55 protein-coding genes and 1 rRNA gene are annotated in these 55,319 nt (G+C 69.5%); 34 read left to right on the top strand and 22 right to left on the bottom strand.

Annotation, left to right across the window (positions count from 1 at the left end):
* Positions 1-296 precede the first annotated feature (296 nt).
* A complete protein-coding gene (locus ACIQF0_RS00280; RefSeq protein WP_360046704.1) occupies positions 297-680 on the top strand; it encodes an SsgA family sporulation/cell division regulator in 384 nt (127 codons plus the stop codon).
* On the opposite strand, the gene ACIQF0_RS00275 is transcribed toward ACIQF0_RS00280, so the two are convergent.
* From ACIQF0_RS00275 to ACIQF0_RS00265, 3 genes are read right to left on the bottom strand one after another with little or no spacing between them, the layout of a single operon-like run.
* On the bottom strand, positions 633-2,978 hold the full coding sequence (locus ACIQF0_RS00275) for an ATP-binding protein (RefSeq protein ID WP_401023142.1): 2,346 nt from the start codon (positions 2,976-2,978) through the stop codon (positions 633-635). The genes ACIQF0_RS00280 and ACIQF0_RS00275 overlap by 48 nt on opposite strands.
* Positions 2,979-2,982: 4 nt before the next feature.
* Positions 2,983-5,238 (bottom strand): helix-turn-helix domain-containing protein, encoded by a 2,256-nt coding sequence (locus tag ACIQF0_RS00270; protein WP_401023141.1) that lies wholly within the window; start codon positions 5,236-5,238, stop codon positions 2,983-2,985.
* 10 nt (positions 5,239-5,248) lie between these two features.
* Positions 5,249-5,902, bottom strand: a complete 654-nt coding sequence (locus tag ACIQF0_RS00265; protein WP_401023140.1) for a GntR family transcriptional regulator — start codon at positions 5,900-5,902, stop codon at positions 5,249-5,251.
* Between the two features lie 108 nt (positions 5,903-6,010).
* Here ACIQF0_RS00265 and ACIQF0_RS00260 point away from each other — a divergent pair, with 108 nt between their 5' ends.
* The 10 genes from ACIQF0_RS00260 (at position 6,011) to ACIQF0_RS00215 (ending at position 15,875) form a co-directional block, all read left to right on the top strand.
* Positions 6,011-6,964 (top strand): asparaginase, encoded by a 954-nt coding sequence (locus ACIQF0_RS00260; RefSeq protein ID WP_401023139.1) that lies wholly within the window; start codon positions 6,011-6,013, stop codon positions 6,962-6,964.
* A 66-nt stretch (positions 6,965-7,030) separates the two neighbouring features.
* Positions 7,031-7,321 (top strand): hypothetical protein, encoded by a 291-nt coding sequence (locus ACIQF0_RS00255; protein WP_401023138.1) that lies wholly within the window; start codon positions 7,031-7,033, stop codon positions 7,319-7,321.
* A 96-nt stretch (positions 7,322-7,417) separates the two neighbouring features.
* Entirely contained in the window at positions 7,418-7,840 is a 423-nt protein-coding gene (gene msrB / locus ACIQF0_RS00250; protein WP_360046698.1) for a peptide-methionine (R)-S-oxide reductase MsrB, read from the top strand.
* A gap of 244 nt (positions 7,841-8,084) precedes the next feature.
* Entirely contained in the window at positions 8,085-8,972 is an 888-nt protein-coding gene (locus ACIQF0_RS00245) for a TIGR04222 domain-containing membrane protein (RefSeq protein ID WP_401023137.1), read from the top strand.
* 89 nt (positions 8,973-9,061) lie between these two features.
* Positions 9,062-9,877 carry a TIGR04222 domain-containing membrane protein gene (locus tag ACIQF0_RS00240; RefSeq protein ID WP_401023136.1) on the top strand — a complete coding sequence of 272 codons (816 nt, stop codon included), beginning with the start codon at positions 9,062-9,064 and terminating at the stop codon, positions 9,875-9,877.
* A 10-nt stretch (positions 9,878-9,887) separates the two neighbouring features.
* Positions 9,888-10,634 (top strand): TIGR04222 domain-containing membrane protein, encoded by a 747-nt coding sequence (locus ACIQF0_RS00235; RefSeq protein ID WP_401023135.1) that lies wholly within the window; start codon positions 9,888-9,890, stop codon positions 10,632-10,634.
* A complete protein-coding gene (locus tag ACIQF0_RS00230; RefSeq protein WP_401023134.1) occupies positions 10,634-11,431 on the top strand; it encodes a TIGR04222 domain-containing membrane protein in 798 nt (265 codons plus the stop codon). Before ACIQF0_RS00235 ends, ACIQF0_RS00230 begins: the two co-directional genes overlap by 1 nt.
* The gene (locus tag ACIQF0_RS00225; protein ID WP_401023133.1) at positions 11,431-12,249 is read left to right on the top strand and encodes a DUF692 domain-containing protein; all 819 of its coding nucleotides are present in this window, start codon (positions 11,431-11,433) and stop codon (positions 12,247-12,249) included. The genes ACIQF0_RS00230 and ACIQF0_RS00225 overlap by 1 nt, the downstream gene beginning before the upstream one ends.
* Entirely contained in the window at positions 12,242-12,613 is a 372-nt protein-coding gene (locus ACIQF0_RS00220; RefSeq protein WP_360046692.1) for a hypothetical protein, read from the top strand. Before ACIQF0_RS00225 ends, ACIQF0_RS00220 begins: the two co-directional genes overlap by 8 nt.
* A 172-nt stretch (positions 12,614-12,785) precedes the next feature.
* Positions 12,786-15,875, top strand: coding sequence for a S8 family peptidase (locus tag ACIQF0_RS00215; protein WP_401023132.1), 3,090 nt, complete (start codon positions 12,786-12,788; stop codon positions 15,873-15,875).
* Here ACIQF0_RS00215 and hemQ read toward each other — a convergent pair.
* From hemQ to hemE, 3 genes are read right to left on the bottom strand one after another with little or no spacing between them, the layout of a single operon-like run.
* Positions 15,862-16,554, bottom strand: coding sequence for a hydrogen peroxide-dependent heme synthase (gene hemQ / locus ACIQF0_RS00210; RefSeq protein WP_189160416.1), 693 nt, complete (start codon positions 16,552-16,554; stop codon positions 15,862-15,864). The two genes, ACIQF0_RS00215 and hemQ, sit on opposite strands and share 14 nt — an antisense overlap.
* Positions 16,555-16,577: 23 nt before the next feature.
* Positions 16,578-18,005 carry a protoporphyrinogen oxidase gene (gene hemG / locus ACIQF0_RS00205; RefSeq protein WP_401023131.1) on the bottom strand — a complete coding sequence of 476 codons (1,428 nt, stop codon included), beginning with the start codon at positions 18,003-18,005 and terminating at the stop codon, positions 16,578-16,580.
* Positions 18,005-19,039: a uroporphyrinogen decarboxylase gene (gene hemE / locus ACIQF0_RS00200; protein WP_401023130.1), complete on the bottom strand. Its 1,035-nt coding sequence runs from the start codon at positions 19,037-19,039 to the stop codon at positions 18,005-18,007. Before hemE ends, hemG begins: the two co-directional genes overlap by 1 nt.
* 72 nt (positions 19,040-19,111) lie before the next feature.
* Here hemE and ACIQF0_RS00195 point away from each other — a divergent pair, with 72 nt between their 5' ends.
* Positions 19,112-19,660: a DUF3000 domain-containing protein gene (locus ACIQF0_RS00195; protein WP_229905701.1), complete on the top strand. Its 549-nt coding sequence runs from the start codon at positions 19,112-19,114 to the stop codon at positions 19,658-19,660.
* Here the strand turns inward: ACIQF0_RS00195 and ACIQF0_RS00190 are convergent.
* Positions 19,657-20,802, bottom strand: a complete 1,146-nt coding sequence (locus ACIQF0_RS00190; RefSeq protein ID WP_401023129.1) for a dipeptidase — start codon at positions 20,800-20,802, stop codon at positions 19,657-19,659. The genes ACIQF0_RS00195 and ACIQF0_RS00190 overlap by 4 nt on opposite strands.
* Positions 20,803-21,120: 318 nt before the next feature.
* Between ACIQF0_RS00190 and ACIQF0_RS00185 the strand changes: the two genes are divergently transcribed.
* Both ACIQF0_RS00185 and ACIQF0_RS00180 read left to right on the top strand, forming a co-directional pair.
* Entirely contained in the window at positions 21,121-21,774 is a 654-nt protein-coding gene (locus ACIQF0_RS00185; protein WP_181320591.1) for a response regulator transcription factor, read from the top strand.
* A 70-nt stretch (positions 21,775-21,844) separates the two neighbouring features.
* Positions 21,845-23,128, top strand: a complete 1,284-nt coding sequence (locus ACIQF0_RS00180; protein WP_401023128.1) for an HRDC domain-containing protein — start codon at positions 21,845-21,847, stop codon at positions 23,126-23,128.
* Positions 23,129-23,161: 33 nt separating this feature from the next.
* Here the strand turns inward: ACIQF0_RS00180 and ACIQF0_RS00175 are convergent, their stop codons facing one another.
* Positions 23,162-23,806 carry a class I SAM-dependent methyltransferase gene (locus tag ACIQF0_RS00175; protein ID WP_360046685.1) on the bottom strand — a complete coding sequence of 215 codons (645 nt, stop codon included), beginning with the start codon at positions 23,804-23,806 and terminating at the stop codon, positions 23,162-23,164.
* A 70-nt stretch (positions 23,807-23,876) separates the two neighbouring features.
* Between ACIQF0_RS00175 and ACIQF0_RS00170 the strand changes: the two genes are divergently transcribed.
* Positions 23,877-24,476, top strand: coding sequence for a TetR/AcrR family transcriptional regulator (locus ACIQF0_RS00170; protein ID WP_401023127.1), 600 nt, complete (start codon positions 23,877-23,879; stop codon positions 24,474-24,476).
* Between the two features lie 93 nt (positions 24,477-24,569).
* Positions 24,570-25,064 carry a GNAT family N-acetyltransferase gene (locus ACIQF0_RS00165; RefSeq protein ID WP_401023126.1) on the top strand — a complete coding sequence of 165 codons (495 nt, stop codon included), beginning with the start codon at positions 24,570-24,572 and terminating at the stop codon, positions 25,062-25,064.
* An 81-nt stretch (positions 25,065-25,145) separates the two neighbouring features.
* On the opposite strand, the gene ACIQF0_RS00160 is transcribed toward ACIQF0_RS00165, so the two are convergent.
* Positions 25,146-25,634: an HIT family protein gene (locus ACIQF0_RS00160; protein WP_401023125.1), complete on the bottom strand. Its 489-nt coding sequence runs from the start codon at positions 25,632-25,634 to the stop codon at positions 25,146-25,148.
* Positions 25,635-25,738: 104 nt separating this feature from the next.
* On the opposite strand from ACIQF0_RS00160, the gene ACIQF0_RS00155 reads away from it, so the two are divergent.
* Complete coding sequence (locus tag ACIQF0_RS00155; RefSeq protein WP_401023124.1) at positions 25,739-28,915, top strand: S8 family serine peptidase; 3,177 nt, start codon at positions 25,739-25,741, stop codon at positions 28,913-28,915.
* Positions 28,916-28,958: 43 nt separating this feature from the next.
* Here the strand turns inward: ACIQF0_RS00155 and ACIQF0_RS00150 are convergent, their stop codons facing one another.
* From ACIQF0_RS00150 to ACIQF0_RS00140, 3 genes are all read right to left on the bottom strand, one after another.
* The gene (locus tag ACIQF0_RS00150; RefSeq protein ID WP_401023123.1) at positions 28,959-29,702 is read right to left on the bottom strand and encodes a hypothetical protein; all 744 of its coding nucleotides are present in this window, start codon (positions 29,700-29,702) and stop codon (positions 28,959-28,961) included.
* Entirely contained in the window at positions 29,699-30,205 is a 507-nt protein-coding gene (locus tag ACIQF0_RS00145) for an RNA polymerase sigma factor (protein WP_401023122.1), read from the bottom strand. Before ACIQF0_RS00145 ends, ACIQF0_RS00150 begins: the two co-directional genes overlap by 4 nt.
* Positions 30,206-30,370: 165 nt before the next feature.
* Positions 30,371-31,018, bottom strand: coding sequence for a MerR family transcriptional regulator (locus ACIQF0_RS00140; protein ID WP_401023121.1), 648 nt, complete (start codon positions 31,016-31,018; stop codon positions 30,371-30,373).
* A gap of 59 nt (positions 31,019-31,077) precedes the next feature.
* On the opposite strand from ACIQF0_RS00140, the gene ACIQF0_RS00135 reads away from it, so the two are divergent.
* From ACIQF0_RS00135 to ACIQF0_RS00120, 4 genes are all read left to right on the top strand, one after another.
* The gene (locus tag ACIQF0_RS00135) at positions 31,078-31,959 is read left to right on the top strand and encodes a hypothetical protein (protein WP_401023120.1); all 882 of its coding nucleotides are present in this window, start codon (positions 31,078-31,080) and stop codon (positions 31,957-31,959) included.
* A complete protein-coding gene (locus ACIQF0_RS00130; RefSeq protein ID WP_401023119.1) occupies positions 31,956-32,405 on the top strand; it encodes an ABA4-like family protein in 450 nt (149 codons plus the stop codon). The genes ACIQF0_RS00135 and ACIQF0_RS00130 overlap by 4 nt, the downstream gene beginning before the upstream one ends.
* Before the next feature lie 92 nt (positions 32,406-32,497).
* A complete protein-coding gene (locus ACIQF0_RS00125; protein ID WP_360046675.1) occupies positions 32,498-33,712 on the top strand; it encodes a thiolase family protein in 1,215 nt (404 codons plus the stop codon).
* Positions 33,709-35,817: a 3-hydroxyacyl-CoA dehydrogenase NAD-binding domain-containing protein gene (locus ACIQF0_RS00120; protein WP_401023118.1), complete on the top strand. Its 2,109-nt coding sequence runs from the start codon at positions 33,709-33,711 to the stop codon at positions 35,815-35,817. The genes ACIQF0_RS00125 and ACIQF0_RS00120 overlap by 4 nt, the downstream gene beginning before the upstream one ends.
* Before the next feature lie 46 nt (positions 35,818-35,863).
* Here the strand turns inward: ACIQF0_RS00120 and ACIQF0_RS00115 are convergent, their stop codons facing one another.
* On the bottom strand, positions 35,864-36,181 hold the full coding sequence (locus ACIQF0_RS00115) for a hypothetical protein (RefSeq protein ID WP_360046673.1): 318 nt from the start codon (positions 36,179-36,181) through the stop codon (positions 35,864-35,866).
* A gap of 59 nt (positions 36,182-36,240) precedes the next feature.
* On the opposite strand from ACIQF0_RS00115, the gene ACIQF0_RS00110 reads away from it, so the two are divergent.
* A complete protein-coding gene (locus ACIQF0_RS00110) occupies positions 36,241-36,744 on the top strand; it encodes an HAD domain-containing protein (protein WP_360046672.1) in 504 nt (167 codons plus the stop codon).
* Positions 36,745-36,765: 21 nt separating this feature from the next.
* Here ACIQF0_RS00110 and ACIQF0_RS00105 read toward each other — a convergent pair whose 3' ends face one another.
* Genes ACIQF0_RS00105 through ACIQF0_RS00090 form a run of 4 tightly spaced genes read right to left on the bottom strand, consistent with a single transcriptional unit; the run spans position 36,766 to position 39,362 of the window.
* A complete protein-coding gene (locus tag ACIQF0_RS00105; protein WP_245822608.1) occupies positions 36,766-37,173 on the bottom strand; it encodes a type II toxin-antitoxin system VapC family toxin in 408 nt (135 codons plus the stop codon).
* Positions 37,161-37,448, bottom strand: a complete 288-nt coding sequence (locus tag ACIQF0_RS00100) for a type II toxin-antitoxin system Phd/YefM family antitoxin (RefSeq protein ID WP_401023117.1) — start codon at positions 37,446-37,448, stop codon at positions 37,161-37,163. Before ACIQF0_RS00100 ends, ACIQF0_RS00105 begins: the two co-directional genes overlap by 13 nt.
* 52 nt (positions 37,449-37,500) lie before the next feature.
* Positions 37,501-38,805 (bottom strand): FAD-dependent monooxygenase, encoded by a 1,305-nt coding sequence (locus ACIQF0_RS00095; RefSeq protein WP_401023116.1) that lies wholly within the window; start codon positions 38,803-38,805, stop codon positions 37,501-37,503.
* Complete coding sequence (locus ACIQF0_RS00090) at positions 38,802-39,362, bottom strand: helix-turn-helix transcriptional regulator (RefSeq protein ID WP_401023115.1); 561 nt, start codon at positions 39,360-39,362, stop codon at positions 38,802-38,804. Before ACIQF0_RS00090 ends, ACIQF0_RS00095 begins: the two co-directional genes overlap by 4 nt.
* Before the next feature lie 88 nt (positions 39,363-39,450).
* Between ACIQF0_RS00090 and ACIQF0_RS00085 the strand changes: the two genes are divergently transcribed.
* Positions 39,451-41,151, top strand: coding sequence for a glycoside hydrolase family 5 protein (locus ACIQF0_RS00085; protein ID WP_401023114.1), 1,701 nt, complete (start codon positions 39,451-39,453; stop codon positions 41,149-41,151).
* Here ACIQF0_RS00085 and ACIQF0_RS00080 read toward each other — a convergent pair.
* Positions 41,106-41,840 carry an arylamine N-acetyltransferase gene (locus ACIQF0_RS00080; protein WP_401023113.1) on the bottom strand — a complete coding sequence of 245 codons (735 nt, stop codon included), beginning with the start codon at positions 41,838-41,840 and terminating at the stop codon, positions 41,106-41,108. The two genes, ACIQF0_RS00085 and ACIQF0_RS00080, sit on opposite strands and share 46 nt — an antisense overlap.
* Positions 41,841-41,857: 17 nt before the next feature.
* On the opposite strand from ACIQF0_RS00080, the gene ACIQF0_RS00075 reads away from it, so the two are divergent.
* From ACIQF0_RS00075 to ACIQF0_RS00050, 6 genes are all read left to right on the top strand, one after another.
* Entirely contained in the window at positions 41,858-42,667 is an 810-nt protein-coding gene (locus ACIQF0_RS00075; protein WP_401023112.1) for a DUF72 domain-containing protein, read from the top strand.
* A gap of 39 nt (positions 42,668-42,706) precedes the next feature.
* Entirely contained in the window at positions 42,707-43,063 is a 357-nt protein-coding gene (locus tag ACIQF0_RS00070) for a peptidase inhibitor family I36 protein (protein ID WP_401023111.1), read from the top strand.
* 119 nt (positions 43,064-43,182) lie between these two features.
* Entirely contained in the window at positions 43,183-45,585 is a 2,403-nt protein-coding gene (locus ACIQF0_RS00065; RefSeq protein ID WP_401023110.1) for an AAA family ATPase, read from the top strand.
* Positions 45,582-45,968 carry a hypothetical protein gene (locus ACIQF0_RS00060; protein ID WP_360046663.1) on the top strand — a complete coding sequence of 129 codons (387 nt, stop codon included), beginning with the start codon at positions 45,582-45,584 and terminating at the stop codon, positions 45,966-45,968. The genes ACIQF0_RS00065 and ACIQF0_RS00060 overlap by 4 nt, the downstream gene beginning before the upstream one ends.
* 8 nt (positions 45,969-45,976) lie before the next feature.
* Positions 45,977-46,813 (top strand): exonuclease SbcCD subunit D, encoded by an 837-nt coding sequence (locus ACIQF0_RS00055; protein WP_401023109.1) that lies wholly within the window; start codon positions 45,977-45,979, stop codon positions 46,811-46,813.
* Positions 46,810-49,440, top strand: coding sequence for an AAA family ATPase (locus tag ACIQF0_RS00050; protein ID WP_401023108.1), 2,631 nt, complete (start codon positions 46,810-46,812; stop codon positions 49,438-49,440). The genes ACIQF0_RS00055 and ACIQF0_RS00050 overlap by 4 nt, the downstream gene beginning before the upstream one ends.
* A gap of 58 nt (positions 49,441-49,498) precedes the next feature.
* On the opposite strand, the gene ACIQF0_RS00045 is transcribed toward ACIQF0_RS00050, so the two are convergent.
* Positions 49,499-49,948, bottom strand: a complete 450-nt coding sequence (locus ACIQF0_RS00045; RefSeq protein WP_401023107.1) for a very short patch repair endonuclease — start codon at positions 49,946-49,948, stop codon at positions 49,499-49,501.
* 48 nt (positions 49,949-49,996) lie between these two features.
* On the opposite strand from ACIQF0_RS00045, the gene ACIQF0_RS00040 reads away from it, so the two are divergent.
* From ACIQF0_RS00040 to ACIQF0_RS00030, 3 genes are all read left to right on the top strand, one after another.
* The gene (locus tag ACIQF0_RS00040; protein ID WP_401023106.1) at positions 49,997-50,629 is read left to right on the top strand and encodes a hypothetical protein; all 633 of its coding nucleotides are present in this window, start codon (positions 49,997-49,999) and stop codon (positions 50,627-50,629) included.
* A 306-nt stretch (positions 50,630-50,935) separates the two neighbouring features.
* Positions 50,936-51,835, top strand: coding sequence for a helix-turn-helix domain-containing protein (locus tag ACIQF0_RS00035; RefSeq protein WP_401023105.1), 900 nt, complete (start codon positions 50,936-50,938; stop codon positions 51,833-51,835).
* 125 nt (positions 51,836-51,960) lie between these two features.
* Entirely contained in the window at positions 51,961-52,878 is a 918-nt protein-coding gene (locus tag ACIQF0_RS00030; protein ID WP_401023104.1) for a hypothetical protein, read from the top strand.
* Here the strand turns inward: ACIQF0_RS00030 and ACIQF0_RS00025 are convergent.
* Positions 52,851-53,666 carry an NAD(P)H-binding protein gene (locus tag ACIQF0_RS00025; RefSeq protein ID WP_401023103.1) on the bottom strand — a complete coding sequence of 272 codons (816 nt, stop codon included), beginning with the start codon at positions 53,664-53,666 and terminating at the stop codon, positions 52,851-52,853. The genes ACIQF0_RS00030 and ACIQF0_RS00025 overlap by 28 nt on opposite strands.
* A gap of 88 nt (positions 53,667-53,754) precedes the next feature.
* On the opposite strand from ACIQF0_RS00025, the gene ACIQF0_RS00020 reads away from it, so the two are divergent.
* The gene (locus ACIQF0_RS00020; protein ID WP_360046652.1) at positions 53,755-54,114 is read left to right on the top strand and encodes a nucleotide pyrophosphohydrolase; all 360 of its coding nucleotides are present in this window, start codon (positions 53,755-53,757) and stop codon (positions 54,112-54,114) included.
* Positions 54,111-54,701, top strand: a complete 591-nt coding sequence (locus tag ACIQF0_RS00015) for a hypothetical protein (protein ID WP_401023102.1) — start codon at positions 54,111-54,113, stop codon at positions 54,699-54,701. The genes ACIQF0_RS00020 and ACIQF0_RS00015 overlap by 4 nt, the downstream gene beginning before the upstream one ends.
* Here the strand turns inward: ACIQF0_RS00015 and ACIQF0_RS00010 are convergent.
* Together ACIQF0_RS00010 and rrf are read right to left on the bottom strand one after the other, a co-directional pair.
* Positions 54,698-54,862, bottom strand: a complete 165-nt coding sequence (locus tag ACIQF0_RS00010) for a hypothetical protein (RefSeq protein WP_360046650.1) — start codon at positions 54,860-54,862, stop codon at positions 54,698-54,700. The genes ACIQF0_RS00015 and ACIQF0_RS00010 overlap by 4 nt on opposite strands.
* Positions 54,863-55,038: 176 nt before the next feature.
* Positions 55,039-55,155, bottom strand: a 5S ribosomal RNA gene (gene rrf / locus ACIQF0_RS00005).
* Positions 55,156-55,319: the final 164 nt, after the last annotated feature.

Raw genomic sequence — 55,319 nt, 5'->3', positions numbered from 1 at the left:
GAGCAGGCCACCGGCCCTGCGCACGGCGGTACCGACGAGACCGTCGAGGCCGGGGCGAAGTGGGGCAACCATGTCAGCCAGCAAATCGCGAGCGACCCCGGCAGGACCATGCAGAAGGACCGGCAGAAGTTCCGCAGGTCTGCCCCTTCGCACAGCATCGCGCCCGACGCGCCGGCAGGAGAACGCGAAAACCATTCGACCAATCAATTGGTAATGGCAACAGGACACGATGAACCAATTCGGTGCCCATTACGTGATGTCTTAAGTACCCATGGCGAACACTTCAGGGAGTCCCGATGCGGGTCGCGTCACGCACCGTCTTCGACTTCGTCCGGCCGAACGGTTCCACCGCGCCGGTCGAGACCGAGCTGCTCTACCGGTCGGAAGACCCCTTCGCGGTCACGATGAAGTTCCGCTCCGGCGGCTCCGTCGCCACCTGGGTCATGGGCAGGGACCTGCTCGCCGAGGGCATGAGCATGAGAGCGGGCGACGGCGACGTGCGGTTGCGGCCGCACTCGAGCCGCGTGCTGGTGCTGGAGCTGGTCTCGGACCGGCACATGACGGTGTTCCGGGTGCCCGCGAGCACGCTGCGGAAGTTCCTCGACGCCACCTGGCGGCTCGTTCCGGCCGGCTCAGAGCGGTTCGACGCCGACGCGTTCCTGAGCACCGTCCTGCGCTGACCGGATTCCGAGCGCGTCCGCCACGTCGTGCTGCAGCCTGGTCATGCCGGGCGACTCGTAGCCCTCGCACTCGGCCAGCGCGCGCACCCGGTGCCCGATCGCCGCGTCGCGGTCGTCCATGCGGTCGCAGAGCCCGGCGAGTTCCATCAGCACCGACACCCTGACCTCCGGGTCGGACAGCGACTCCACCGCCCCGGACAGTTGGTCCCGCGCCTCGGCGAGCCGTCCGGACGCGGCGAACGCGTGACTGCGGGTGTGCCGGGCCATCGACAGCAGGTTCGCCGCTCCCCGCCCGGTCAGTTCCTCGGCCAGCGCCACCACCTCGAGCGCCTCCGCGTGATCGCCCGCCGCGACCAGCGCGTCCGCCAGCCGCAGGAGCAGCTGGGCGGCGTTCTCCAGGGCCACGCCGCTCTGATCACCTCGCAGCGCGCGTTCCTCCTCGACGCACGCACGGTGCGTTTCGACGGCCTCGGCGAAGCGACCCAGCCGTTGCAGCAGAACACCGGAGTACGACAGCGCGAGCACCACGTTCATCGGCTGGCCGGTCTGCCGGAACAACTCCGCGGCACGCCGGGCGTGCGTCACGCCGGCCTCGTGGTCGCCGAGCCGGGTCTCGACGGCCGACCGGTAGTAGTGCGCCCAGGCCGTCTCCTGCACCGAGCCGCACTCCCGCGCGACCCGCAACGCCTCCTCGTGCCACCGCAGGGCGAGCGGGATGTGCGTGTGGCGGGCGACGTAGACCCAGCAGACGAAGTTGAGCTGCTGGGCCTGCCGCTCCCGCTCACCCAGTTCACCCGCCGCGGCGACGCCCGCCGTGTAGATCTCCAGCCACAGCTCGCCCGTGCCGCGGTGGTCGGAGTACCAGTGCATCGACCTCGCCAGCGCCAGCACCTGCTCGTGGGCGCCGTCGGCCACGGCCTCCCGGAACGCGCCCCGCCAGTTCGCCAGTTCGTCGGACAACCAGCGGCCCGCGCTGACCAGGTCCGGCGCGCCCTGGTCGGGCAGGAACGCCGACGCGGAGCGGGTCGCGGTGGCCAGCAGCCAGTCGCGCGTGCGCAGGCGGTGCGTCTCCACGTCGGTTTCGTCGCTGTGCAGGCGTTCGCGCGCGTAGTCGCGGATCAGGTCGTGGAACGAGTACCGGCCGGGAACGTCCGGCCGGAGCAGGCTCGCGTCGACCAGTTCCTCCAGCACCGTCTCGGCGTCGTCGATCCCGGCTGCCACCGCGGCGAGCGCGACGGACGTGTCCGGCCCGGGGATCAGCGCGAGCCTGCGGAACAGCGTCGCGGTCTCGGGCGCGAGCAGGCGGTAGGACAGCTCGAACGCCGTGCGGACCTGGACGTCACCGGTCGCGAGCACGTCCAGGCGTGCGCGTTCATCGGAGAGCTGCTCGGCGAGGTGCCGCAACGACGACGTGGTGCGGCCCGCGATGGCGAGCGCCAGCGGAACGCCGCCGCACAGCGTCGCGACCCGGTCCGCCGACTCGGGATCGGCGGCGATCCGCTCGGCACCGGCGGTCGCGGCGAGCAACGCGACGGCACCGTCGTGCCGCAACGGACCGAGATCCACGCGCGAGCGGGTGTTCAGGCCCGCCAGGACGTTGCGGCTGGTCACGACCACGAGCGAGCCGGGGCTGGCGGCGAGCAACGGCCGGACCTGGGCCTCGTTCGCGGCGTTGTCGAGCACGAGCAGCACGGTCCGTTCGCGCAGCATCGACCGGTAGAGGCGGAGACCGTCGCCGGGATCGGACGGCATCTTGGCGTCCGGCACGCCGAACGCCCGCAGCAGCCGCGCGATCGCCCGTTCCGCCGACAACGGGGACGTGTCCATGCCGCGCAGGTCGAGGTGCAGGCAGCCGTCGGTGAACCGGCCGGCGAACCGGTGCGCCGCGTCGACCGCGAGAGAGGTCTTCCCCACGCCCGGAGGTCCGTGCACGACAACGACGTCCAGCACGGACGACGCGGCTGCACGGCAGATGCACTCCGCCAGCAGCTGCTGCTCTGCTTCACGGCCGATGAGTGGTTCCGCTTGAGGTGGCGCGCAGTCCGTGCGTTCGGGACGTGGTCGCGCGGCTTCCGACGACCGTGCGAGCGCCACGAACTCCTGAGCCTCGGCGCCGTCCAGGCCGAGCCCGGCCACCAGCAGGTCGACGGTCTGGGCCTGCGGGGTGTGCACGCGGCCGCGTTCGAGATCGCTCAGCGTGCGGACGCCCAGGCCGGCGCGCGCGGCGAGGTTCTCCTGGGTGAGGCCCGCCCTGCGCCGGTAGAACCGCAGGAACTCGCTGAAGGTGGTCGCCCGCATGCCCTCACCCCCTGGCCAAGCACTCCCGCACCTCGGCGGCGATCTCGCGCGTCGCGTCGGTGTCCCACCGTTCGCACGCCGTGAGCGAGTCTCGCAGATGATGTTCGTACGCGCTGTGGTCGCCTCGTGACTCGGCGTTGCCGGCGAGTTCTCGCAGGATCTCGATCTCCCCGAGTCCGTCGCCGATCGCGCGGAACCCGGCGAGCGCCTGGCCGAGGTCCTCGTCGGACTCGGTGAGCCGACCGGCCGCGCGGTGGGCAAGGGCGCGGTGCCACAACGTCGTTGCGAGCCAGGACGCCATCTGTGCGCGCCGGTAGACGTCCTCGGCCTCGGTCAACGCCGCAACGGCGTCATCGGGCCTGTCGACGTCAATCAGGGCGAGGCCGAGCCATCCGAGCGTGCGGCCCAGTGCGGAGAGTTCGTAGATGGTGCTGGCGTAGGCGCGTTGTTCCTTCGCCACTTCTTCGTGCGCGGTCACGGCGGCGATGGGCCGGTTCATCAACCGCCACAGCACGCCTAGAACGGACCGTGCGTAGTGCTCGTCCATGGGCTCGTGCATCGAGTCGATCGCTTGGAGGCACACGCGTTCGGCCTCGTCGAAGTGGCCGAGCCCGCTGTGCGCGGCCGACGCGATCAGCCACACCCAGCCGAGGTGCCCGGTCTCCCCCGACTCCTCGGCGACGCGGGCCGCGCGGGTCAGCACCTCCAGCGCCGGACCCGACCGGCCGGCGACGTCGAACAGCGCCCAGCCGAGCTGGCCGCGCACGACGATCTCCTGCCACGGCTCGCGGGCGGAGGCGAGGGCGAGGCGGTAGACACGTTCCCAGACCAGCCCCGGTTCGATGGCCGCGTAGTGCGAGAGTGCGATCACCGCACGAGCCACGTCGTCGTGCAGATCCCTGGCCTGCGCCCGTTCGACGATCTCGGGCAGCAGGTCGCGGTGTTCGTCCAGCCAGCGCCTTCCCGTTGCCACGTCGGGGAAAGCCCTGCCTTGCGGACTCACCCGCCGCGCGTCGCCCGTCTGTCCGAAGAGGACTCCGGCGGCCACCGTGGTCTCCAGCAACGACGCGAGCATCCTGCGGTCGGCGTCGGCGTCGGTGGCGTCGATCAGGCCGTGGGCGAACGTCCGGACGAGGCCGTGGATCGCGTAGCCGTGGTCGTCGGGGTCGAGCAGGCTGACGTCGGTCAGCTCCTCCAGCGCCTGTTCGGCCTCCGCGACGGGGAGACCGGCCAGTTCGGCCGCGAGGGCCGGGGTCACGTGGGTGCCGACGAGCAGTCCGAGCCGCCGGAACACCAGCCGCGCGGTCTCGGGCAGGTGCGCCAGCGACACCTCGAACGCGCCGCGCACGTCGAGGTCGCCCGCGGTGAGCGCGGCCAGGCGGCGTTCCTCGATCTGCTCCACGAGATGGCCGAGGGGCCAGCGCGGGCGGCTGGCGAGCCGGTTGCCGGCGATCCTGAGTGCGAGCGGCGACATCCCGCACAGCCGGACGAGTGCCCGTGCGCTCTCGCGGTCGGCCTCGACGCGGTGCGCCCCGATGATCGACGCGAGCAACTCGACGGCGCACGGTTCGGTGAGCCCGCCGAGCCGGATCCAGGTGGCACCGGCCAGCCCGGCGAGCCTGCGCCGGGACGTGACGATCGTGAGGCAGCCCGGATCGGCTTGGAGCGTGCGGATCTCCTCCTCCGTGCGCGCACCGTCGAGCACGAGCAGAAGGCGCTTGCCCGCGAGCAACGACCGGTAGAGCCGCATCTGGCCGTTCACGTCCTCAGGAACGTGTTCGGCGGGTACGCCCAGGTCTTTGAGCAACCGTTGGAGTGGCTGTGCGGAGCTCTCCAGGTCGATGAGCAGCTGACCGTCCGGAAAGCGGCCCTCCAGCAGATGGGCGGCCCTCACCGCGAGGCTGGTCTTACCGGTTCCCGCGGCGCCGTGGACGACCACGAGCCCGTTGGGCTTCTCAGCGATGGCGTCGAGTTCGGCGTCCCTGCCGACGAGGTCCGCGACGTACATCGGCAGCGACCACACCGGGCCGGTCAGCGCGACCCGTCCGGTCCTGGCGAGGCGGCGCAGTTCGGCGCGGTCGGCTTCGTCGAGGTCCAGCCCGTCGAGCAGGGCCTCGGTCGTGCGGCGCTGCGGGGAACGGGCGCGGCCGCGTTCCATGTCGCTGATGGCGCGGACGCTGACACCGGACCGTTCGCTGAGCTCTTCCTGACTGAGCCCGGCGTTCTTGCGGTGCTGCACGAGCCGGGCGCCGAACGTCATACAACTGAAGTTAGTGGGTCAAACTCGTGAGCATCTGCGCACACACCCGAGAGAGGTGCCTGCGCATCACCGTCCCCGCCTTGGCCGCGTCACCGTCCGCGATCGCTCGCACGAGTTCGTCGTGGTCGTCCATCGACGCGTGCTGGTGCGGCGGGTCGTCCGCCAGCGCACTGCGGAGCAGCACCACGCGCTGTTGCACGAGCCGGACCTGTTCGGAGATGTACGGACTGCGAGCCGCGTCGAGCAACGTCTGGTGGAACGCGAGGTCCAGCCGGTACGGGAACGGCTGCCCGGCCTTGTAGTTGCGCCGGCTCTCCGCGCAGACCTCCTGCAGCCGCACAAGATCCACATCGGTCCGCCGCGACGCCGCCAGTTCCGCCGCCGCGCACTCCAGCGCGGTCCGCAGCTCGAACAACGCCCTGACGTCGTCGGGACTCGCGTCGGGCACGAACGCGCCCCGGTGCGGGACCAGCGTCAGCAACCCTTCGGAGGCCAGGTGCCGGATCGCCTCGCGCAACGGGCCGCGGCTGATGCCGAGCTTGTGCGCCACCTCGACCTCGTTGACCCGCGAGCCTGGAGGGATCTCCCCGGTGAGCACCTGCTCTCGCAGCACGTCCACGGCCTGCCCGGCCAGACTGAGGTGCAAGGGCGTCGGGGGTGTCACCTTCGTCTCCTGATCTGGACGGCACCGGCCGTCCTCCCGCTAAACTAGCGAACATGTCAACTGTCGACAGTTGGCAGTTTCTCGGAACCTGAGTGCGGGAGGGGCGACATGGGACACGAAGTGGTGGCTGAGGTCTGGCGGGGCGACTTCCTGGAGTCCGTGCACCACGGCACCGTCGTCGCGACCGATCCGTCCGGTTCCCCGGTGCTGTCGGTCGGCCGCCCCGGCGACGTCGCGTTCCCGCGCTCGTCGAACAAGCCGCTGCAGGCCCTCGCGATGCTCCGCGCCGGCCTCGACCTCGACGGCGAACTGCTCGCCCTGGCCTGCGCCTCCCACTCGGGCGAGGACTTCCACGTCGACGGCGCCCTGCGGATCCTGGCCTCGGCCGGCCTGACCGAGGACGCGCTGCAGTGCACCCCGGACCTGCCGCTCGGTGAGCAGGCCCGCGCCCAGCACCTCGCGCAGGGCCTCGCCGCCGCCCCGAAGTACATGAACTGCTCCGGCAAGCACGCCGCCATGCTCGCCACGTGCGTCGCCAACGGCTGGCCGACGGACAACTACCTGGACCCGACGCACCCGCTGCAGGTCGCGACCCGCCGGACCATCGAGGACGTGGCCGGCGAGCCCGTCGCCCAGGTCGGCGTGGACGGCTGCGGCGCCCCGATCTTCGCCATCAGCCTCACCGGCCTCGCCCGCGCGTTCGGCCGCCTCGCCGCCGCTGCCCCCGGCACCCTCGAACACCGCGTCGCCACCGCCATGAACACCTACCCCCAGTGGGTCGGCGGCACCGGTCGCGACGTCACCGTGCTCATGGGCGCCCTGCCCGGCGTCATCGCCAAGGACGGCGCCGAGGGCGTCTACGCGGTCGGCCTGCCCACCGGCGAGGGCGTGGCGCTGAAGATCGCCGACGGGTCGTCGCGCGCCCGTGCGGTCGTCATCGTCGCGGTGCTCAAGCGGCTCGGCGTGGACGTGAGCGAGGTCGAGGACCTCGCCACCGTGCCGGTTCTCGGACACGGCCGCGCGGTCGGCGCCGTCAAGCCGTCGCTCGCGCTCGCGAGTTGACCGTCACTTCGGCGGTGAACGCCCGGCACACCGGAATCCCCTCCCCCAGCCACTAAGCTGGGAGTTATGGGCGATTCGAAGGACGAGAACGAGAAGTTCCAGGAGGAACTGATCGGCCTCGACCCACACGATCCCGAGACGAAGGCGTTCGCCGACCATCTCGACAAGATGAAGCGGCAACGCCCCGGCTTCACCGTCGAGGGCTACCTGGACGGCGTGCAGGACTTCGCCGACTCGGCGAACCGCACGACCGGGCACCAGCGGCTCGTCGCCGTCACCGTGGTGGGACTCATCCTGCTGGGCGTGCTGCTCACGATCTGGTTCGCGCTGGGCGACATCCTCGCCATCATCTTCTGATTCCAAACGAGAACAAGTCCTTAACGGGGCCTTACGGCGCCGCGGGCCACACCCCCGCCGGGAAGCCCTGAGGGCGCTCCGGAGTTATAAAGAGTCATGGAACCTGTTGTCGGCACCACCCCCAAGGTCGTGCGTTCCGAAGAGGAATGGCGCGCCCAGCTCAACCCCGCCGAGTTCGCGGTGCTGCGCCAGGCCGGCACCGAGCGTCCCTGGACCGGCGAGTACACCGAGACCAAGACCGAGGGCCTCTACGAGTGCCGTGCGTGCGGGGCCGAACTGTTCCGCAGCGACACCAAGTTCGACTCGCACTGCGGCTGGCCGTCGTTCTTCTCGCCGCTGGCCGGAGACGCGGTCATCCTGCGGGAGGACCGCGCGCTCGGCATGAAGCGCGTCGAGGTGCTCTGCGCCACGTGCCACAGCCACCTCGGGCATGTTTTCGAGGGTGAGGGGTATCCCACCCCCACGGACCAGCGCTACTGCATCAACTCCGTCTCCTTGAAACTCGTTCCGTCCGAATAGGAGACTGAGCCTCAGTCCGGTCACCAAGGATCCGGACAGACCTGGGAGGCACCATGATCTTCCGCATCGTCCTGCGTGGCACCGACGGCGAAGGCTCCAGTGGAGTCGATGGCGGCTCGTCGAGCTAGTCACACCGCAAGAACCGGCAACCCTAAGGCTTCGTCAACAAGCCTTGTGAGGCTGTGGCGCGGACCACACCATTGACGCACCGAAGCACTTTCGGGGCAGTCAGGGGGTGGGTCGCATGCAGAGGCCTTGGGGATTGTCCGGACCGGAGTTCCTTCAGCTGTACTGGATCGGGCTGGCACTGGCTGTGCTGGTCGCGATCGTCGTTCGGGTACGCGTGCGGGCGGGTCACAGCACCCAGCCCGTGCGCTCCCTGGACATGGACGAGCTCGCCTATCTTGCGGGCGGTCCAAGGCGTGTGGTCGAGACGGCCATCGCGCGACTGCTCACCGCGGGTGAGCTCAGGACTTCACGGCGTGGCACCGTTCAGGTCACGACCACCACCAAGTCGCTCAACCAGGTGGACCGCGCCGTCATCACCGACAGCCAGCGCTACACCAACCGCACCGTCAACCTGATGATCCCGGCCGTCGCCAAGGACGGCGTGGTCACGGCGATCGGGCAGCGCCTGCAGGACATGGGCCTGGTCGTCGACCCTGCCGTCGCGAAAAGCGCTCTGCGCAAGGGATCCATCGCGTTGTGGGTGCTGCTCGCGATCGGGATCGCCCGCTGGGTCAACGGCCTCGCGATCGGCGCGAACATCGGCTGGCTCACGCTGCAGCTCGTCATCACGGGCCTGCTGATCCTGCTCCTCACGCGGCGCGGTAAGCACGTCCGCACCAGCAAGGGCAACCGCGTGCTCGACGGCGCTCGCACCACGAGCACCAGGGCGGCGGGAAGCGTGGACGAGGTGATGTACGCGGGCGCGGCCGGCGCGGTTCTCTTCGGCGGCCTCGTCGTCTACCCGGATCTGGCGGTGCGCACCTCGTTGCTCGCCTCCTCCGGCTCCGGCAGCTACAGCAGTGGCAGCTACAGCTCGTGTTCATCCAGTTCTTCTTCGTGTTCAAGCGGAAGCAGCTGTGGTGGAGGCGGCGGCTGTGGCGGCGGGTGCGGTGGCGGCAGCTGATCCGATGTTCGGTTCTTTTCAGGTAACACCAGGAACCCAGGGGTAGATCTCACGTCGAAGATGCACTGACACCAGTGAGGGGAGTGCTGATGTCCAAATCTTCGACACCGCACCAGACCACGTGGTCCGCGGAGGAGATCGGGTTCCTGTCAGGGGGACCGGGCAGAGCGGCCGAGGCCGTTCTCGCCCGGCTGCTGGACGGCGGTCTCGTGCGAATCTCCCGCGAGGGGCTCGTGACCGCCGTCCACCAGAACGGGTACGGGGCCCAAACCGCTCTCGAGGCGTACGTCCTCGCCGGGCTCCGGGGCACCGCCCGCCCGATCAACCAGGTCGTGCAGGTCACGAGAGCCAGCCACGAGATGGGCGCGCTGCACGAGAGCCTCGTCGCCCGCGGGGTGGTGCACCGCCAGTTCGGCAAACCCCGCGGCGGCAAGATCGCGTTGCGGGTGATCCTCTTCATGCTGGCGTTCGTCTCGGTGTTCGTCGCCTTCGCGATCGACACGAGACTGTTCCTGCTGACGGCGCTGCTGGTGTTCCTCGCGATCCTGCTGCGCAACCCGGGCAGGCTCACGAGGAACGGCAAGACCGTGTGGATGTACGCGCTGAGGAACCCGCGCAGCAGTGCGGACTCGGTGGCGTTGTTCGGTCTGCGCCGCGGCAAGCAGCGTTCGGCGACGTCCACTTCGTACATCGCCGCGAGCAGTTGCAGCTCGTACGACTGGGATCACCACAACTGCGGCGGCACGTCGAGCTGCGGTGGCAGCACTTGTTCGACCGGCGGCTGCAACAGTTCCAGCGGCTGCGGCAGTTCTAGTAGCAGCTGCTCGAGCAGTAGCAGCAGTTGTAGCAGCAGCAGCTCGAGTTGCAGCAGCAGTAGCAGTAGTTGCAGCAGCTCCAGCAGTTGAGGGGGAACCAATGACGAAATCGGCAGACACGCAGGGGGCGTTGCTGTCCGCGGAGGAGGCCGGTTTTCTGACGGCCGGTCCCGGACGGGCCGCGGAGACCGTGCTGGCCGGGCTGCTCGACCGAGGCCTGCTGCGGGTGTCCCGCGACGGAATGGTCTCCGTCGTGCATCAGGACGACCAGGGCACCACCACGCCGGTCGAAGCGCGGATGCTGAGCTTCGCACGCACGCCCATCCAGTTCGACGCGATCGTCCTCGCGACCAGGAACTGCACGGAGGTGGCGCAGCTGTACCGGCAGCTGCTCAGCCGCCAGCTCATGCAGGTGCCTCACCGCCGGTACGACGGCAGGTGGTTCTCCCTCGCCGTCGCGGGTGTGTCGGTGGTGCTGGCGTTCGTCTCACCGGTGTTCCTCGTCGCCACCGCGATCGCACTGGGCTTCTTCGTCTGGCAGTACGGCGGCGGCCCGATCACCCAGGCGGGCAGGGAAGCCCTGAGCCGGGTGAAGGCGAGCGACCGGGTGCACGTGGTGGCGCTGCACGGGTTCGACGGCAAGGTCGGCGGAAAGGACGTCGGGGCGCTGTTCGACTTCCCGCGTCGTGTCGTGGGGATCGTCCCGCGCAGGCCCGCCAAGGCGCGGCGGAGGTCCATCTGGAACGGTGGCGGGTGCGGCTCGTCGTCGAGCTGCGGCAGTTCCGGTTGCGGCAGTTCCAGTTGTGGCGGCGGTAGCAGCTGCGGCGGTGGCGGAGGAGGAGACTGATGGCGGCGACAACGGCGGCCACGGGCACGCGAGTGCCCCCGGAGCAGATCGGCTACCTGACGGAGGGCCCCGGCAGGGCCGCGGAGACAGCGCTGGCCAGGCTGCTCGACGCCGGCCTGGTGCGGGTGTCGCGCGACGGGATCGTGTCCGCCGTGCACCAGACCGATCTGGGCGCCACGACCGCGGTCGAGACGCTCATCCTCATCGGCCTGCGCAAGCCGGTCCGGTTCGACGCGGTCGTGCGGAACGCCGCGAAAAGCGCGGAAATGCGGTCGTTGCACCAGCAGTTGCGTACGCGGAGGCTGACCCGCGATCCCCGTCCGCGGCTCGCGGCGTGGTGGGTCTTCCTCGCGTTCGGCGTCGTCCTGAGCCTGGCCGCCCTCCTCGAGCCGTGGACGCTCCTCGGCGCGGTGATGTTCCTGGGGGCCGCATGGTGGACATATGGCGCGAAACCGCTCACCAGGTCGGGCCGGGCTGCGTTGAAGGACGTGACCGCGAGCGACCGGGTTCTCGCTGTGGCGTTGGAAGGCTTCCGCGGCAGGATCGAGAACCGAAGCGTCGGCGAACTCTTCGGGCTGCCGCAGAGCGTCGTCAAGATGCTGCCGCGCAAGAGGAAGAAGAAGGCCGGCCGGCGTGGCGGTGGAGCTGCCTCGAGCGCGGCGGGATGCGGCAGCAGCGGCTGCGGCGCCAGCAGTTGCGGCTCCAGCAGTTGTGGTAGCAGTAGCAGTTGTTCGTCGGGCAGCAGCAGCTGCGGTGGCGGTAGCAGCTGCGGTGGTGGCGGCGGAGGAGGCGACTGATGGCGGGGATCAAGGACCTGGGTGTCGGCATCGGCTGGCGCTCGGAGATCGACCTGACGGTGGAACGGTTGCCCGGCGTGGACTTCGTCGAGGTCGTCGCCGAGAACCTCCACATCGGACACCTGCCGGAGTCGGTGACGCTGCTGCTGGAACGCGGCGTCCCGGTGCTCCCCCACGCCGTGTCGCTGTCGCTGGGCGGCGCGGACCCGGTCGACCTGCACCGGGTCGAGCACCTGGGCGCGGTCGCCGAGGCGGTCGGCGCGCCGATGGTGAGCGATCACGTGTGCTTCGTGCGGGCGGGCGGGCTCGACTCCGGGCACCTGATGCCGGTGCCACGCACCAAGGACGCGCTCGACGTGCTCGTCGCGAACGTCAAGCTGGCGCAGCGGAACCTGCCGGTGCCGCTCGCGCTGGAGAACGTCGCCGCGTTGCTGGAGTGGCCGGACGGCGAGCTGTCCGAGGGCCAGTTCCTCGCCGAACTCGTCGAGCGCACGGACTGCTGGCTGCTCGTGGACGTCGCGAACCTCTACGCGAACGCCCGCAACATCGGCACGGACCCGGAGCGGTTCCTGGACGAGATCCCGCTGGAGCGGCTGGCCTACGTGCACGTGGCCGGCGGCGAGCAGCACGGCGACATCTACCACGACACGCACGCGCACGCGGTTCTGCCGGAAGTCCTGGAAGTGCTGGACGAACTGTGCTCGCGCGTCGCCCCTCCCGGCGTTCTGCTGGAACGCGACGACAACTATCCGTCCGACACCGAAATCGCGAGCGAACTGGCCGCGATCCGCGCCGTCGTGGACAAACATCGTGGCTGAAATCGTGAACGAGAATGAAGTTTCGGCGGCACGCGAAAGGCTTGCCAGCCGGCAGGCGGAGCTGCTAAACGCATTGCTCGGGAACGGACCCGCACCGGCGGGATTCGACGAACAACGACTGGCTGTCGAACGCCGCGCGTTGTTGTCGAAACGGCGCGGCATCGTGCGGATGCTGGGGCCCGCCGTCGCCGACGAGCTCGGCGACCGGTTCCGGCCGCTCTTCGACGCCTACGCCGTCGAACACCCACGTCGTGCGGGGTCACGCGCGCGCGAGGATGCCGCATCGTTCGCGGAATGGTGCCGTGCTTCCGGAGAACTGTCAGCAAAACGCAAGGCTCGCTGGAAGTTCTGGCAGTCGAACTGACGGGCGAACGATTCGACGGCCAGAATCCCCCGTTCGGCCCTGTGTTACCGGGTTGTGACCTCGATACGTTCGAAAGGTCGGGGGACCTTTTACGCATTTCGCTTTACCGCGGAAGGCCTTCCGGCCTGCGCGGACCACAGCGCGCAGAAATTCGAACCACGAGGGGATTCGAATGCGCGGAAAATCCAAAGTGCTGGGCGCCGTCACGGCGCTCGCCCTGACCGTGGCACCGGCCGCCACAGCCGCGGCCGCTCCACCAGCGGGCAACGCCCCGCAGAAGACCGGTGACGAGGTCACCCTCGTCACCGGTGACAAGGTCCTGCTGGGACACGACAGGCAGGTCGTCGCGATCCAGCCCGGCGAGGGCCGCAAGAACATGATCTTCAAGACCCTTCGCACCGCGAACGGTCACACCCTGGTGGTCCCGAAGGACGCCTTCGAGCCCCTGGCGGCGGGCCGGCTCGACCGGAGACTCTTCGACGTCACCACGTTGCTGGAGTTCGGCTACCGCGACCGCATGCCGTTGATCGTGGACGGCCGCGCCAGGGCCGGCGCGAGATCCTCGAACGACTGGGCGGCGCTCAAGTCGGAGACCGCGACCGGCGACAAGGTCTGGCTCGACGGCATCCGCAAGCCGAGCCTCGACCGCAGCGTCGCCCAGATCGGCGCGCCGGCCGCCCACCAGAAGGGCATCACCGGCAAGGGGATCAAGGTCGCGATCGTCGACACGGGCGTCGACGAGAAGCACCCCGACCTCGCGGGTCAGCAGATCGCGGAGAAGAACTTCACGACCGACCCGGACAACACCGACAACGTCGGCCACGGCACGCACGTCGGCTCGACCGTGGCGAGCCACGACTCGAAGTACGGCGGCGTCGCACCGGGTGCGCAGCTGATCGACGCGAAGGTCTGCGTCGAGTTCGGCTGCCAGGAGTCCTGGATCCTCGACGGCATGCGCTGGGCGGCGGAGCAGGGCGCCCAGGTCGTCAACATGAGCCTCGGCGGCGGTGACACCCCCGAGGTCGACCCGCTGGAGCAGGCCGTCAACGACCTGACGGCCCAGTACGGCACGTTGTTCGTCATCGCGGCGGGCAACTCGGGTTCGCCGGGTTCGGTGAGCTCGCCCAGCACGGCGGAGGCCGCGCTGTCGGTCGGTGCCGTCGACCGCGAGGACAAGCTCGCCCCGTTCTCCAGCAAAGGCCCTCGCGTGGGAGACAGCGGGCTCAAGCCCGAGGTGACCGCACCGGGCGTCGACATCGTCGCCGCCAAGGCCGGCACCAGTGACCACGTCGCGTTCAGCGGCACGTCGATGGCGACTCCGCACGTCGCGGGTGCCGCGGCTCTGCTGCGCCAGCAACACCCGGAGTGGACGCCCGCGCAGCTCAAGTCGGTGCTCGCGACCACGGCCAAGCCCACCGCGGGCCTCAGCGCGTTCGACCAGGGCGCCGGGCGCATCGACGTGGCCAAGGCGATCGGCCAGGTGCTGACCGGTGACGTGTCGGTCAACCTCGGCCTGCACGAGTGGCCGCACGGCGACGACAAGCCGGTGACCAAGCCGATCACCTACGCCAACCCGACGGACGCGGCGATCACGCTCGACCTCACGTTCAAGGGCAGCGCCCCGGCGGGCATGTTCACGCTGAGCGCCTCGAAGGTGACCGTGCCGGCCAAGGGCACCGCATCGGTCAACCTCACCGGTGACACCCGCGTCGGCACCAAGGACGCCACGTACTCGGGCGAGGTCGTGGCCACGTCCGGCACGCACACGGTCCGCACGCTCGTCGGCGTCGACCGCGAGGTGGAGAGCTACACCCTCACGATCGACATGATCGGCCGGGACGGACAGGACCCGGCGGACTCGTTCACGTTCCTCGTCGGCCTGGACAACGACACGTTCAAGCCGCTCTTCGGCGCGGGAGACCAGAAGGTCCGCCTGCCCAAGGGCACCTACTACCTCGACACGACGCTGGGGAACGGCCCTCGGGGCATGGACATCGTCTTCCAGCCCAACGTGCAGCTGACCGGCGACCTGACGATCAAGCAGGACGCCCGCCTGGCCCAGCCGGTGTCGGTGACGGCGCCGGAACCGGTCGGCGACTTCACGCTCGGGGTGATCGCCGTGAAACGCTCGGTGGGCGGCGAACCGCGCATGCAGTCCACGTTGGTCATGTTCGGCGGCTTCGAGGGCGTCGCGGTTGGCCAGGCCGGCGACCCGCTCCCGCCGGCGGACCTGTCATCGCTCGCGATGCTGCAGGCGAACTCCGCGGCCGATCCGCACGCGTTCTACCGGCTCGCCTACCCGGTCGCCGGCGGCCTTCCCGTCGGTCTGACCAAGGCGCCCGCCAAGAAGGACCTGGCCAGGGTCGAGTCCACGATCGGTGGCCAGAAGCCGGACAGCACGGCGTCGAAGGGCGAGCTTCCGTTGTCGGCGCAGGGTTTGAGCGGCGGCACCGCGCTCTACCCGGTGGCCGTCGGCGCGACGGCGGTCGACTACGTGACGACCGAGGGCCTGCGCTGGCAGTCCGCGATCATGACGCAGCACGCCAACGGCGCGCAGGAACGCGTCACGTCCGGGCTCCGCAAGTACCAGGCGGGCAAGACCTACCGGGAACGTGAGATCCGGCCGGTGTTCTCACCGGGCCTGCCCGAGTCGGAGTACGGGTTCGTCGAGCGGTACGGCTCGCAGTTCTACGTCAGCGTCCCGCTCGTCAGCGACGCCAGTCACGGCGACGGAAGGTCCACTGTGGACAGCGCAAGGACCGCGTTGTACCGCAACGGTGTGCTGATCGGCGAGACGACCACGCCTGGTGGCTCGTTCCAGAACGTGCCGCTGGCACAGGGCGACTTCCGCGCCGAGATGAGCCTCGACCGGAGCTCGCAGTTCGAGTTCAGCACCAGGGTGTCCGCCGCGTGGACCTTCAAGTCCAAGGGCACCGAGGGCAAGATCGACGCGCCGCCGTTGTCGGTGGTGCGCTTCGAACCGAAGCTCGACGACAACGGTGCGGTGCCCGCGGGCACGTTGCAGCGCATCGGTTTGCTCACGCAGACGCAGGGTGACGCGGGCAAGGTGCGCATCACCGGGGTCGAGTACTCGCACGACGACGGCAAGTCCTGGCGCCGTGCGGGCGTGGTCGGCAACAGCGCGTTGGTCTACAACCCGACGAACGCGCAGTGGACTTCGTTGAAGGCCACTGCGACGGACGCCAGGGGTGGAACCGTTGAGCTGACGGTGATCCGGGCTTATCGGGTCACGGCAGGTTAAGGACGAGTTCGGCCGCCGGGACGCGGGTGCCCGTGTAGAAGGGGATTTCCTCTCGCACGTGCAGCCGCGCCTCGGTGCCGCGCAGGTGCCGCATGAGGTCGACGATGCGGTGCAGCTCGTCGGCCTCGAACGCGAGCAGCCACTCGTAGTCGCCGAGAGCGAACGACGCGACGGTGTTCGCGCGCACGTCCGGGTAGTCGCGGGCTTCCTTGCCGTGGTCCGCCAGCATCTTGCGGCGGTCGCCCTCGTCCAGCAGGTACCACTCGTAGGACCGCACGAACGGGTAGACGCAGATGTACTTGCGCGCCTCTTCACCCGCGAGGAACGCGGGGATGTGGCTGCGGTTGAACTCCGCCGGGCGGTGCAGGGCGACCTGCGACCAGACCGGCGTGGAGACCTTGCCGAGCGGGGTGCGGCGGAAGCCGGTGTAGGCGGCCTGCACCTGCTCGATCTCTTCGGCGTGCCACCAGATCATGAAGTCCGCGTCGGCGCGCAGACCGGCCACGTCGTAGACGCCGCGCACGACGACGCCCTTGCCCTCCAACGCGTCCAGGTAGTTCTGGGTCTCGCTGGCAGCAGCCGAACGGTCGTCCGGAAGCTTGCCGGGTTCGACCCGGAACACCGACCACATCGTGTAGCGGATGGTGTCGTTGAGCTCGTTGTAGTTCAGGCGCGCCATAGGTCCATCTTGGCACGGGCCTCTCAACGCCGGACGCGGCCCAGCAGGTGTGCTGCGACACGGGCGGCGGCCGAGTCGGCGGTCGCGATGCAGGCCGGCACGCCCACGCCGTGCAGGGTCGCGCCCGCGACGGAGAGGCCCGGCACGTCGGCGATGCCGCGTTCGATCGTGTCCACCAGGTCGACGTGACCGACGCCGTACTGCGGCAGGCCGCCGCCCCAGCGCTGGACCACGTAGTCGATCGGCGCGGCCTTGATGCCCGTCAGTTCGTGCAGGTCGTTGCGCACGGCCTTGACCAGGTCGGCGTCGCTGCGCTGCAGGAGCGCCGTCTCGCCGTGCCGCCCGACCGAGCCGCGCAGGATGACCGGTTCGCCGTAGTGCGCCCACTTGCGGCTGGAGAACGTGAACGCCTTGGCGGTGAACGGGGTGATGCGGTCGGAGTACCGCTCCCCCTCCGCGATCAGGACGCCGGAGCGCTGCGGCAGTTCGGTGCCCGGCGGCAGCGCGAGTGCGACCACGGCCATCGAGGCGACCTCGACCTTGCCGTACGCGGCGGACACCTGCGGCGCGATCTCGTGCAGCAGCTTGCGCGCGGACGGGGCCGGGACCGCGAGCACGACGCCGTCGCACTCCAGGTACTCCGGGGTCGCGGCCGAGCCGATCTCCAGTCGCCAGCCGGCGCCGAGCCACGACAGCACCCGGACCGGCAGACCGAGCCTGATCTCGGGCTTCGCGACCTCGGCGAGCCGGTCGACGAGCGACGAGACGCCGTTGCTCAGCGACGCGAACACCGGCGGCCGTGCGGAGCGGGCCTGCGGCGGGGCGGGCATCATCGTCGCGGCGGCCGCGAGCAGCGAGCCGACGCCCTTGTCCAGCAGCGTCGCGATCTGCGGCATCGTGGCGCGCAGGCCCAGCTCGTCCGCGCGGCCCGCGTAGACGCCGCCCAGCAACGGGCTGACGAGGCGGTCGCCGACCTCGGGGCCGAACCGCTCCTTCATCAGCGTGCCGACGGCGACGTCGCCGCCCCTGAGCTCGATCGGCGGCAGCGTCGGTTCCATCTCGACGCGCAGCGCGCCCTCGGACGACAGCATGTGCCGGACGGTCTCGACGCTGGCCGGAACGCCCATGAACGTGTGCGCCGGCAGCTGGTGCGTGCGCCCGGCCGCGTGCACGCTCGCCTTCGCGGCCGTCGGGTGCACGACGTGGTCGGCGAGCCCGACCTCGTTGATCAGCTCCTGCGCCTCGGGCTTGCGGTGCAGGAACGCCTCCGCGCCCACGTCGAACCGCACACCCGCGAGCTCGGTCGTGCGCAGCTTGCCGCCGAGCCGGTCGGACTGCTCGATCACCGTGATCCTGGCCTGCGGGCCGAGCAGCATCCGCAACCGGTGCGCGGCGGCCAGGCCGGAGATGCCTCCCCCGACGACTGCGACGTGCGGCGCTCTGGCGTGCATTACAAGCTGTGGATCAGTTCGACGGTCCGGGTGATGATCTCCGGATCGGTGTCGGGCAGCACGCCGTGGCCGAGGTTGAAGATGTGGCCCGCCGCGGCCTTGCCCTCGGCGTGGATGCGGCGCACCTCGCGTTCGACGGCCTCGAAGCCCGCGAAGAACAGCGCCGGGTCGAGGTTGCCCTGCACCACCGGCTTCGGCAGTGCGGGAGCGGCCTTCAGCAGACGCTCGACCGCCACGTCCAGAGGGATGCGCCAGTCGACGCCGACGACGTCCGCGCCGGCCTCGCGCATCGCGGGCAGCAGCTCGCCGGTGCCGACGCCGAAGTGGATGCGCGGCACCGTCGTGATCGTCTCCAGGACGCGCTTCGAGTGCGGCAGAACGAACTCGCGGTAGTCGCGCTCGGACAGCGCGCCCGCCCACGAGTCGAACAGCTGGACCGCCTGGACGCCCGCGTCGAGCTGGGCGTGCAGGAACGCCGTCGTGACGTCGGCGATCTTGGCCAGCAGCGCGTGCCACAGTTCGGGGTTGCCGTGCATCAGCGCCTTGGTGCGCTCGTGGTTCTTGCTCGGCCCGCCCTCCACGAGATAGGAGGCCAGCGTGAACGGCGCTCCCGCGAAGCCGATCAGCGCCACGTCCTGCGGGAGTTCCTTGAGCAGCAACCCGATCGCGTCCGCGACCGGCTGGACCTGCTCGGCGTGCAGCTCGGGCAGGGCCTTGACGTCGTCGAGCGTCCTGACCGGGTGCGCGACGACGGGACCGGTGCCCGCGACGATGTCGAGGTCGACACCGGCGGCCTTGAGCGGCACCACGATGTCGGAGAAGAGGATCGCGCCGTCGACACCGTGCCGCCGGACGGGCTGCATGGTGATCTCGCAGACCATCTCGGGGTCCATGCACGCGTCGAGCATGACGGTGCCCTGGCGGAGTGCCCGGTACTCGGGCAGCGACCGTCCCGCCTGCCTCATGAACCAGACAGGGGTGTGCGACGGGGTGCCGCCATGAGCGGCCACGAGGAGGGGTGCCGTGGAAGTCATATCTCTTTCATGGTCCCACGTCCCGGCGTGCCGCCGTCACTCGGCCGGATTGCGAGGCATACAGTCAGTTGTGTGACCGAGCCGGAAATCTTCCGCCGGGCGGTGGGGACGCTCAAGTCGGTTCGCCACAGGCCCGAGATCGAACTCACCGAAGTTCGCCCACCGCAGCGGCTCGCTCCGTGGGCGTACGCGCTGACGGCTGAGGTCACCGGCCCGTCGGACGAACTGTCGACCGGAAGGCTCGTGCTGCTGCACGATCCGGACGGCGACGAGGCGTGGGGCGGTGTCCTGCGCGTCGTGGCGTACGTGCGCGTCGAGCTTGATCACGAGCTCGCGTCCGATCCCCTGCTGCCCGAGGTCGGGTGGTCGTGGCTGACCGAGGCGCTGGAGCAGTCCGGAGCCGGGTTCACCGCGCTGGGCGGAACCGTGACGCAGACGTCGTCGGCCCGGTTCGGCGACATCGCCGGCCCCGCGCGCACCGATGATCTGGAGCTGCGCGCGTCGTGGACCGCGCTCGACGGAGAACTCGCCGAGCACGGCACCGCGTTCTACGAGCTGATGGCGACGGCCGTCGGGCTGCCGCCGGTCGGCGTCACTCTCTTCGGTCAGCGCCAGCCCTAGGCGTCGGCGTCCCGCAGCACTCGCAGGACGTTCGCGCCCGCGAGCTTGGCGCAGTCGTCCTCGGACCAGCCCTTGTCGAGCAGCGCGCCGAAGAGGTGCGGATAGGTGGAGACGTCTTCCAGGCCCTGCGGCAGCGCCTGGACTCCGTCGTAGTCGCCACCGACACCGAGGTGGTCGACGCCGACGACCTCACGGGCGTGGTCGAGGTGCAGCACGACGTCGTCGAGCGTGGCGACCGGCTTCGGGTGCTCGACGACCCACTTCTCGCCGAACGCCTTGCGCTCCCCCATGTCGGCGTGGTTCGCGCCGGCGGCCGTCATGGCCGCTCGAAGGGCTGCATCCCATTCAGCGACACGGGGTGAGACGAAGTCCGGCACGAATGTGATCATGGCCACACCGCCATTTGCCTTCAACTTGACCAGCACGTCGTCCGGAATGTTGCGCGGGTGGTCCGCAACATGGCGGCACGACGAGTGGCTGAAGATGACGGGCTTGACGCTCGTCTCCAGCGCGGCGTGCATCGTGCTGGGCGCGACGTGACTCAGGTCGACGAGCATGCCGATCCGGTTCATCTCGCGCACGACGTCGCGGCCGAACTCCGTCAGTCCGCCGTGTTCGGGCTGGTCAGTGGCGCTGTCGGCCCACGGGGTGTTGTCGTTGTGGGTCAGTGTCATGTATCGGACGCCCAGGCGGCGCAACGCGCGCAGAACCCCGAGTGAAGAGTTGATGGAATGTCCGCCCTCGGCCCCGAGGAGGGAGGCGACACGCCCGGAGGCGAAAACTTTTTCAGCTTCGGCGGCGGTCGTCGCAAGGCCCAGGTGATCGGAGTACCGCTCCGCCAGCGCGTAGACCAGTTCGACCTGCTCCAGCACGGCGGTGACCGCTCCGTCACCCGCCAGCCTGCCCGGAATCCAGACGGACCAGAACTGCATCCCCAGGCCGCCCTCGCGCATTTTCACGAGGTCCGTGTGCAGGCTGGGATGACGTTCCGTGAGATCGATCTTCGCGGCGGTCGTGTAGACGTCCTCGCCCGTTCCGTCGCCGAACTCGCGCAGAGCCCACGGGAGGTCGTTGTGGCCGTCGACGAGGGGCTCACGCTGCAGCAGGGCCCGCGCTCGCTCGACACCAGAACTACTAGACACAACCAACTCCAAGATGTCGTTCTGAGAGGGGCTCGCGTTACACCCCCTATCTAGTTGTCATCCAATCGTGTGACACATGGGGCCATCTGTCACAACTCAATAGGGATAGATACCCGATTGATCGTCCCGTAGACCCGCATGGGCGGCTACGCTGCCCCAGACGACACCACTTTCGGTCGATCAGTGGCGCGGCTGATTGGACGAAAGTCTCCGGTGCCGGTCGGGGGGCACGACCGACTCCAGGGAGGTAGTGACGTGGCTGCCGTCGGCTTAGGTCAGGCCGTTCGTACCACGCCAGCCGGCTCGTTGCCGGCGAACATGGTCCCGCACCCGCGGGAAGAGCTTTTTTCAGTGCTGGTGGTCGACGACCACCCACTGCTGAGGGAGGCGATATCAGCTCGGCTCACCCAAATGGGAGCCGGGACAGTGCATGAGGCCGCATCGGTGGCAGAGGCTCGGGCGCGGGCACTTGCAACCGGTCCTTGCGACCTCGCGATCCTCGATCTGGGCCTGCCGGATGGCACCGGCATCGACCTGGTCACGGAACTCCGTGCTCAGGGCTGGCCCCGCATCGTGGTCCTCGCATCCTCCGACGACCCCTACGCGGTCAGGTCGGCCTTCCAGGCGGGCGCCCAGGCGTACCTCCTGAAGTCCGCCTCTCCGATGGTGGTCACCGACGGGGTGCGCAGGGTTCTCGATGGTGGCGTTTACGCAGATCCGAGCGTGGCACCAGTACTCGCAGCGGGTACTCGGGTGCCGGGCACGGACAACACGCCGCGGGAACTCTCCGCGCGTGAGGTCGAGGTGCTCCAGCTGGTCGCCGATGGCCAGAGCAACAAGGAAATCGGCGAGGCTCTGAGCTTGTCCGCGTTGACGGTGAAGTCTCACCTGTCGCGGATCGGCCGGAAGCTGGGCACCGGTGATCGCGCTCAGATGGTCGCGCTGGCCATGCGTGCCGGCGTGATCCGTTAGATACCGGTTTGAAGCACTGAACCGGCCGAGAACACCTGTGAGTGGTGCGATCGTCGTAGGGTCATCCGCTGTGGATGTACCCGCCGACGAGCCAACCGCACCAACCGGACCAGATCCGGTACCGCTGACGGAACCTGCTGATGGGGTCCCGCCCGTGGTCGCCGATCAAGCTGCGCTCCGGCGAGCCGCTGACGCGCTCGCCGGGGCGAAGGGCCCGGTCGCGGTGGACACCGAGCGAGCCTCGGGCTACCGCTACTCACAGCGTGCCTATCTGGTGCAACTGCGCCGGGAAGGCGCCGGCACATGGTTGGTCGATCCGATCGCCCTAGGCGGACGGCTCGATCCACTGGTGCAGGCGTTGGATGGCACTGAGTGGGTGTTGCACGCGGCGTCTCAGGACCTGCCGTGCCTCGCCGAACTCGGGCTGCGACCCGGCGTGCTGTTCGACACCGAGCTGGCGGGCAGGCTGGCTGGGTTCGAGCGTGTCGCACTGGGCACGCTGGTGGAACGGCTACTCGGTTTTAGGCTCGAGAAGGGGCACGGCGCGGCCGACTGGTCGCGCCGGCCCCTTCCTGCCGACTGGCTGACGTATGCCGCTCTCGACGTGGAGCTGCTCGTGCAGCTGCGCGACGTTCTCGAAACCGAGCTTGAGCGCCAGGGCAAACTCGCCTGGGCGCTCGAAGAGTTCGAGGCGGTGCGGATGGCGCCTTTGCCGCGTCCCCGTACCGACCCCTGGCGGCGCACGTCCGGTATCCACCGCGTGCGCAACCAGAGGCAACTGGCCCTCGTGCGCTCGCTCTGGGAAGCCCGCGACACCGTGGCCCGCGACCGCGACATAGCCCCAGGCCGAGTCCTCCCGGACTCAGCCCTCATGGAGGCAGCCGCCCGCAACCCGGCCAACGAGGCCGAACTCCTCGCACTGCCGGTCTTCCGCGGCCGCTCCCAGCGCCGCATGTCCGGCGTCTGGATGAACGCCCTGCGCAAGGCGGGCGCGTTGGCCAAGTCGGAGCTCCCGGAACCCGCGGGCCAGCACGACGGCCCACCCCCGCCCAACCGCTGGGCGGACAAGGACCCGGACGCCGCGGCCCGCCTGGCCGCGACCCGTGCGGCACTGGCGACCATCGCCGAGGCCAACACCCTCCCGGTGGAGAACCTGCTGCTGCCCGACCTGGTGCGCCGCACCTGCTGGCAACCGCCGGCCGACCTCTCCCCCGAATCCGTGGCCACCGTGCTGCGCGACGGAGGGGCCCGGTCGTGGCAGATCGACCTCACGCTGGAAGCCCTCACGAAGGCACTGGCGGCAACGGCACCTCCGCCCGCGCCTCCCGCAGCTCCTTCTGAACCTGCTAACTGATATCCGATATATCAGCTGCCGTGCGGGATCTGATCACGCACGGCAGCTGATCTCCATGCCGTCCTCGACCGGAAACGCGACGCTGACGTACCCGTTGGCCGGTTCGCGCACGTAGGCGAGGTAGTCGGCCATCGACTCCTGGTCGATGTCGTCGGCGACGACAAGCGCTCCGGGCGCGAGCCGGGACTCCAGATCCCGCAACACCGGCAGGCAAAGCTCCTTCCAGCCGTCGAGCAACACCAGCCCGATAGGCCCCTTCAGGTCGGCCAGCGTGCGACGGGCGTCGCCGGGCAGGATCGTCGCGACCCCACCGAGCCCCGCCTCGTCGAGGTTCTTCCGCGCGGTGGCGACCTTCGCCTCCGACATCTCGGTCCCGTACACGTGTCCCTTGCCGTTGTCGGCGACCGCGGCCGCCAGGTAGAGCGTCGAGATGCCGAACGACGTGCCGAACTCGACCACGGTCTCCGGCCGGCTAGCCCGCACCAGCCCGTAGAGAAGATCTCCCCCACGCGCGGAGATCGGCATGTAGACGCCAGCGAGTGCGTCAGCGCGTTCCTGCGCACTGGCCGACCGCAGATCGCCCCACGACGGCGCGTCGAAGTGGTCGTCACCCGCGGCAGCGTCGAAGAGCCGGTCGAGAACCGAACGAACCCGAGGCTCGTGCAATGTGATGGTCATGGCCGCCAGAGTAGACGCAACGTTGCGTCTAGCCTAGCCCTGACTAAGGTACGGCTCCTGGAGGTGGCCGATGGAGAGCAGCACCGCGCACCGCGGAAACCGGCACGGACGCAGCGAACAGGCCCGGCAGGCGGTCCTAGAGGCGGCCGACGACCTGCTTGCCGAACGCGGGTTCGCCGGCGTGACCATCGAGGGCATAGCCGCCCGCGCCGGCGTCGCGAAGCAGACGATCTACCGCTGGTGGCCGTCCAAGGTCGACGTGCTGCTCGAAGCCTTCACCGAGGACATGGCCCAACACCTAACCCCGCAGGACCACGGCAACCTGGAAACCGACCTGCGCACCCATCTGGCGACCCTGGCCGAGTTCCTCACCGACTCAGACCCAGGCGCGGTGTTCCGCGCCCTGACGGGCCAGGCCCAGCACGACCCGCGCCTGGCGACCAGACTCCGCGACGACCACCTGAGCCACCAGCGCGACCGCGACCGCCTCCCCCTGCAGCGCGCGATCGACCGCGGCGAACTCCCCGCCGACCTCGACGTGGACGCGGCCCTGGACCACCTGGTCGGCCCCATCTACTACCGCGTCCTGGTCACCGGCTCACCGGTCCCCCGCACGTTCACCGACGACCTCGTCGCCGCCTTCCTGCACCGCCACCACCGCCCCAACTGATATATCGCCCAACTTCACCTCCCTGACCTGCCGCTTAGCAATGACTCGTTGGACTTCGACCGCAAAAGACTCGTTGCAAAGGGGCCTTCAGCGTTGATCAGCACCGCCCGCCTGGACCTGTTGCCGCTGCTCCCCGAGCACGCCGCCGAGATGGCGGAGGTGCTGTCCGACCCGGCCCTGCACACCTTCACCGGCGGCACCCCGCTCTCCCCGGAAGCCCTCCTCGCCCGCTACGAACGCCTGGCCGAGGGCTCCCCCGACCCAGCCGTGCGATGGCTGAACTGGGTGATCCGGCTCCGCGACGAAGACCGCCTGACGGGCACCGTCCAAGCAACGATCACCCTCGCCGACCACACCGCCGAGATCGCGTGGGTCGTCGGCACGTCGTGGCAGGGCCGCGGCATCGCCCGCGAGGCAGCCCAAGGCCTCGTCACCTGGCTCCGCACCCAGCCGGTCCACACCGTGATCGCGCACATCCATCCCGATCACCACGCCTCCGCCGCCGTCGCCACCTCCGCCGGCCTCACCGCCACCGACGAGGTCCACGACGGCGAGGCCCGCTGGCTCCTCCACCTCCCCTTGCAATGACTCGTTTGCGGACGAAGTCCAAAGAGTCATTGCTAAGGCGCAGGTCACGGGGCGCCCTGAGCTGACACATCGGCCGATATATCAGTTGGCCATGCGCTCGCCGAGCCTCCGGGCGAGGTCCGCGACCTCGTCGTCGGGCAGGTCGAGGTGGCCGCGGGAAGCCTCGAACAGGGCGATCTGCTGATCTTCGTAAGGCACCCCCGGCGGCAGTGGGGCGAGGTGCCAGTGGACGTGCCGGTTGGCCTGCCGGCTGCCGAGCGACAGGACGTAGAGCCGCTCGACGGGCAGCAGCGAACCGAGGGCGCTGCCCGCCCGGTGCACCACGTTCTGGATCGCCGCGTACTCGTCGGGCGTGAAGTCGGTGATGACGTGCTCGCGGTGGTCGACCGGCGCCACGAGGAAGTGGCCGGTCACCGACGGGAACCTGCTCGCGAACACGACGGCGACGTCGTCGCGATAGGCGACGTGGTGCGGGCAGTCCGGGTTGCCGGCGAGGAGTTCGCAGACGAAGCAGGCCAGGCGGGCGAGCGCGAGGTAGCTGTCGGGGTCCCAGGGGACGCGGCCGGTCATGATCCAGCTGTACCGGAGTGTTGACAGTTGCCGTTGCGAAATATCGGGGCCGACTGACGGACATATGCCGCCGAGGAGTTGTCCGTCCCTAGGAGAGGCCTCCGTTGAAACCTCATCTCCCCCTCGCCGTGGCCGGCCTCGTGCTGGCCACGGCCCTGAGCGGCGCCACCCCCGCCGCCGCGACCACGGCCGCCACCACGAGCGCGCCGGCATCGGACCGGCAGCAGTGGATCACCCTCATCACGGGTGACCAGGTGCTGACCGACGACAAGGGCAAGCCCCAGCAGTTCAAGGCCGCGCCGGGTCGCGAGCACATCATGGTCTCCACCAGAGAGGACGGCACGCACCTCTACGCCGTGCCCGCCGACGTGGAGCCGATGATCACCGAGGGCCGGCTGGACCGGCGCCTGTTCGACCTCGCGCTGCTGAGCAGGCCCGAATACACCAAGCGCAAGGGTCTCGGCGTGCTCGTGTCGGCGGGGTCCGGCTTGCCGAGCGCGCGCTCGTTCGGCCGCATCGGGGTGGACGCCGTCACGGTGACCGCCGAGACCGCGCCGGACGTGTGGAAGTCGCTGGCCAACTCCCGTCAGGCGCAGAAGCCCACGATCTGGCTGGACGCGGTGCGCAAGGCCGCGCTCGACCGCAGCACCGCCCAGATCGGGGCTCCGCAGGCGTGGCAGGCCGGGTTCGACGGCAAGGGCGTGAAGATCGCCGTGCTGGACACCGGTGTCGACAACACGCATCCGGACCTCGCCACGCAGGAGGTCGCGGAGAAGAACTTCACAGACTCCCCCGACAACCAGGACCGCGTCGGCCACGGCACGCACGTCGCGTCGATCGCGGCCGGCACCGGGGCGAAGTCCGGCGGGAAGTTCAAGGGTGTGGCTCCCGGCGCCCGCATCCTCGACGGCAAGGTGCTCGGTGACGACGGGTCCGGTTACGAGTCCGGGATCCTCGCGGGCATCGAGTGGGCGGTCGAGCAGCAGGCGGACGTCGTCAACATGAGCCTCGGCGGCGAGGACAGCCCGTTGCTGGACCCGATGGAGATCCTGATCAACAGGCTCTCGCAGGAGACCGGCACGCTGTTCGTCATCGCGTCGGGCAACTTCGGCCCGAACTCCGTCGGTTCCCCCGGAAGCGCGGACGCCGCGCTCACCGTCGGTGCCGTGGATCGCGACGACAAGCTCGCGAGCTTCTCCAGCACCGGACCGCGCGAGGGTGACGGCGCGATCAAGCCGGACATCACCGCACCTGGCGTCGGCATCGGCGCCGCGGCGGCGGGCAGGCTCGGCGAGACCATGCCCAAGCCCGCCGAGGGCTACATCTCGCTGAGCGGCACTTCGATGGCGACCCCGCACGTCACGGGCGCGGCGGCGATCCTGGCCCAGGTGCACCCCGACTGGCGCGGTGACCAGATCAAGGCCGCGCTGATGGCGTCGGCGAAGCCCGGTGCGCACAACCCGTTCGAGCAGGGCGCCGGACGCACGGACGTCGCCATGGCGATCAAGCAGACCGTCTCGTCCGGTTCGGTCTCCTTCGGCACGGCGCTGTGGCCGCACAACGACGACGTCCCGATGACGCGAGATGTCGCCTACCGCAACGAAGGCGACCAGCCGGTCACCCTCACGCTCAAGGTCGACACGGCGGCGCCGCAGGGCTTCTTCACGCTCAAGGACGCCACTGTGACCGTGCCCGCGCACGGCACGGCCACCACCACGCTGACCGCCGACACCAAGATCGGTGGCGACGCGTCCGGCACGTTCAGCGCGTACATCAACGCGAGCGGCGGCGGCCAGTCCGTGGTGACTCCTGCGGCCGTGACGCGTGAACCCGAGCGCTACACCGTCACGGTCAAGGCGATCGGCAGCGACGGCAAGCCCGCCGCGGACTGGCGCGCGGAGTTGCAGGGCGTCACCGGGGACGCGCAGGGCGACTACGTCGGCCTCGGCACCGGCCTCGAGTCCCTGCGCGTGCCGAAGGGCCGCTACCTGCTGACCGGCCGCCAGTGGGTCTCGCCGGAGCAGCCGAACGCGGAGTACAACTGGTTCAACGGCACGAACATCGAGGTCGGCGCCGACACCACGATCACGCTCGACGCCCGCCAGGCCAAGCCCGTCGACATCGGCTGGCCGGGCAACCCGACGGAGCGCCACTCGTACATCAGGGTCGGCCACAAGATGCCGTCGATGGAGTACGGCTTCGGCTTGCTGGGCCTGCCGCTCAGCGTCCTCAACACCGCGCACGTCGGTCCGGAGGGCAAGGCCGGCGAGATGAACGAGCTGGTCGTCGCCTCCTACACCGGCGCCGACCGCGAGGAGTTCCACCTCGCCGACCAGTCCACGACGCTCACGAAGTTCTGGACGGGCTACGACAAGCGGCTGAAGTCCAAGGACCTCGTGACCGTCGAGGCCTCGGCGGGCGCCACCGCCGAGGGCCGCACCGGCTACCTGTTCGCCAGCGCCGCTCTCGGTGACAGCCCGCTGTTCGGCGTCGCCTTCGGGTACGCCCTGCCGCACACCAGGAAGATGTACCTCTACTCCCCCAAGCACACCTGGGGTTTCCGCTTCGAGCAGGACAACGCCGACGGCACCGAGGCGTACTGGAACGCGGACGACGAGCAGTTCAAGCCGGGCCGCACCTACAGGAAGACGTTCAACACCGGCGTCTTCGGCCCGAAGCTGACAGGCGAACGCCGCGTCGGCCTGTACCGCGACGGGGATGTCCTCTTCGGCAGCCTGCCGTTCTTCGCCGACGGGCAGGGCCGCTCCGGCGGGTCGGTCGTGGACTCGGGGTCGACGGTGCTGAAGGTCGGCGGCAAGGTGGTCGACTCGACCGACCGGCCGCTCGACCTGGAGACGTTCTTCTCGCTGCCGCAGGCTCGCGGCCGCTACGAGCTGACCACCACGGCGAACCGTTCGGGCGTCGCGGCGATCAGCACCTCGGTCACGACGACGTGGGGCTTCGACTCGGCCACGACCTCGGCCGTCACGCAGGTGCCGTTGACGATGGTCCGCTTCACTCCGGAGCTCGGCCTCGACGGAACCCTGCCCGCGCACCGGTTCCAGCGGATCCCGCTGACCGTGCAGGGCAAGACGAGGTCGCTGACCGCGCAGGTGTCCTACGACAAGGGTGCCACCTGGCAGCGGACGCTGGTCTTCGGCGACTCGCTGTTCGTGCTCAACCCGGCCAAGGGCGGAAGCGTCTCGCTGCGGGCCACGGCCGTGGGCAAGGGCGGTGATTCGGTCACGCAGACCGTGATCAGCGCCTACCTGACGAAGTAGCGACGAACCGGCGATGCGCCGCCAGGCGCATCGCCGGTTTCGTTCAGCGCTCCGGGAACGCCTCGTCGTAGACCGCGCGCAGCTCGGGCTCGTCGAGTCCGCTGTAGCCGCAGCCCATCACCTGCAGGTCGCTCGCCGCGACGAGGTACCTCCGCCCGGCCTCGGGCTCGAACCCGGCCAGCACCGGCGAGTTGGTGGTGTTCCTGACCTCGACGAGGTCGGCCTCACCGGTCCACGCGCGATGCACCTGCAGCGTCACGACGTTGCCCTCGATCCGCAGCACGGTGGCCTCGAACGCCATCTGCGCACGTTCCTGGAGAACCGCCGCCTCCGGCTTGCGGCACCGGACCTCCGGATCCACCGGCGCCTCCGTGAGCACGGCGACCGTGGTCTTGCGACCGTCGGACGACGTGGTGGTCGGCGGCGGCGTCTGTGACGTGCTGGTGCCGGGCCGCGGCTGACCGCTGGTCGTGGGTCGTCCGCCGCTGTTGTCGGGCAGCCCAGAACCGTTCTCCAGACCAGGCCGGGTCGAGGTCGGCAACGCGACGTCCGGGCTCGGCGCCTGCCCGGAACCACCACTGTTCGCCACGAGCACCCCGGCGACCACCGCGATCACGGCCGCGGCCCCGACGAGCACCGGCAGCCTTCGCGAGGAGACACGCGGCGCGACGGGAACGTCGAGCGCGGCCCCGGCCACCAGCCGCCGGGTCTCGTCGTCGGGCAGCGGGCGCAACGAGGCCGCCGGATCGGCACGGCGCATCCGGTCGCGCAGGTCGTCGTCCGTCATGGCCGCTCTCCTTCCGCCTGCTCGTCCAGCAGGGACTTCAACTTCCGGCGTGCCCGGTGCAGGCGGATGCTGACCGCGTTGGCACTCGTCCCGACGACCTGTGCGATCTCGGCGGGCCCGAGCTCCTCCCACGCCCAGAGCCGCATCAGCTCTGCGTCCGCGGCGGACAGCCGCGCGAGTGCCCTGGCCAGCCCAGGATCCGGGTCGTCACGGGCCGGCGCGTGCTCCGGCGGTCTGGCGAGCTGCCAGATCCGCACGAGCAACCGGTCCTGTCTGCGCCGCGTCCGTTCCGCGTTGGCGAGACAGTTGCGCGCGACGGCGTACGCCCAGGCCAGCGGTTCGGCCGGCATGTCGGCACGGCGCCGCCAGGCCACCAGCAACGTCTCGGACAGCACGTCGTCCGCGGTCGCCGCGTCGGTCCGCCGCGCCAGGTACCGGCGCAGCGGCTCGATCAGCTCCTGCGCGACGGCCTCGAAACCCGTCTGGCGCGGTTCCACGTCCACCTGCTCCACCCCGGGTCATGTCCGGCAGGACGCCCGCTCTTTCACCCCGCCGCCACCTTCCCTCCAGCCCTTTGCAACGAGTCTTTTGCGGACGAAGTCCAAAGAGTCATTGCTAAGGCGCAGGTGGAGGCGGCGCTGAACTGATATGTCGGCCGATATATCAGTTCAGGACGCTGGGCCGACGGGTCCGTCGCCGATCACGTCGCGCGACACCTGGACGTGTGCGAGCCGCCGGACCGCCTTGAGAACGGTGTCGCCGATGAGGGTGCCGACGACCATCGCCTCGATGACGTCGTCGCGCGACCTCTGCCTCGCGATGTAGTCGACGTCGGCCTGCGCGATGATCTTCAGCCCCTCCAGGTAGGGGTCGAGCAGGTCGCGGAAGTGGTCGTGGCCGACCGAGCGGGCCACGGTCAGGGCCGCGGCGAGCATGTGGGTCACGTTGCTCTCGGTGACGTCGGCGCACTCGGTCTCGCCCTGCCGCGCGAAGAAGGCCTGGACGTCCTCGACCGCGAGCGGGTCGAGCTCGACCGCGCTCGGCTGGCTGATGGCCTCCTGCACGGCGCCGAGCTTGTTGTGCAGCGACTCGTCGCGGGTGTCGATGGCGGCGAGGACCTCGCGCACCGACGCGATGGAGAGGCCGCCGACGTCCACGAGGGCACGGACCAGCCGGAGTCTGCGCAGGTGCTCCTCGTCGTAGTGGGCCTGGTTCGGGCTGGTCAGCACGCCGGCGGGCAGCAGTCCCTCGCGCAGGTAGTACTTGATCGTCGGCACCGCGACGCCGCTTCTCTTGGAAAGCTCGCCAACACGCATATGGATAGTGTAGCTTCCGGATAGTAGAGAGTGCCGCTATCCATTCAGGGGGTATAGAGATGCTTCGCACGTGGCACCGGCCGTTAGTGGTCTTCGGCGGATTGATGGTCGTGCTGATCCCGATCGCGCTCCTCGGGCTGCTGATCGACGACCGGACGCTGGTCAACTCGCCGATCTGGCTCAAGCCGCTCAAGTTCGCCGTGTCGCTGGCGATCTACGCGTTCACGCTGGCGTGGCTGCTCACGTACCTGAAGAGGTTCCAGCGCGTCGGCTGGTGGGCGGGCACGATCCTGGCGACGGCCGGCGCGCTGGAGATGGTCGTGATCGTCGGCCAGGTCGTGCGCGGCAAGCGCAGTCACTTCAACTTCGAGACGCCGCTCGACACGACGCTGTTCTCGATCATGGGCTCCACGATCGTCGTGCTGTGGGTGACGCACGCGATCGTCGCCGTGCTGCTGTGGCGCACGAAGATCGAGAACGAGGCCCTGTCGTGGTCGATCCGGCTCGGGCTGCTCATCTCGTTCCTGGGACTCGGCGTCGGGTTCCTCATGACGCAGCCGAAGCCCGGCCAGGCCCTCGACGGCGGCACGCTCGGCGCGCACACGGTAGGCGCCCCCGACGGCGGCGCCTACATGGCGATCACCGGCTGGAGCACCGAGCACGGCGACCTGAGGGTCGGGCACTTCGTGGGCATGCACGCGCTGCAGGTGCTGCCGGTGCTCATCGCGCTGCTCGGCAACCGCGCCAACGCGAAGCTCGCCTGGGTCGCGAGCGGTTCGTTCCTGGGGATCTTCCTGCTCGTGACGTGGCAGGCGCTGCGCGGCCAGTCCCTGGTCCAACCCGACAGCACGACCCTGCTCGCGCTGGCCGGAATCATCGTCGCGACCGCACTCGGTGTGGTGTGGGCGCGCGCACCGAAGAAGGAGCTCGTGAACGCATGACCGCCACCCTGTTCGAACTGACGTTCCTGGTAGCAGCGCCGTTCTGGGCGCTCATGATCTTCGCGCCGAAGTGGTCGTGGACGAAGAGGATCGCCGAGTCGTACCTGATCGTGCTGCCGCCGGCCTTGATCTACGTCGTGTTGCTGGTCCCGGAGCTCTCCACGGTGCTGCCACTGGTCACCCGACCCGAGATCGGGCCGCTGGCGGAGTACCTGGCCACCCCCTCCGGCACCGCCCTGGTGTGGGCGCACATGCTCGCGTGGGACCTGTTCGTCGGACGCTGGATGTACCTCGAGGGGCGCCGGCTCAACGTGCACCCGCTGGTCATGGCACCCGTTCTGGTGATCACGATCCTGGTGGCCCCGGTCGGGTTGCCGCTGTTCCTGATCGTGCGCAAGGTGTGTGACACAACGAACAGGGGCACCGCAGTGGTTACTCACCAGTAACTAGGGTTAGAGTTGGCGTTACCGACCGGTAGGGATGTCGCGCAGTCCCGCCGGTAGTGGACAGAGTTGTCACCACAAGTGGAGGAGACGCCGTGGCCGCACCAGCAGCGCCGGCACGCGTTCGGAACGTGGTCTTCGTCGACGGCGTCCGCACGCCGTTCGGCAAGGCCGGCCCCAAGGGGATTTTCGCCGAGACACGTGCAGACGACCTCATCGTGAAGGTCATCCGTGAGCTGCTGCGCAGGCACCCCGAGCTGCCGCCGGAGCGCGTCGACGAGGTCGCGATCGCGGCCACGACGCAGATCGGCGACCAGGGCCTGACGCTCGGCCGTACCGCCGCACTGCTCGCGGGCCTGCCGAAGTCGGTGCCCGGCTACTCGATCGACCGCATGTGCGCGGGCGCGATGACCGCCGTGACCACGGCCGCGAGCGGCATCGCGTTCGGCGCCTACGACATCGCCATCGCGGGCGGTGTCGAGCACATGGGCCGGCACCCGATGGGTGAGGGCGTCGACCCGAACCCGCGCTTCCTGTCGGACCGGATCGTCGACACCAGCGCGCTCGTGATGGGCCAGACCGCGGAGAACCTGCACGACCGGTTCCCGCACATCACCAAGGACCGCACCGACGCCTACGCGGCCGCTTCCCAGGCCAAGTACGCCGACGCGCTCAAGAACGGCAAGATCGGGCCGGAGCTCGTGCCCGTCGCGACCCGCTCCGCGGAGAACGGCTGGGGCCTCGCGACGGCCGACGAGCCGCCGCGTCCGGGCACCACGGTCGAGGACCTGGGCAAGCTCAAGACGCCGTTCCGCCCGCACGGCCGGATCACGGCGGGCAACGCGGCCGGTCTGAACGACGGCGCGACCGGCTGCATCCTCGCCGAGGAGGAGACCGCGCGCGAGCTCGGCCTGCCCGTCGGCATGCGGATGGTCGGCTACTCGTTCCTGGGTGTCGAGCCCGAGGTCATGGGCATCGGCCCGGTTCCCGCCACCGAGAAGGCTCTCCAGCGCGCCGGTCTGTCCATTGAGGACATCGGCCTGTTCGAGGTCAACGAGGCGTTCGCGATCCAGGTGCTCGCGTTCCTCGACCACTTCGGCATCGCCGACGACGACGCCCGCGTGAACCAGTGGGGCGGCGCGATCGCGACCGGCCACCCGCTGGCGTCCAGCGGCGTGCGTCTGATGACGCAGCTGTCGCGTCAGTTCGCCGAGCGTCCGGACGTGCGCTACGGCCTCACCACCATGTGCATCGGCATCGGCATGGGCGGGACCGTCATCTGGGAGAACCCGAACTGGAGTGGCAAGTGACCATCACCGCTGAGGAAGCAAAGGCGATCTTCCCCGACGAGGTCGTCACCCACGCCAAGACGCGTCTGATCAGCGTGCCCGGCCTGGACAAGCCGGTCGCGTTCATCACGATCGACAACGGCCTGGACCACACCCGTCCGTCGACGTTCGGCCCGCAGTCGCTGGTGTCGCTCGGCGCGGCGTTCGACGAGGCCTACGCGGCCTCTCCGGCCGCCATCGCCGTCACCGGCAAGCCGTTCATCTTCGCGGTCGGCGCGGACCTGACCGCGGTCGAGCAGGCGACGGACCGCTCGCAGGGCGTCACGATCGGCAAGCTGGGCCACGAGGTCTTCAAGAAGTTCACCGACTCGGACATCCCGACCTTCGCCTTCGTCAACGGCGCGGTCATGGGCGGTGGCCTGGAGCTCGCGCTGTCGTGCCACTACCGCACGCTGGCGTCGAACGCGGCCGCGATCGCGCTGCCCGAGGTGTTCCTGGGCCTGTTCCCGGGCTGGGGCGGCACGCAGCTGCTGCCGAACCTGATCGGCGCCAACGACGCCGTGACGGTGATCTTCGAGAACGCGTTGAACCAGAACAAGATGCTCAAGCCGAAGGACGCTCTGGGCCTGGGCATCGCGGACGTGCTGTTCGACTCCGCCGACTACCTGGAGCAGTCGCTGCTGTGGCTGTCCGGTGTCGTGCGCGGCGAGATCACGGTGCCGCGCAAGGAGATCGACCGCGGTGAGGCGTGGGACGCCGCCGTCGCGCGGGCCAAGGGCATCGTGCACGGCAAGACCAAGGGCGCGGCGCCCGGCGCGTTGAAGGCGCTGGAACTGCTGGAGCTGGCGCGCGAGAACGACCTCGAGAAGGGCTACGCCGCCGAGACCGAGGGCCTCGCGGACCTCGTCATGAGCGACGAGCTGCGCGCGGGCCTGTACTCGTTCAACCTGGTGCAGAAGCGCGCGAAGCGGCCGGCCGGCGCACCGGACAAGTCGTTGGCGCGCAAGGTCACCAAGGTCGGTGTCGTCGGCGCGGGCCTGATGGCCTCGCAGATGGCGCTGCTGTTCATCCGCCGCCTGCACGTGCCGGTCGTGCTGACCGACATCGACCAGGCGCGCGTGGACAAGGGCGTCGGCTACGTCCACAGCGAGATCGACAAGCTGGCGGGCAAGAAGCGGATCTCGCCGGACGAGGCGAACCGCCTCAAGGCACTGGTCTCCGGCTCGCTCGACAAGAGCGCGTTCTCCGACGCCGACTTCGTGATCGAGGCCGTGTTCGAGGACCTCGCCGTCAAGCAGCAGGTGTTCGCCGAGGTCGAGGAGCACGTCTCCGCCGAGGCGATCCTGGCCACGAACACGTCGTCGCTGTCCATCACGGACATGGCGTCGAAGCTCAAGCACCCCGAGCGGGTCGTGGGCTTCCACTTCTTCAACCCGGTCGCGGTCATGCCGCTGCTGGAGATCGTGCGCGCCGAGCAGACCGACGACGCCACTCTGGCGACGGCGTTCTCGATCGGCAAGCAGCTCAAGAAGTCCTCGGTGCTCGTGAAGGACGCGCCCGCGTTCGTCGTGAACCGCCTGCTGACCCGCTTCATGGGCGAGGTCATCAAGTCGGTCGACGAGGGCACGTCGTTCGAGGTCGCCGACAAGGCGACCGAGCCGCTGGGCCTGCCGATGTCACCGATGATCCTGCTGCAGCTGGTCGGTTCCGCCGTCGCGCTGCACGTGTCGGAGACGATGCACGGCGCGTTCCCGGACCGCTTCTCGGTGTCGGAGAACATGAAGAAGTTCGTCGCCGCCGGCAAGGGCGCTGTCTGGCAGTGGGACGCGCAGGGCAAGCAGACCGTCGACCCCGAGGTCCAGGCCCTGTGGGAGTTCGGCTCCTCGCCCCTGACGGGCGACGAGGTGAAGTCCCGCGCGCTGGAGGCGCTGGCCGAGGAGATCCGGATCATGCTCGACGAGGGCGTGGTCGCGGAGGCACAGGACATCGACCTGTGCATGCTCCTGGGCGCCGGGTGGCCGTTCTGGCTGGGCGGCATCACGCCGTACCTGGACCGCACCGGCATCTCGGAGAAGGTCACGGGCAAGCGTTTCCTGGCACCGGGCGTGGCTTCCGTGCCTGCCTAGTGTGTGGTGGTGCTGAAGCCCCGGCTCTCTCGACGGAGCCGGGGCTTCACTCCGTTTCGGGCACGTACTGCTCCGCGCTGCCGTCCTCGCGGATGAAGTAGGCGTCGATGTTCGTCGCGCGCAACGTCACCTCGGAGCCCGCCACCAGGTCCCGGTAACGCAGCAGATCCGGCAGGCCGATGGCGACGACCTCGAACGGGTTCTTCTGGCGCAGCATCAACGATCTGCGCAGTGCCTCGCTGAACGCCCAGCGAGGTGAGTCGTCGTCGTGGGGAACCTCTACCAGCGCGCCTTCGAGCTGACGTTCCAGCGCGGCCCGCACGTGGTCCGCCGTGCCCCACGTCGCGATGTCCGTGACAGTCATGTGTCACGTATCGGGATGAATCGCCGGATCATTAGCCGTTCGGATGTTTCGATCAGGTCATGTTCTCGCGTCCTGCGATCCTCCTGGACGTCGACGGCCCGCTGAACCCGTTCATGGCGAAGCCGACCCGACGCCCCGCCGGCTACACCACGCATCGAATCCGTCCGTACGGTTTCTTCCGGCCTCTGCGCGTGTGGCTGGACCCGTCACACGGCCCGTGGCTGCTCTCGCTCGCCGCTGCCGCCGACGCGGATCTGGTGTGGGCGACGACGTGGGAGCACGAGGCGAACGAGTTCATCGGGCCGCGCATCGGACTGCCCGAGCTGGAGTGGATCGACTTCGGCGGGCGCGGCGCGGACCACCAGGACGGCCACCACGGCAAGGTTCCCGCGATCACCGAGTGGGCGGGAACGCGTCCGCTCGCGTGGCTGGACGACGATTTCCAGGCACGCGACCAGGAGTGGGCGTCGAGCAGGCCGGACACGCTGCTGGTGCCGGTCGACCCGCGCAAGGGGATCGGCGTGGATCACCTGGAACGGGTGCGGGCGTTCCTCGCCGGTTGAACGCGAACCGGCGGCATCCGATCAGACCTGACGGATCGGCACGACCTCGACGAGTCGTTCGACGTCCTTGAAGTCCTTGACGTTCATCGTCAGCACCGGCAGGCCCGCGACCGCCGCCGTGGCCGCGATCTGCAGGTCCATCCGCCGCGGCCGCGGACTGCGACCCGCCCGGCGCACCAGCGAGGCCATCTGCCCGTAGACCTTGGCCTCCTCGACGCCGAACGGCAGCACCTCGAACGTCTGCAGCGCCGCGTAGTACCGCTCAGTGCGGGCGAACCGCTCGACCGGGTCCTCGGTGTCGAGCCCGAACGCCAGCTCCGCGATCGTGACTGCGCTCAGGAACGGGCGGGCGTTCAGGTACTCGCCCAGGTTCGCCCGCTCCAGCCTGATCAGCACGCAGGTGTCGAGCAGACAGCTCAGCTCTGCCACGGGTCTGCCAGCGGGTCGTCGGTGCCGAACACCTCGTCGGCGGCTCGCCGGTCGGCCTCCCAGCGGTCCCCGTCGACGGACGGCAGGGTGCCGAACAGCACCTGCACCTCGCCCAGCGAAGGCTTCGAGACGACCTCCGCGCGATAGGGCGAGAGCTGGGCGACGGGCTTGTTGTTGCGGGTGACGACGAAGCTCTCACCCGCCTCGACGCGCCGCATGATCTCCGCGTTGTCGTTGCGGAGCTCACGCTGGCCGATGGCTTTGAGCTGCTGCATGCCACCACTGTAGCTCAACCCATCAATAAGTGCTACAGAGCTGCTACAGCGATCACGGCCCGGTCCACGTCCGCAGCGCGGCGGGGAGCGTGTCCGGGTCGGCGACCCAGGCGACGTGCCCGTCCGGCCTGATCAGCACGCCACCGAGGTCGTCGAGGTCGTCGAGCAGCACCGGCCGGCCGGGACGCAGCAACTCCGCGACGGTGGTGGACCTGCCGCCGACCTCCACCGCGAGGTTCGGCGCCAGACGCCCGAGCAGCGGATGGTCTCCCGGTATACGAGGGTCATACCGCGTGTCGACACCGGTGACGAGCTCGGCGAGGTACTTGCCCGCCACCCCGCTCAGTTCCGTTAGAAGGTCTCGCACCGGCGAGAGGTCCTCGCGCCCCAGCAACGACTGCGCGCGCGTCGTCCGCACCACGCGCGCCCCCACCGGATGCCGTTCGTCGTGGTAGGTCTGCAGCAGGCCGTCCGACGCCCGGCCGGAGACGGTCGCGGCGAGCTTCCAGCCGAGGTTCATCGCGTCGGCCAGCGCCACGTTCACCCCGACCGCCCCCGCGGGCGGATGGACGTGCGCGGAGTCGCCGGCCAGGATCACCCGGCCCCGCACGTAGCTCTCCGCCTGCCGGGCCGCGTCGGAGAACCTGCTGAGCCACAACGGCCTCCCCAGCGGCACCACCCGGCCCAGGCGCGCGTTCAGCAGTTCCTGGACGTACCCGAGCTCGACCGGACCGGAGCGCGGCTCCGGCTCGTCCAGCACGATCCGCACGTACCCCGGCCGGGGCAGCACGAACACCTCACCGGTCGCCAGCGCGTCGAAGTCGGCCTCGACGTCCGCGATCAACCCGTGCGAAGTCGCGTCCACGCCGGGAAAGGCGATCCCGGCGCGCTTGCGCACCACGCTGCGGCTGCCGTCGCATCCGACCAGATACGAGACACGCCAACGCTCATCGCCGACGACGACGTCGACACCGTCAGGATCCTGCGAGAAGTCCACGACCTCACGCCCCCACTGGACGCGCACGCCGAGTTCGGCGAGCCACTCCTCCAGCAGTTCCTCGACGCGGTTCTGCGCGATGCCGAGCGCGTACGGGTGATCGGTGTCCATCACGGAGAAGTCGAGGCCCATCCCCGGCAGGAACATCCCGTACGGCACAACAGGTCCCTCCGCGAGGAACCGCTCGGCGAGCCCACGCCGGTCGAGCAGTTCCAGGCTGCGCGCGGACAACGTGAAGCCACGCGGATGCGGAAACCGCCGAGGCGCCGCGTCCACCACGGCCACCTCGGCACCGGCCAGCGCGAGCTCGGCCGCGACCATCAACCCCGCCGGGCCCGCGCCGGCGACCAGAACCGTCATCGCTCCCCCTCCGGCCACGCGAGCCGCCCGGACTCGACGTCGCCGACGATCTCCTCGACCCACCCGAGCTCGGCCTCCGCCAGGCGGACCGCGTACTCGACCTCCACCACGAACAGCCGCGGCACCTGCTCCAACGCGGCCTGATGGGACCCGCGCATCTCCTCCAGCGACGCCCGCAACCGTTCCGCCCGCTCCCGCAACGCCTCCGCCGCGCCGGAAGGCCCGAGCGCGCCGAGGTAGCTGACGGCGGACAGGAACTTCGGGAACTCGGCCTGCGGTTCGCGCACCAGCCGGTCGACCCAGCGGGTGAACTCCTCCCGCCCCGCCGCGGTGAGCCCGTAGATGGTCCGTTCCGGCCGGGCACCGACCTTCACCGTCTCGCGCGCCTCGATCCAGCCCTCACGCATGAGCGCGCGCACCACGTCGTAGAGCGAACCTGTCGTGACTTTGAAAGACCTGTCCATGCCGCGTTCGCGCAACGTGGCCGCCATCGCGTGTGGGTGCAAAGGCGACTCCAGCAGCAATCCCAGCACCGCCATACCCAGCGGGTTCTTCATCACTCGGCTCCGATCGCTCGGTTCCGAGTATTTGATGCGGCACCCCGGTTGTCAACTAGCCTGTTCAGATATGAGAACGATTCGCGTCTTGGCTCCCCTGCTCCTGGCCGCGAGTCTCGTGGCTCCCGTGCAAGCGCACGCGGAGGAGGCGGCCTGGACCGGCCCCCTCAGCACCCGAGGCCGGTGGATCGTCGACGCAAACGGCGACCGCTTCAAGCTCAAGTCCGGCAACTGGCACGGTGCCAGCGGCACCTACAACGGTTCCGGCGACATCAACGACCCCGCCACCCACCACTCCGGCGAGAAGGCCGACCAGGTCCCGCTCGGGCTCGACCGCGCGACCATGGCCACGATCATCAGTGGTTTCAAGGAGATCGGCGTCAACAGCATCCGGCTGCCGTTCTCCAACCAGATGATCAAGGACATCAACCCCGTCAACGGCCTGAAAGACGCGCAGCTCAACGGAAAGCGGCCGCTGGAGGTCTACGACGCGGTCGTGGCCGAACTGACTCGCAACAACCTCGCCGTCATCCTCAACAACCACACCACGACGTCCCGCTGGTGCTGCGGCGTCGACGGCAACGAGCGGTGGAACACCAGCCAGAGCACCGACCAGTGGATCAACGACTGGGCGTTCATGACGGACCGCTACAAGGCGAACAAGCGGGTCGTCGGCGCCGACCTCTACAACGAGGTGCGCCGCAACGTCTGGGACGACCCGAACTGGGGCTGGGGCAACGACCACGACTGGCACAAGGCCTCGCAGCAGGCCGCGGACCGCATCCAGCAGACCGCGCCGGACCTGCTGGTCGTCGTCGAGGGCATCAACTGGACCGGCATCCCCGTCGACGGCTTCGCGCACGGCCGCCCGACGCTGGAGCCGGCGCGCTTCCTCAGCCACACGCTCGCCAACCCCGACAAGCTCGTCTACTCCGCCCACTTCTACGGCTACACGGGCCCGAACCACAGCGGCGCCTCGGGAATCGGTGAGACGAGCGACCCGCGCTACCAGGACCTCTCGCCGCAGGAGCACATCAACGTCCTGCAACGCCAGGCCTTCTTCATCACCGAGGCGCAGAAGCACTTCACCGCGCCACTGTGGATCAGCGAGTTCGGCGTCGGCGGCCGCGAGGAGAACAACCCCGTGGCGCGCGACTGGTTCGAGCGGTTCGTGAACCAGCTGATCGCGAACGACACCGACTTCGCGTACTGGCCGCTGGTCGGCTTCCACACCAACCGGGGCGGCAACGGTTGGGCGTTGCTGCACTGGGACGCCGCCGGAAACCGCATGGGCGTCAACGACGGCGACGACTGGCGGGCCGGCGCGTGGAACCGTCTCGTCAACGCCTCCAGCCGCACCGGGCAGATCCCGCGCGAGACCCGCTGGAACCAGCTCATCAAGGAATCGTGCCCGCAGAACGAGAAGCTCGTCGGCATCAGCCACACCGGCAACCGCGGCCTGTGCGTCAGCGGTCCACAGTGGAGCAACACGACCAGGGTCACCAACGAGCAGCACGTGACCAACGACTGGGCGTCCGGGTACACGAAGCTCCAGTGCCCGAACGGGAACGCCGCCGTCGGCTACGCGAACTTCACGCTGGTCTGCGCGCCCGTCGCACAGGGGTCGCAGACGCGGGTGCTGTGGTTCGACCGGGGTGACAACCGGCCGGACCAGGGCGGCGACTGGGCCAACGGGCACTACAAGGGCCAGTGCGCGCAGGACGAGCACATCGCCGGTGTCGCCTACAACTGGCGCAGGACGCCGGACGCGTTGCTCTGCCGGAAGTGAATTCCAAAGTAGTCAAGGAAAGCGGCCGCAGGATCCTCGACGTCGGTCGAGGTCTTGTGGCCGTTCTCCGTCAGCACGACCTTCTTGTCCGTCACGGTGATCCGCCCGACCGGCAACGCGCGGGTCGCCATCGGGCCCTTGCGGAAGTGCGACTCCGGCGAGGTCTGCTGCCACCAGCAGGTCGGCACGAACTCCGCCAGCTCACGCGGCCTGCGCTCCAGCCGGTAGGCCGGCGAGCCGTCGTGGAACACGTCCACGTCGTCGCCGTTGTTCGCCAGCCGGAACACGCCGCCCGGGTCCTTCTGGTCCTCCCGCGACGTCCACGACAGCGGGCGCAACGAGAAGGACCCGAACCCGACGTCCACCAGCCAGGCACCGTCCACGAGCAACGCCATGTGGTCGAACGGCGGCCCGAGCCGTCGCCCCTCGCCGTACACCCGCGCCGCGAGCAGGTCGACCTCGTGTCCCAAGTCGCGCAACAACTCCGCGAACATCCCGTTGAGCTCGTAGCAGAACCCGCCACGGCGCTGCACCACGATCTTGTCGTGCAGCCACGGGATCTCCAGCACGATCCGGGTGTCCATGTGGGTGTGGAGGTTCTCGAACGGAACCGTCAGCAGGTGCCGTTCGTGCAGCTCTGCCAGCGACGACGTGCGTGAGGCACCGATGCGCTGTAGGTAGTCGTCCACCGTGCCACGATAACCGCATGGGCGAGGTCAGGATCGGCACTTCGGGGTGGGTCTACCCGCCCTGGCGCGGCGTGTTCTACCCCAAGGGCGTCACGCAGAAGCGCGAGCTGGCCTACCTGAGCGAGCAGCTCAGCTCGGTCGAGATCAACGGCTCCTTCTACTCGCTGCAACGCCCGTCCAGCTACCAGAAGTGGGCCGCCGAGACGCCCGACGACTTCGTGTTCGCCGTCAAGGGCAGCCGTTTCATCACCCACATGAAGCGCCTCAAGGACGGCCACGAACTCCTCGCGAACTACCTGGCGTCCGGAGTGCTCGCGCTGGGCCCGAAGCTCGGCCCGATCCTCTGGCAGCTCCCACCGACGCTCCAGTTCGACGCGGACCTGCTCACCGCCTTCTTCGAGGGCCTCCCCCGCACCACCACCGAGGCCGCCGAGATCGCGAAACGGCACGACCACCGCGTCGACCCCGCGCACACCACCACGGACGCCGAACGGCCGATGCGCTACGCCCTCGAAGTCCGCCACGACAGCTACCAGACGCCGGAGTTCGTCGACCTGCTCCGGCGCCACGACATCGCGCTGGTGGTCGCGGACGCCGCCGGCAAGTACCCGTTCATCGAAGAGGTGACGAGCGACTTCGTCTACGTGCGGCTGCACGGCCACGACGAGCTCTACGTCAGCGGCTACACCGACGAGGGCCTCGACCTGTGGGCCGACAAGGTCAGGGCGTGGCGCGAGCACGGTGACGTGTTCGTCTACTTCGACAACGACGCGAAGGCCTACGCCCCGCGTGACGCGAAGGCGCTCCAAGATCGTCTAGCCGATTGATCCGAACGGACGCACACTCGTCGCAACGGAGGTGCGTCCATGTCGTCGAAGAGCCTCATCGCCGCCCTGGTGATCACTGCGGGCGCGGTTGCCTCCAGTGGGATCGCTGTTGCGCAGAGTGACAAGACCTGCGACAAGGGCGAGTTCTGCGTGTGGGCGGGACCGGACTACACGGGGGCCGTGCAGCGCCTCGACCTGGAATCGGCGAACCCCGACGAGTGCATCACGCTGACCGTCGTCGGCAGGTCCTTCGCGAACCGCCTGAGCAGGTACGCGAGCGTGTACCAGCGGGAGAACTGCTCGACCGAGGCCGAGTTCACCACCTACCCGAGGCACGGCACCTACGTGCCGGACGCGTACTTCGTGATCAGAGGCCTGCAGGTGTGGGGGCCATAACGACGACGACCTACTTTAGTCACCCTATGTAACACCACTCGATCGTGTGAGTACTCATCAGTAGCTCCACTTTCGTGCCTAAGTTGCCGCCCTATCGAGTGGTGGCAGCTGGAGGAAATGTGACCGTGGCGGGTGAAGCCGGGTTACTCGAACTGATGGCCGGGCGGCTGGCCAAAGACGATCTCACCCCACGAGCGGCAGAACTGGTGCTGGCGGCGTGCCGGGGCGAGGAGGCGCTGGACCGCGCTCTCGCCGGTGTGCCCGATCAGGAGGGCGCCCCGCGGGAGCAGACGGACGGACCCGGTCACGGGATCTACCTGTCGGAGATCCGGGTGCGCGGTTTCCGGGGCATCGGTCCCCAGGCACGCCTGCCGCTCGCACCAGGTCCCGGGCTGACCGTCGTCACCGGCCGCAACGGCTCGGGCAAGTCGAGCTTCGCCGAGGCCGCCGAACTGGCGCTGACCGGCTACAACGCCCGGTGGACCCGTGCGCGGCACGACGTGTGGCTGCAGGGCTGGCGCAACCTGCACCGGCCGGACACCGCCGTCGAACTGGATCTCGTCCAGGCCGCGCGGCCGGGCAGGACGACGATCCGAAGACGCTGGGCGCCGGACGAGGACCCGGCGCAGGGCGAGTGGACGCAGGACGACGAGCCGTTCGACGACCGCAGGTGGCACGACGCACTGGAGACCTACCGGCCGTTTCTGCCCTACAGCGAACTGGGGACCGTTCTCGACGCACAGCCAGAGGACCTCTACGAGGCGATGCACCGCCTTCTGGGTCTGGAGGCGATCACCGAGGCGCAGCAGTCGCTCGCCGAGCACCGCAAGCGGCTCGCGGAGATCGTCGCCCGTCCCTACGACCGGCGGGAGCGGGTGCGCGCCGAACTGGCGGCCTCCGCGGACGAACGCGCCCGCCGTGCCGCCGAACTGCTCGGCAGCGACTCCCCCGACCTCGACGCGATCGCGGACCTCGCGCTCAGGGCCGACGTCGGCAGCGGAACGAGCCTGCTGCACCAGATCGTGGACATCTCGCTGCCGCCGGAAGACGAGATCGACCGGGTGCGCGAGACGCTCGACCTGGCGCTCGGCGCGGTGACCGCGGTGGCGACCGCCAACGCGCAGGACTCGTTGCGGAGCAGTGAGATCCTGCGGCTCGCGATCCAGCTGAAGGAGTCCGGCGGCACCGAGTCGTGCCCGGTGTGCGACCTCGGCCGGCTCGACAAGCTGTGGCTCGGCAAGGCCAAGCAACGCGCCGAGCACCTCGCCAAGGCCGCCGCGGACCTGCACGAGGCCGCGGACCGGCTGGACGTCGCGGTGGCGGCCACCCGCGCGTTGTGCCAGCCGGTGCCGGACGTGCTGGTCGAGGCCCAGGACATGCTCGACACGACGGCCGTGCTGCACGCGTGGCAGGCGTGGGAGGCGTGCGCCTCGCTCGACGACCCGATGCGGTTGCGCCAGGAGATGTTCGGCCGCTACACGGAGCTCGCGAAGGCCGTGGAACAGCTGAAGTCCGTGGCACGTGAGCAGATCGACCGGCGCGACCTGGTGTGGCGGCCGATGGCGATCGCGTTGTTCGAGTGGCATTCCCAGGCCCAGCAGGCACTGGAGGACGCCGAGGGGCTCGCCGACGTGACGGAGGCGGAGAACTGGATCCGCAAGACCGCGGCCACCCTGCGATCCGAGCGCATCGCGCCGTTCGCCAAGGAGTCGCAGCGGATCTGGCAGCGGTTGCGCCAGCAGAGCAACGTCGACCTGGGCGCGGTGCGCATGGGCGGCACCCGCAACGTCGAGCTGGACGTGTCGGTCGACGGCGCCTCCAACTCGGCGCTGGCGGTGATGAGCCAGGGAGAGCTGCACTCGCTGGGGCTGGCGCTGTTCCTGCCGCGCGCGATGGTCGACGAGAGCCCGTTCCGGTTCGTGATGATCGACGACCCCGTGCAGGCGATGGACGCGTCCAAAGTGGACGGTCTGGCGCAGGTGCTCGCGGACGTCGGGCTCACCCGCCAGGTCGTGGTCTTCACGCACGACGAACGACTGGTGGAGGCGTTGCGGCGGTTGCGGCTCAGCGGCACCGTCTGGGAGGTCTGCCGCAGCGAGGGATCCGTTGTGCAGGTGCGGATGTCCGACGACGCCGTCGGCCGGTGCCTGAACGACGCCCGCGCGATGCGCACCGATTTGGATCTGCCGGAGACGTTGCGGGCGGAACTGGTGGCTTCGTGCTGCCGGACGGCGTTGGAAGAGGCGTCGCACGCGAGGTTCCGGCGCGAACGGCTCGGGCGCGGAATGCCGCACGCCGAGGTCGAACGCGTGCTGGAGTGCGCGTTGACGACCAGGCAGAAGCTCGCGCTGGCCGTGCTCGACGACTTCGCCGAACCGGCGAAGCTGTTGCCACATCTGGAGGACGTGGTCGGATCATGGGCGGTCGATCTGCTGCAAGCGTGCCGAGTCGGCGGGGAGAGCGGGGATCTGGACGTGCTGATCCGCGACACCGAACTGCTAGCGGGATGGTTGCAGCGGTGAACCTCCCTTCGGACGTGCAGGACCGGCTGACGTGCGTCGCGAACCTGCTGGCACGCCCGGAGCAGCTCGACGGCGTGCGAATCCGTTGCTGTGCCGAACTGTTGCGCACGGCGGTGGAACGATCTGTGGCGCGTGCCTGCGGCGCCGAGAACACCGACCAGCCGGTGCACGCGCTGCTGGTCAGCCTTCCGTTCCACGCAGACCCTGATGTGGCGCACGACGCCTCCCAGCTGTGGCACGCGCTGAGCCGCGCGATCCGGCACCACGGCTACGAGCTCACCCCCACCGTCGCGGAACTGGTCGGCTGGCACGCCGACACCGAGGCCGTGAGCGAGGCGCTCGGGCTGCCCCTGACCCTGTCCGGCACCATCGAACTGACCTGAAGGCACCGGTGAAACTGCTGCTGTTCGCGGACCTGCACCTGGACACGCGCTTTCCCAGCGCGGGCCCGGAGCGGCGTCAAGCCCTGCGTGACACCCTGGGCCACATCGTCGATCTCGCCCAGGAGACCGGTGCCGACGCGATGCTCTGCGCCGGCGACCTGTACGAGCACGATCGCTGTTCCCCTTCCACCGCCGCGTTCCTGCGGTCGGCGTTCGACTGCTCGCTGCCGGTGTTCCTGGCGCCGGGCAACGACGACTGGTACGGGCCGCAGTCGGTCTACCAGCAGGTGGACTGGACGCCGAACGTGCACGTGTTCTCGTCGGAGTCGCTGACCCCGGTGGAACTCACCGACGGCGTCACGCTGTGGGGCTCCGCGCACGTCGGACCCGGCCCCGCGCGGGACGTCCTCGACGGCTTCGCGGTGAACCGCGGCGGCGTGAACCTGGCGCTGTGCCACGGTTCCACGCCCGGCGACGTCGCGATCACCGGGCTGGACCACGCGTTCCTCGGGCACGTGCACACGCCCGAGCACGCCGCCGACTACACGTTCCCCGGCAACCCGGATCCGCTGACGCCGGGCGAGACCGGCGAGCGCGGGGCCGTTCTGTGCACCGTGCGCGAGGACGGTTCGGTGTCGCGCGAGGTGTTCGACGTGTCGGCGTCGCGGTCGCTCGGCTGGCTGGACGCCGAGCGGACGTTCCCGTTGCTGGACTTCGACACCGTCGCCGCGGAACGGACCGTGCGCGGCCAGTTCGTGCGCGACGTGCTCGCGGATCCCTCTTTGGACATGACGCTGCGCGGCCGCGTGCTGTCGACCGGCCTGCGGGCGTTGGAGGAACGATGAGGATCGAGTCCGTCACCGCGCACGCGTTCGGACCCCTGCACGATCGCACGCTGCCGTTGGCGCCCGGTCTGACCGTGGTGTCGGGCGTGAACGAGTCCGCGAAGTCGTCCTGGCACGCCGCCATCCGCGCGGCTCTGTGCGGTGAACCGTCGGCGCGGCACCGTCCGTGGACCGGCGAGTCCTGGCGGGTGGCGGCGATGGTGTCGCTGGAGTCGGGTGAGGTCGTGGCGGTGGACCGTGATCTGAACGACGACGCGGTACCCGACGTCTCGCTGCGGCTCGGCCTGGACCGCACGTCGTTCACCGCCACCGCGTGCGTGGACCAGGCACAGCTGCTGACCGTGCTGGACGCGGCGAACGGCCTGCAGGACCACCTGCGGCGCGCGGCGGCCACCGCGGGTACGGACGGCACGGTGGAGCAGGCGTTGCAACGGCTGACCGCGCCCGCCGACGCGTTGCGGGACGCGCGGAACCGCTTGCGGGAGACCGAAACCGACCTGACCGTGGCTCGCCGGGAGCACGACCGTTATCTGGAACTGAGCACGCGGGCCCGTTCGGCCGCTGCCGCTCGTGCTCGCCTGGCCGTTCAGGAACACGCGGCGTCACTCGACGCGCTTTCTGCTCGGGTGGCGCGGCTCAGCGAGTTGCAGGAGCGCTTCGGCGACTCGCCGCCGTCCGGACTGGCCGCGCAGGAAGAGCTGACCCAGGTGGTGAACCGCGCGCTGGCCACGTGGCGTGCCGCGCCGAACCCGCGCGCGCTGACGGGCCCGTCCGCGTCGGCGCTGGAGGCCGAACTCCGGGCCCTGCCGGACTTCCCGGTCGGCGAGACCGCGCTGGACGACGAACTTCGCGTCGTGGCCTCGGCCTACGCGACCGCGTCCGCCGTCGCCGCCGCGCACGACGAACGCCGGCCGTCACCGCGGACCACTGCCGAACCGTCCGTGCTGCGCGGCCTCGCGACGCGCCTGGACCCGGCCGCCGGTGCCCGCCTGACCACCGCGTCGATCGACGTCGACACCGCCCGCCAGTTCCAGGACGAGGCCGCCGCCGGCGCGGCCCGCACCCAGGTCGAAGCGGACGTGGCGGCGACCCGCGTGCAGGAGATCGCGGTGCCGAACCCGTTCCTGCGCAACGCTTTGCTGGCCCTGAGCTGTCTCACCAGCCTGGTGGGCGTGCTGCTCTTCCTGACCGGCCAGCAACTCGCCGCGATCGGCGTCCTCGTCGCCGCGCTGGTGGCCGGTGTCGGCGGCGCGATGTCCCGCGGCAACGCGGCCCAGCGCGAGATCGCCATCGCCTTCGCCGCCGAACGCGCGACCACCGCCAACCAGACACGAAGCCTGCTGTTCGCCGCGGACCGCGCCCTGGCCGAGGCCGAGGGCCAGCGAGCCGTGGCCGTGGAAGCCGCACGCGTCCACGACTCGGCCGTCGCCGAGTGCGCGTCGCTGGGCGTGCCCGCGGACCGCGAAACGTTGTGGCGCCTGGCGAACCTCCCCGCCTGGGAGGCCGAGCACGCCGACCTGGTGTCCGAGGTGGCCCGGACCGAGAAGGCGATCCGGGTGGAACTCGCCGCGCGCGGCAAGGTGGACGCCGCGATGCCCGTGCCGGACCTGCTCGTGGACTACGAGACCGACTGCAAGGTGCGCGCCCGCCAGGCGTTGATGGCGGCCCATCGCCCCCAGCTGGCCCAAACCCTGGCGGACCGCCGCCAGGCCGAGGCCACCGTCGCCGAGGCCACCGCCGCCCACACCCGAGCCCTCGGGCTGCTGCGGGAAGCCGTGACCGCGATCGGCCGCACCGGCGAACGCCCAGAGGACCTGCTGCGCGCGATCGCCGAGTGGCAACGCGGCTGGGACGACCTCCTGCGCGAGGCCGAGGACGAACGCAAGGCGTGGGCCGAACTCCAGTCACTGCTGGCCTCGGGAACCCTGGACGACCTCGAAACCACCCTCTCCGCGGCCCAGACCCACCACGCCACGCTCCTGGAAGCGGCCCTCCGCTACGCGGCCTGCGACCCGGTGGACCCGTCCCTGGCCACGTCCGCGGACTCGCTGGCGGCAACCGTCACGGAGATGGCCCGCTCACTGCCGAGCGTCCCGGAAGCCGAGGAGGCCGTCCAGGTCGCCGCGGCCGCCCTGACGGAGGTGACCGCCGAGGTCGAAGCCATCGACCTGGCCTCCCGCTACCTGACCGCGGCCCGCGAGAAGGTGCACAGCACCATCGCCCCGGCCCTCGAAGACGCGCTTCGAACCTGGCTGCCCACGGTGACCGACGGCCGTTACGTCGACGCCGCCGTGGACCCGTCAACCCTGACCGTGCGCGTGTGCGCGGCCTCCGAGTCGTGGCACCAGGCAGCACACCTGTCCCTCGGCACCGCCGAACAGATCTACCTGCTGCTGCGCGTCGCCCTCGCCCAACACCTCGCCTCCGAACCGTGCCCGCTACTGCTGGACGACGTCACCGTGCAGGCCGACGACGCCCGCACGCGTGCCGTGCTCGACCTGCTGCTGCAGCTGTCTGCGGACCGGCAGATCGTGCTGTTCGCGCAGGAGGCCTCGGTTGTGGAGTGGGCGCAGGAGCGGCTGGGTGAGCGGGACGTGCTGCACCAGCTCACGCCGGTGGCGGCCTGACCAGGAGGAAGGCCGCTCGAGCGGTGTTCCGGGCAACATCGCCCGGGGCACCGCTTTTTCATGCCTTGGCCGGGCCTGCGGACACGAGCTCGACGATCCGGTCAGCGACGGCCTCCGAGTTCTCGTGCTCCCACACGCGCACGACGAGCCAGCCTGCAGACGTCAGCTGCGCATCGGTGTCGCGATCTCGAACGACCACCCCGTGCAGCTTCACCCTCCACCACTCGCGGTTCGCCTTCGGCAGCTGACCGTGCTCTGGGCACGAGTGCCAGAAGCAGCCGTCGACGAACAACGCGATCCGCGCCCCTCGCAGCAGCACGTCGACACGTCGACGACGGTTGGTGCCAGGCGGGGCGACGTCGACGAGGTAGCGCAGCCCCCGGCGGTGCAGCGCTCGCCTGACCGCCGGCTCCGGCGCGGTGCCGACGCGGCGAGTGCGGCGCATGACCTTCGACGTGGTCTCGGACGTGGCGGGCGGAGCAGGACCCGCGTCGACGTAGCGGTACATGACCAGCAGTTTCCCGGAAATGTCAGACCCCGGGGCTACCGTCGGTCCATGACCAACGCCGCCTTCCGCAAGCTCACCCCCACCACCGGCGAGAAGCTCGCCGACCTGGGCCTGCGCCTCGCGATCCTGGACCGCGCGATCGCCGCGGGGATCGACGCGCGCGCGGCCTCGCCGCCGTTCGGGCCGACCAACGCGCCAGGGCTGCTCGACTGGATTCATCGGGTGGGCACGCTGCGCCAGCTCCTCGCGGCCGAGGGGTGGGAGCGGCTCGACCACTGGAACGCGGGCCTGATCCGGCACCCGTCGCGGCCGATCCTGCTCGGCACGTTGCAGGGCAATCGCGGTACGGGGTCGCCGGAAGCGCCGTTGCGCAGTGACTACGCGAAAGGGCCCGCCCTCGCGGCGATGATGCGGGACAACGACCACGACCAGTTCGCGCTGTTCGAGAACATGCGCAGCGAGGGGCTGAAGTTGTGGTTCCTGGTGACGTACCCGCTGCAGCTGGAGGATCGGCTCGTGGTGTTGCGCGAGGTGTCACAGCCGGAGCCGACGCCGCAGAACCAGATCATCGAGCGGTGGGCGCACCGGATCCCGTTGCCGCCGATGGAGTTCCCGCAGCGCAAAACGCCCAATGTGGATGGTCCGGAGGAGGTGGACTTCCCGATCGCGCTCCGGCGCTGACGTGAAGAGCACGGTGATCGACGCATCTTGCTGCCGGCGACGAGCACCGGTCGGGTATCGCAGCCAGCCCGGTGACCGTGCCGATCCTGGGTGGCTTGCGGTCGCGCTGCCCGACACTCGATCGGTGCGGGGATCAGCATGTTCGTCCTCGTCCGTGCTGCCCGGGACGTGCGTGCGTCCCAGGCAGCCTGAGGGATCAACGCTCCGGACCCCACCAAGGCAGGATCGGCGGTTCGTGACGGGACCCGCACGACCGGCAGGGCCCGCGTGGCATCGCGATCATCCAAGGGCGACAATGGCCGGATCATGCTCACGCCCTCGCGACTCACGCTCGCCCGCACCCGGCGCGGACTCACCGCGGCCGAGTTGGCGCGGAAGTCGGGCGTGCCGGCGCGGGCCATCGGCGAGTACGAGCGCGGGCTGCGCAGGCCCAAACCCGCCGCGGTCGAGTCGCTGGCCGGGGCGCTCGGTTTTCCTGCCGAGTTTCTGACCGCGCCGGAGCCGCCGCGGCCGCAGAACGCGCCGCTCGACGCTCAGGCGACGGCGGCGGCGCAGCTCGCGATCGAGTTCAACGGCTGGCTGGAGCGGCTGTTCGTGCTTCCCCAGCCTTCCCTGCCGCCGCCGCGGACCTCGCCGCAGGGCACGCGGGACGCGTGGCGGCTCGCCACCGGGCCGGCGCCGAACATGGTTCAGCTGCTGGAGTCCCACGGTGTGCGGGTGTTCTCGCTGCCGGTCGACTGCGTCGCGCAGGAGGCTTTCTCCTGCTGGCACAACGGGACTCCGTTCGTGTTCCTCACGCCGACGGCGACGCCGGAGCAGGCGCGGTTCGACGCGGCCGTCCAGCTCGCCGTGCTGCTCGGCCACGACGAGCCGCACGAGTTCGCCGCCGAGTTCCTGATGCCCCAGAGGCAACTGCCCGGCACCGACCACCGGCACTGGCACGTGGGCAGGGACCAGTTCACGAAATGGGCGAACGTCCACAGCCTCGTGCCGGGCGGCATGACGCGCCGCGAGACCTCGAAGCTGCTCACCAAGGTGTTCAAGGTCCTTCGCGAGAACGGCACGCCGCCGTTGCACGTTGCCAAAGAGCTGAACCTCGGCCTTGAAGAACTCAACGGACTGGTGTTCGGGCTCGTGCTGACCGCGTTGCCAGGTGGCGGGGAACCGGGGCCGCGAGGACGCGCACGCCTCACCCTGGTCCACTGATCAAATCTAGTCACGGGCTGGAGTCTCCAGTTCGTCGTATTAGGCCAAATGAGCGAACTGTGAAACGCATCGTCCGGCATCCCCGACACTGAGAGTGACGGGAAGCCGAGTCGTGAGGATGCCCCATGACGATGCAGCAACGCACAGAACCTTCGCCTGCCGCCGTTTTGATCGCCGTTGCCGTGCTCGCGCTGGTTCTGACCGTTGCTTTCGGCCCCCTGGGCTTCGTCATCGGTCTCGCGCTGTTCGCGTTGATGTTCATCGGCACCAAGCACAGCTCGGCCGAGCAGATCGCCCCGACGCGCACCCGCTCACGCCTGCGCCGGCTGTCCACGGCCGGGCGGGTGGCCATCGTCGGCGAGGCGCACCACCAGGACGCCATCGCCGAGGCCGCGAGGCACTCCACGCTCGACCTCAACGACGACAACTCCGTCCCGGCGACCGCCGTGCTGGTGCCGGAGTCCGCCAGCCGGCACGACCGCGCGGCGGTGCGGGTCGACCTGCTGCGCGGCGACGGCACCGCGATCACCGCCGGCTATCTCCGCACCGAGCAGGCCGTCGAGTACCAGCCGCTCCTGCTCGAACTGGCCGAGCGCGGCGAGGTCGGCTCGTGCCCGGCCCGCATCATCGGCGGTGGCAGGCCTTACGGCGTGCACCTGTATCTCGGCGTGCCGCGGCTGCTGCTGCTCGATCACGAGGCACTCGGCACGGCACCGACGCTGCCTGCCGAAAACCAGGTCGCCGTGGTGGGCGAGACAGCCCATCAGCACGTGCTGCATCGCGTCGTGAACGGCCGCACTCCCGTCCACGTGATCGCCGAACTCCGCGACTGCCGAATCGCTAGAGGCTCTCACACCGGTGAACACACCCTTGAGGTGCTGCTCGAAGGCGAGAGCATCGGCCAGCTCACGTATGCGATGGGCCTTCGCTACTGCGACATGGCGCAGGAGTGGCGCGCCCGCACGGGGCGCGCGCTCTGCGAAGCCGTCATCACCAACGAGGGCACGCGCGGTCTTCAGGCGAACTTGCTGCTGCCCAGGTAGTCGGCGAACGTCCGCGGCGCACGGCCGAGAACCCTCTGCACGCCATCGGACAGGTGCGCCTCTTCTCCCGTACGGATGCGCACGAGCAGCATCGTGACGAGGTCGGCGATCTCGTCCGGGTAGCCGAGCGCACGCAAGCCGGCAGCGAACTCGTCCGGCTCGATGTCGTTGTACAGCACGGGTTCGCCCGTCATCGCGACGATCCGCGCCAGCATCTCGGCGAACGACAGCGCCTCTGGCCCGCTCAGGTCGTAGGTCTGCCCGTGGTGACCGGGCTCGGTCAGCGCGACGACGGCGACCTCGGCGATGTCCACGACGTCGATGAACGGGTGGATGCCCTGACCGGCGGGAACAGCGAGCTCACCGTGTCGCACGGGCTCGGCGAACATGTCCTCGTCGAAGTTCTGCATGAACCAGGTGGGCCGCAGGATCGTCCACTCGGCACCCGAGTCCTTGATCGCCGCCTCGAACGGGTCGTCCCCGGGAGCCCCGCGCATCGACAGCAGCACGAGCCGGGTGACGCCCGCCTTCACCGCGACGGTCACGAACTCCGCGAGCTGCGAGGGGTTGTCCGGCGGCACGACGTAGACGGCGGCGGTGCCGGCGACCGCGGGTTCCCAGGTGTCCGGGGCTGACCAGTCGAAGGTAGTCCCACCCAGGACCGACGCCGCGGAGCGTGACGCCGGCCGGCCGGCCGGGCCGAGGAGAGCGGTGACGCGGCGGCCGGTCTTGCCGGTGGCGCCGAGCACGAGGATGGACGAGGTGTTGATTGCGCTCGATGTTGACATGACTAAAGCCAATCAACATTGACGCGGACGATCCATGCTTGAAAGGCCGCCATCCTTGCTCGTTCGTCCACGTGGTACTTAGTGGAGCATGAGTCAGCGTGATCTCGTGGACCTGAGGGACGCCCTGCGCGCGTTCGCCGCCGCCCGTGACTGGGACAGCTACCACACGCCCAAGAACCTGGTGATGGCGTTGTCCGGGGAGGTCGGCGAGCTGACCGACCTCTTCCAGTGGCTGACGCCGGAAGAGGCGGAAAACGCGATGAAAGACCCCGATCTCGCCTGGAACGTCCGGGACGAGCTCGCTGACGTGATGCACTACCTCACCAGGCTCGCGGACAAGCTCGGCGTCGACCTCGTCGAGGCCGCGTTCGCCAAGATCGAACGCAACGAGCGGCGGTTCCCGACCGGGAGCCTGACGCCCGTGCCTGTCGAGAAGGGGGAGTTGTGAATCTGCAGAACGTGCACGTCTTACACGTGCACCAGAAGGTCACGTTCATGGTCAACCGGTACGAGGTCTTCGTCGACGACAACGGTCAACCGGGTCAGCTGGTCGGCTTCGCCGAGCAGAAGAGGCTCAAGATCAAGGAACGGGTCACGATCTACACCGACTCGTCGAAGAGCCGGGTGCTGTTCGAGTTCAACGCCCGCAAGGCTATCGACCTGGGCAGCGGCTACGACGTGACGGACGAGCAGGGCAGGTCGATCGGGTTGTTCCGCAAGGACTTCGCCAAGTCGCTGCTGCGGTCGACCTGGCACCTGGAACAGCCGGGCTGGGGACAGACGACCGGCGCCGAGCGGAACAAGTGGCTCGCCGGTTTTCGCCGGCTGTGGGGGTGGATCCCGTACATCGGAGACGCGCCGTTCCCCATGCGCTACCACTTCGACTTCACGACGGAGAACGGCGCTTCCGTGTTCAGCGTCGACAAGAAGACCTGGGTTCGTGACCACTACCTGGTCACCGTCCAGGATCCTGGCGTCGATCGCCGGCTGGTCATCGCCCAGGCCGTGGCGCTCGACGCGCTGCAGTCCCGCTAGAGGTACGTGAGCAGGAGGAGGATCAGGCACACCAGCAGCACGACGCCGAGCACTGCGGGCAGGACCGACTGCGACGACGACGCGGGCTCGCGGGCGTGCCTGCCCCGCCTCCTGCGCGCTCGCCACCGCAAAGGTGCCTCCCCTGCCCACTGCTCGTTCATGACGAAAACGGTAGGGACCGGGAAGCCGGGCTTGACTCGCATCACCCGCTCGCCGGGGTCTCATCACCCGGACAGCCGCTCAATGAACACGGCACCACTTGCACGAAGGCATGGAAAATAACGTGAAAAAGCCCTGCGGGGAGCGCTTGTGGCGCTCAACCCGCAGGGCAAATTAAGTTCGGCGGCGACCTACTCTCCCACACCGTAACCAGTGCAGTACCATCGGCGCAGAAGGGCTTAACTACCGGGTTCGGAATGGGACCGGGTGTTTCCCCAACGCTATAACCACCGAAACACTATGAAATTACAACCAGCAACCCCGAACCAGCAGGTCAACTACCCCTGCCAGGGGATTCGATCGGTTCTGGTTGTTCTTCCAGAACCGCACAGTGGATGCGTAGCGTCTTTGTAACAAGTCCTCGGCCTATTAGTACCAGTCAGCTCCAACCGTTACCGG

The organism is Lentzea sp. NPDC092896 (assembly GCF_044754905.1).
Classification (GTDB): domain Bacteria; phylum Actinomycetota; class Actinomycetes; order Mycobacteriales; family Pseudonocardiaceae; genus Lentzea.
Note: the sequence above shows the minus strand (reverse complement) of the source record. Positions and strands in the feature narration are given on the sequence as shown.

What these genes read in the sequence shown, in the direction of transcription:
- ACIQF0_RS00240 (WP_401023136.1), top strand. Translation starts at nt 9,062, where the DNA reads ATGTCCAAATCTTCGACACCGCACCAGACCACGTGGTCCGCGGAGGAG.
- ACIQF0_RS00255 (WP_401023138.1), top strand. Translation starts at nt 7,031, where the DNA reads ATGGGCGATTCGAAGGACGAGAACGAGAAGTTCCAGGAGGAACTGATC.
- ACIQF0_RS00225 (WP_401023133.1), top strand. Translation starts at nt 11,431, where the DNA reads ATGGCGGGGATCAAGGACCTGGGTGTCGGCATCGGCTGGCGCTCGGAG.
- ACIQF0_RS00025 (WP_401023103.1), bottom strand. Translation starts at nt 53,666, where the DNA reads ATGTCAACATCGAGCGCAATCAACACCTCGTCCATCCTCGTGCTCGGC.
- hemG (WP_401023131.1), bottom strand. Translation starts at nt 18,005, where the DNA reads ATGCACGCCAGAGCGCCGCACGTCGCAGTCGTCGGGGGAGGCATCTCC.
- ACIQF0_RS00185 (WP_181320591.1), top strand. Translation starts at nt 21,121, where the DNA reads ATGGTCCCGCACCCGCGGGAAGAGCTTTTTTCAGTGCTGGTGGTCGAC.
- ACIQF0_RS00230 (WP_401023134.1), top strand. Translation starts at nt 10,634, where the DNA reads ATGGCGGCGACAACGGCGGCCACGGGCACGCGAGTGCCCCCGGAGCAG.
- ACIQF0_RS00245 (WP_401023137.1), top strand. Translation starts at nt 8,085, where the DNA reads ATGCAGAGGCCTTGGGGATTGTCCGGACCGGAGTTCCTTCAGCTGTAC.
- ACIQF0_RS00160 (WP_401023125.1), bottom strand. Translation starts at nt 25,634, where the DNA reads ATGACCGGCCGCGTCCCCTGGGACCCCGACAGCTACCTCGCGCTCGCC.
- ACIQF0_RS00035 (WP_401023105.1), top strand. Translation starts at nt 50,936, where the DNA reads ATGCTCACGCCCTCGCGACTCACGCTCGCCCGCACCCGGCGCGGACTC.
- ACIQF0_RS00135 (WP_401023120.1), top strand. Translation starts at nt 31,078, where the DNA reads ATGCTTCGCACGTGGCACCGGCCGTTAGTGGTCTTCGGCGGATTGATG.
- msrB (WP_360046698.1), top strand. Translation starts at nt 7,418, where the DNA reads ATGGAACCTGTTGTCGGCACCACCCCCAAGGTCGTGCGTTCCGAAGAG.
- ACIQF0_RS00275 (WP_401023142.1), bottom strand. Translation starts at nt 2,978, where the DNA reads ATGCGGGCGACCACCTTCAGCGAGTTCCTGCGGTTCTACCGGCGCAGG.
- ACIQF0_RS00050 (WP_401023108.1), top strand. Translation starts at nt 46,810, where the DNA reads ATGAGGATCGAGTCCGTCACCGCGCACGCGTTCGGACCCCTGCACGAT.
- ACIQF0_RS00140 (WP_401023121.1), bottom strand. Translation starts at nt 31,018, where the DNA reads ATGCGTGTTGGCGAGCTTTCCAAGAGAAGCGGCGTCGCGGTGCCGACG.
- hemE (WP_401023130.1), bottom strand. Translation starts at nt 19,039, where the DNA reads ATGACTTCCACGGCACCCCTCCTCGTGGCCGCTCATGGCGGCACCCCG.
- ACIQF0_RS00095 (WP_401023116.1), bottom strand. Translation starts at nt 38,805, where the DNA reads ATGACGGTTCTGGTCGCCGGCGCGGGCCCGGCGGGGTTGATGGTCGCG.
- ACIQF0_RS00115 (WP_360046673.1), bottom strand. Translation starts at nt 36,181, where the DNA reads ATGACTGTCACGGACATCGCGACGTGGGGCACGGCGGACCACGTGCGG.
- ACIQF0_RS00070 (WP_401023111.1), top strand. Translation starts at nt 42,707, where the DNA reads ATGTCGTCGAAGAGCCTCATCGCCGCCCTGGTGATCACTGCGGGCGCG.
- ACIQF0_RS00270 (WP_401023141.1), bottom strand. Translation starts at nt 5,238, where the DNA reads ATGACGTTCGGCGCCCGGCTCGTGCAGCACCGCAAGAACGCCGGGCTC.
- ACIQF0_RS00130 (WP_401023119.1), top strand. Translation starts at nt 31,956, where the DNA reads ATGACCGCCACCCTGTTCGAACTGACGTTCCTGGTAGCAGCGCCGTTC.
- ACIQF0_RS00030 (WP_401023104.1), top strand. Translation starts at nt 51,961, where the DNA reads ATGACGATGCAGCAACGCACAGAACCTTCGCCTGCCGCCGTTTTGATC.
- ACIQF0_RS00020 (WP_360046652.1), top strand. Translation starts at nt 53,755, where the DNA reads ATGAGTCAGCGTGATCTCGTGGACCTGAGGGACGCCCTGCGCGCGTTC.
- ACIQF0_RS00280 (WP_360046704.1), top strand. Translation starts at nt 297, where the DNA reads ATGCGGGTCGCGTCACGCACCGTCTTCGACTTCGTCCGGCCGAACGGT.
- ACIQF0_RS00010 (WP_360046650.1), bottom strand. Translation starts at nt 54,862, where the DNA reads ATGAACGAGCAGTGGGCAGGGGAGGCACCTTTGCGGTGGCGAGCGCGC.
- ACIQF0_RS00260 (WP_401023139.1), top strand. Translation starts at nt 6,011, where the DNA reads ATGGGACACGAAGTGGTGGCTGAGGTCTGGCGGGGCGACTTCCTGGAG.
- ACIQF0_RS00040 (WP_401023106.1), top strand. Translation starts at nt 49,997, where the DNA reads ATGACCAACGCCGCCTTCCGCAAGCTCACCCCCACCACCGGCGAGAAG.
- ACIQF0_RS00075 (WP_401023112.1), top strand. Translation starts at nt 41,858, where the DNA reads ATGGGCGAGGTCAGGATCGGCACTTCGGGGTGGGTCTACCCGCCCTGG.
- ACIQF0_RS00170 (WP_401023127.1), top strand. Translation starts at nt 23,877, where the DNA reads ATGGAGAGCAGCACCGCGCACCGCGGAAACCGGCACGGACGCAGCGAA.
- ACIQF0_RS00110 (WP_360046672.1), top strand. Translation starts at nt 36,241, where the DNA reads ATGTTCTCGCGTCCTGCGATCCTCCTGGACGTCGACGGCCCGCTGAAC.
- ACIQF0_RS00045 (WP_401023107.1), bottom strand. Translation starts at nt 49,948, where the DNA reads ATGTACCGCTACGTCGACGCGGGTCCTGCTCCGCCCGCCACGTCCGAG.
- ACIQF0_RS00090 (WP_401023115.1), bottom strand. Translation starts at nt 39,362, where the DNA reads ATGAAGAACCCGCTGGGTATGGCGGTGCTGGGATTGCTGCTGGAGTCG.
- ACIQF0_RS00215 (WP_401023132.1), top strand. Translation starts at nt 12,786, where the DNA reads ATGCGCGGAAAATCCAAAGTGCTGGGCGCCGTCACGGCGCTCGCCCTG.
- ACIQF0_RS00175 (WP_360046685.1), bottom strand. Translation starts at nt 23,806, where the DNA reads ATGACCATCACATTGCACGAGCCTCGGGTTCGTTCGGTTCTCGACCGG.
- ACIQF0_RS00235 (WP_401023135.1), top strand. Translation starts at nt 9,888, where the DNA reads ATGACGAAATCGGCAGACACGCAGGGGGCGTTGCTGTCCGCGGAGGAG.
- ACIQF0_RS00150 (WP_401023123.1), bottom strand. Translation starts at nt 29,702, where the DNA reads ATGACGGACGACGACCTGCGCGACCGGATGCGCCGTGCCGATCCGGCG.
- hemQ (WP_189160416.1), bottom strand. Translation starts at nt 16,554, where the DNA reads ATGGCGCGCCTGAACTACAACGAGCTCAACGACACCATCCGCTACACG.
- ACIQF0_RS00100 (WP_401023117.1), bottom strand. Translation starts at nt 37,448, where the DNA reads ATGCAGCAGCTCAAAGCCATCGGCCAGCGTGAGCTCCGCAACGACAAC.